Source organism: Sanguibacter sp. TS_SC_8 (genome assembly GCF_055361235.1).
This window is the reverse complement of record NZ_CM143955.1, coordinates 2,114,789-2,169,703: the sequence shown is the minus strand read 5'-3', so window position 1 is coordinate 2,169,703 and position 54,915 is coordinate 2,114,789. Positions and strand designations below refer to the sequence as shown.

55 protein-coding genes (2 of these 55 only partly in view) are annotated in these 54,915 nt (G+C 70.7%); 24 read left to right on the top strand and 31 right to left on the bottom strand.

Translation table 11 applies throughout. From position 1 onward, the window contains the following. Window positions 1-549 carry the 3' portion of an MFS transporter gene (locus ACWA15_RS09815; protein WP_464054909.1) on the top strand. 1,149 nt of this gene lie to the left of the window's left edge, so only the last 549 of its 1,698 coding nucleotides appear in the window; its start codon lies beyond the left edge, outside the window; its stop codon occupies window positions 547-549. A 51-nt stretch (window positions 550-600) separates the two neighbouring features. Next, window positions 601-2,430, top strand: coding sequence for a threonine/serine exporter family protein (locus tag ACWA15_RS09810; RefSeq protein WP_464054908.1), 1,830 nt, complete (start codon window positions 601-603; stop codon window positions 2,428-2,430). On the opposite strand, the gene ACWA15_RS09805 is transcribed toward ACWA15_RS09810, so the two are convergent. Continuing rightward, a complete protein-coding gene (locus ACWA15_RS09805; RefSeq protein WP_464054907.1) occupies window positions 2,427-3,284 on the bottom strand; it encodes an MBL fold metallo-hydrolase in 858 nt (285 codons plus the stop codon). The genes ACWA15_RS09810 and ACWA15_RS09805 overlap by 4 nt on opposite strands. Window positions 3,285-3,446: 162 nt before the next feature. Here ACWA15_RS09805 and ACWA15_RS09800 point away from each other — a divergent pair, with 162 nt between their 5' ends. Further along, window positions 3,447-4,733 (top strand): MmyB family transcriptional regulator, encoded by a 1,287-nt coding sequence (locus ACWA15_RS09800; protein WP_464054905.1) that lies wholly within the window; start codon window positions 3,447-3,449, stop codon window positions 4,731-4,733. Continuing rightward, window positions 4,733-4,969 (top strand): helix-turn-helix domain-containing protein, encoded by a 237-nt coding sequence (locus ACWA15_RS09795; protein ID WP_464054904.1) that lies wholly within the window; start codon window positions 4,733-4,735, stop codon window positions 4,967-4,969. The genes ACWA15_RS09800 and ACWA15_RS09795 overlap by 1 nt, the downstream gene beginning before the upstream one ends. On the opposite strand, the gene ACWA15_RS09790 is transcribed toward ACWA15_RS09795, so the two are convergent. After that, window positions 4,966-5,649, bottom strand: coding sequence for a M23 family metallopeptidase (locus ACWA15_RS09790; protein WP_464054902.1), 684 nt, complete (start codon window positions 5,647-5,649; stop codon window positions 4,966-4,968). The genes ACWA15_RS09795 and ACWA15_RS09790 overlap by 4 nt on opposite strands. A gap of 42 nt (window positions 5,650-5,691) precedes the next feature. On the opposite strand from ACWA15_RS09790, the gene ACWA15_RS09785 reads away from it, so the two are divergent. Further along, a complete protein-coding gene (locus tag ACWA15_RS09785) occupies window positions 5,692-6,006 on the top strand; it encodes a thioredoxin family protein (protein ID WP_464054901.1) in 315 nt (104 codons plus the stop codon). A gap of 36 nt (window positions 6,007-6,042) precedes the next feature. On the opposite strand, the gene ACWA15_RS09780 is transcribed toward ACWA15_RS09785, so the two are convergent. Then, window positions 6,043-6,660, bottom strand: a complete 618-nt coding sequence (locus tag ACWA15_RS09780; protein ID WP_464054900.1) for a dihydrofolate reductase family protein — start codon at window positions 6,658-6,660, stop codon at window positions 6,043-6,045. Between the two features lie 125 nt (window positions 6,661-6,785). Between ACWA15_RS09780 and ACWA15_RS09775 the strand changes: the two genes are divergently transcribed. Further along, window positions 6,786-7,226: a DUF1801 domain-containing protein gene (locus ACWA15_RS09775; protein WP_464054898.1), complete on the top strand. Its 441-nt coding sequence runs from the start codon at window positions 6,786-6,788 to the stop codon at window positions 7,224-7,226. On the opposite strand, the gene ACWA15_RS09770 is transcribed toward ACWA15_RS09775, so the two are convergent. From ACWA15_RS09770 to ACWA15_RS09755, 4 genes are all read right to left on the bottom strand, one after another. Further along, window positions 7,210-8,445, bottom strand: a complete 1,236-nt coding sequence (locus ACWA15_RS09770) for an alpha/beta hydrolase family protein (RefSeq protein WP_464054897.1) — start codon at window positions 8,443-8,445, stop codon at window positions 7,210-7,212. The two genes, ACWA15_RS09775 and ACWA15_RS09770, sit on opposite strands and share 17 nt — an antisense overlap. Window positions 8,446-8,583: 138 nt before the next feature. Then, a complete protein-coding gene (locus ACWA15_RS09765) occupies window positions 8,584-9,219 on the bottom strand; it encodes a hypothetical protein (protein ID WP_464054896.1) in 636 nt (211 codons plus the stop codon). A 129-nt stretch (window positions 9,220-9,348) separates the two neighbouring features. Continuing rightward, a complete protein-coding gene (locus ACWA15_RS09760; protein WP_464054895.1) occupies window positions 9,349-10,008 on the bottom strand; it encodes a DUF4125 family protein in 660 nt (219 codons plus the stop codon). After that, entirely contained in the window at window positions 9,990-11,873 is a 1,884-nt protein-coding gene (locus ACWA15_RS09755) for a DUF4037 domain-containing protein (RefSeq protein ID WP_464054894.1), read from the bottom strand. The genes ACWA15_RS09760 and ACWA15_RS09755 overlap by 19 nt, the downstream gene beginning before the upstream one ends. Window positions 11,874-11,990: 117 nt before the next feature. Here ACWA15_RS09755 and ACWA15_RS09750 point away from each other — a divergent pair, with 117 nt between their 5' ends. Continuing rightward, on the top strand, window positions 11,991-12,209 hold the full coding sequence (locus ACWA15_RS09750) for a hypothetical protein (RefSeq protein ID WP_464054893.1): 219 nt from the start codon (window positions 11,991-11,993) through the stop codon (window positions 12,207-12,209). A gap of 97 nt (window positions 12,210-12,306) precedes the next feature. Here the strand turns inward: ACWA15_RS09750 and ACWA15_RS09745 are convergent, their stop codons facing one another. From ACWA15_RS09745 to ACWA15_RS09730, 4 genes are read right to left on the bottom strand one after another with little or no spacing between them, the layout of a single operon-like run. Then, window positions 12,307-12,648: a hypothetical protein gene (locus ACWA15_RS09745; RefSeq protein ID WP_464054892.1), complete on the bottom strand. Its 342-nt coding sequence runs from the start codon at window positions 12,646-12,648 to the stop codon at window positions 12,307-12,309. Continuing rightward, a complete protein-coding gene (locus tag ACWA15_RS09740; protein WP_464054891.1) occupies window positions 12,645-14,153 on the bottom strand; it encodes an amino acid permease in 1,509 nt (502 codons plus the stop codon). Before ACWA15_RS09740 ends, ACWA15_RS09745 begins: the two co-directional genes overlap by 4 nt. 53 nt (window positions 14,154-14,206) lie before the next feature. Further along, a complete protein-coding gene (locus tag ACWA15_RS09735) occupies window positions 14,207-14,665 on the bottom strand; it encodes a NanQ anomerase/TabA/YiaL family protein (RefSeq protein ID WP_464054889.1) in 459 nt (152 codons plus the stop codon). Window positions 14,666-14,667: 2 nt separating this feature from the next. After that, complete coding sequence (locus ACWA15_RS09730; protein WP_464054888.1) at window positions 14,668-17,769, bottom strand: glycoside hydrolase family 2 TIM barrel-domain containing protein; 3,102 nt, start codon at window positions 17,767-17,769, stop codon at window positions 14,668-14,670. Between the two features lie 192 nt (window positions 17,770-17,961). Here ACWA15_RS09730 and ACWA15_RS09725 point away from each other — a divergent pair, with 192 nt between their 5' ends. After that, entirely contained in the window at window positions 17,962-19,002 is a 1,041-nt protein-coding gene (locus ACWA15_RS09725; RefSeq protein ID WP_464054887.1) for a LacI family DNA-binding transcriptional regulator, read from the top strand. Here ACWA15_RS09725 and ACWA15_RS09720 read toward each other — a convergent pair. The 6 genes from ACWA15_RS09720 to ACWA15_RS09695 form a co-directional block, all read right to left on the bottom strand. Then, window positions 18,991-19,407: a CBS domain-containing protein gene (locus ACWA15_RS09720; RefSeq protein WP_464059474.1), complete on the bottom strand. Its 417-nt coding sequence runs from the start codon at window positions 19,405-19,407 to the stop codon at window positions 18,991-18,993. The genes ACWA15_RS09725 and ACWA15_RS09720 overlap by 12 nt on opposite strands. A gap of 2 nt (window positions 19,408-19,409) precedes the next feature. Then, complete coding sequence (locus ACWA15_RS09715; protein ID WP_464054885.1) at window positions 19,410-20,039, bottom strand: DUF3618 domain-containing protein; 630 nt, start codon at window positions 20,037-20,039, stop codon at window positions 19,410-19,412. After that, window positions 20,036-20,482: a phage holin family protein gene (locus tag ACWA15_RS09710; protein ID WP_464054884.1), complete on the bottom strand. Its 447-nt coding sequence runs from the start codon at window positions 20,480-20,482 to the stop codon at window positions 20,036-20,038. The genes ACWA15_RS09715 and ACWA15_RS09710 overlap by 4 nt, the downstream gene beginning before the upstream one ends. Next, on the bottom strand, window positions 20,479-21,381 hold the full coding sequence (locus ACWA15_RS09705; protein WP_464054883.1) for a hypothetical protein: 903 nt from the start codon (window positions 21,379-21,381) through the stop codon (window positions 20,479-20,481). Before ACWA15_RS09705 ends, ACWA15_RS09710 begins: the two co-directional genes overlap by 4 nt. 72 nt (window positions 21,382-21,453) lie before the next feature. Beyond that, window positions 21,454-22,419, bottom strand: coding sequence for a manganese catalase family protein (locus tag ACWA15_RS09700; RefSeq protein ID WP_464054882.1), 966 nt, complete (start codon window positions 22,417-22,419; stop codon window positions 21,454-21,456). Between the two features lie 292 nt (window positions 22,420-22,711). Beyond that, window positions 22,712-23,839, bottom strand: a complete 1,128-nt coding sequence (locus tag ACWA15_RS09695; protein ID WP_464054881.1) for a YihY/virulence factor BrkB family protein — start codon at window positions 23,837-23,839, stop codon at window positions 22,712-22,714. A gap of 443 nt (window positions 23,840-24,282) precedes the next feature. On the opposite strand from ACWA15_RS09695, the gene rox reads away from it, so the two are divergent. From rox to ACWA15_RS09680, 3 genes are all read left to right on the top strand, one after another. Continuing rightward, window positions 24,283-25,701, top strand: a complete 1,419-nt coding sequence (gene rox, locus ACWA15_RS09690; protein ID WP_464054880.1) for a rifampin monooxygenase — start codon at window positions 24,283-24,285, stop codon at window positions 25,699-25,701. A 72-nt stretch (window positions 25,702-25,773) separates the two neighbouring features. Beyond that, complete coding sequence (locus ACWA15_RS09685; RefSeq protein ID WP_464054878.1) at window positions 25,774-26,079, top strand: DUF4235 domain-containing protein; 306 nt, start codon at window positions 25,774-25,776, stop codon at window positions 26,077-26,079. A 100-nt stretch (window positions 26,080-26,179) separates the two neighbouring features. Then, window positions 26,180-28,084, top strand: a complete 1,905-nt coding sequence (locus ACWA15_RS09680) for a heavy metal translocating P-type ATPase (protein WP_464054876.1) — start codon at window positions 26,180-26,182, stop codon at window positions 28,082-28,084. An 84-nt stretch (window positions 28,085-28,168) separates the two neighbouring features. Here ACWA15_RS09680 and ACWA15_RS09675 read toward each other — a convergent pair whose 3' ends face one another. Beyond that, on the bottom strand, window positions 28,169-28,333 hold the full coding sequence (locus ACWA15_RS09675; RefSeq protein WP_464054874.1) for a hypothetical protein: 165 nt from the start codon (window positions 28,331-28,333) through the stop codon (window positions 28,169-28,171). 129 nt (window positions 28,334-28,462) lie between these two features. Between ACWA15_RS09675 and ACWA15_RS09670 the strand changes: the two genes are divergently transcribed. The 5 genes from ACWA15_RS09670 to ACWA15_RS09650 all read left to right on the top strand — a co-directional run bounded on the left by ACWA15_RS09670 (window position 28,463) and on the right by ACWA15_RS09650 (window position 32,563). After that, on the top strand, window positions 28,463-28,792 hold the full coding sequence (locus ACWA15_RS09670; RefSeq protein WP_464054872.1) for a metal-sensitive transcriptional regulator: 330 nt from the start codon (window positions 28,463-28,465) through the stop codon (window positions 28,790-28,792). 130 nt (window positions 28,793-28,922) lie between these two features. Beyond that, a complete protein-coding gene (locus ACWA15_RS09665) occupies window positions 28,923-29,624 on the top strand; it encodes a hypothetical protein (protein ID WP_464054870.1) in 702 nt (233 codons plus the stop codon). A 37-nt stretch (window positions 29,625-29,661) separates the two neighbouring features. Then, on the top strand, window positions 29,662-30,228 hold the full coding sequence (locus tag ACWA15_RS09660; protein WP_464054868.1) for a copper chaperone PCu(A)C: 567 nt from the start codon (window positions 29,662-29,664) through the stop codon (window positions 30,226-30,228). Further along, window positions 30,228-31,463, top strand: coding sequence for a Dyp-type peroxidase (locus ACWA15_RS09655; protein WP_464054866.1), 1,236 nt, complete (start codon window positions 30,228-30,230; stop codon window positions 31,461-31,463). The genes ACWA15_RS09660 and ACWA15_RS09655 overlap by 1 nt, the downstream gene beginning before the upstream one ends. Before the next feature lie 113 nt (window positions 31,464-31,576). After that, complete coding sequence (locus tag ACWA15_RS09650) at window positions 31,577-32,563, top strand: Acg family FMN-binding oxidoreductase (RefSeq protein WP_464054864.1); 987 nt, start codon at window positions 31,577-31,579, stop codon at window positions 32,561-32,563. Between the two features lie 3 nt (window positions 32,564-32,566). Here the strand turns inward: ACWA15_RS09650 and ACWA15_RS09645 are convergent, their stop codons facing one another. Beyond that, entirely contained in the window at window positions 32,567-33,610 is a 1,044-nt protein-coding gene (locus ACWA15_RS09645) for a zinc-dependent alcohol dehydrogenase family protein (protein WP_464054862.1), read from the bottom strand. Window positions 33,611-33,859: 249 nt separating this feature from the next. On the opposite strand from ACWA15_RS09645, the gene ACWA15_RS09640 reads away from it, so the two are divergent. The 3 genes from ACWA15_RS09640 (at window position 33,860) to ACWA15_RS09630 (ending at window position 37,096) form a co-directional block, all read left to right on the top strand. Beyond that, on the top strand, window positions 33,860-34,783 hold the full coding sequence (locus ACWA15_RS09640; protein ID WP_464054860.1) for a universal stress protein: 924 nt from the start codon (window positions 33,860-33,862) through the stop codon (window positions 34,781-34,783). A gap of 51 nt (window positions 34,784-34,834) precedes the next feature. After that, on the top strand, window positions 34,835-35,407 hold the full coding sequence (locus ACWA15_RS09635) for a DoxX family membrane protein (RefSeq protein WP_464054858.1): 573 nt from the start codon (window positions 34,835-34,837) through the stop codon (window positions 35,405-35,407). 120 nt (window positions 35,408-35,527) lie between these two features. Continuing rightward, window positions 35,528-37,096, top strand: a complete 1,569-nt coding sequence (locus ACWA15_RS09630) for a GAF domain-containing sensor histidine kinase (protein ID WP_464054857.1) — start codon at window positions 35,528-35,530, stop codon at window positions 37,094-37,096. A gap of 14 nt (window positions 37,097-37,110) precedes the next feature. On the opposite strand, the gene ACWA15_RS09625 is transcribed toward ACWA15_RS09630, so the two are convergent. The 8 genes from ACWA15_RS09625 to arsD form a co-directional block, all read right to left on the bottom strand. Continuing rightward, a complete protein-coding gene (locus ACWA15_RS09625) occupies window positions 37,111-37,746 on the bottom strand; it encodes a response regulator (RefSeq protein WP_464054855.1) in 636 nt (211 codons plus the stop codon). A gap of 75 nt (window positions 37,747-37,821) precedes the next feature. After that, window positions 37,822-38,358 (bottom strand): universal stress protein, encoded by a 537-nt coding sequence (locus ACWA15_RS09620; protein ID WP_464054854.1) that lies wholly within the window; start codon window positions 38,356-38,358, stop codon window positions 37,822-37,824. A gap of 32 nt (window positions 38,359-38,390) precedes the next feature. Continuing rightward, on the bottom strand, window positions 38,391-39,407 hold the full coding sequence (gene trxB, locus ACWA15_RS09615) for a thioredoxin-disulfide reductase (protein WP_464054853.1): 1,017 nt from the start codon (window positions 39,405-39,407) through the stop codon (window positions 38,391-38,393). Next, window positions 39,404-39,838, bottom strand: coding sequence for an arsenate reductase ArsC (locus ACWA15_RS09610; RefSeq protein ID WP_464054851.1), 435 nt, complete (start codon window positions 39,836-39,838; stop codon window positions 39,404-39,406). The genes trxB and ACWA15_RS09610 overlap by 4 nt, the downstream gene beginning before the upstream one ends. 31 nt (window positions 39,839-39,869) lie before the next feature. Continuing rightward, a complete protein-coding gene (locus ACWA15_RS09605) occupies window positions 39,870-40,916 on the bottom strand; it encodes a metalloregulator ArsR/SmtB family transcription factor (protein WP_464054849.1) in 1,047 nt (348 codons plus the stop codon). Further along, window positions 40,913-42,034, bottom strand: a complete 1,122-nt coding sequence (arsB, locus tag ACWA15_RS09600) for an ACR3 family arsenite efflux transporter (protein WP_464054848.1) — start codon at window positions 42,032-42,034, stop codon at window positions 40,913-40,915. Before arsB ends, ACWA15_RS09605 begins: the two co-directional genes overlap by 4 nt. Window positions 42,035-42,171: 137 nt before the next feature. Continuing rightward, window positions 42,172-44,001 carry an arsenical pump-driving ATPase gene (gene arsA, locus ACWA15_RS09595; RefSeq protein ID WP_464054847.1) on the bottom strand — a complete coding sequence of 610 codons (1,830 nt, stop codon included), beginning with the start codon at window positions 43,999-44,001 and terminating at the stop codon, window positions 42,172-42,174. 1 nt (window position 44,002) lies between these two features. After that, a complete protein-coding gene (gene arsD, locus ACWA15_RS09590; protein WP_464054846.1) occupies window positions 44,003-44,410 on the bottom strand; it encodes an arsenite efflux transporter metallochaperone ArsD in 408 nt (135 codons plus the stop codon). A gap of 100 nt (window positions 44,411-44,510) precedes the next feature. Here arsD and ACWA15_RS09585 point away from each other — a divergent pair, with 100 nt between their 5' ends. The 5 genes from ACWA15_RS09585 to ACWA15_RS09565 all read left to right on the top strand — a co-directional run bounded on the left by ACWA15_RS09585 (window position 44,511) and on the right by ACWA15_RS09565 (window position 48,606). Continuing rightward, complete coding sequence (locus tag ACWA15_RS09585; RefSeq protein WP_464054845.1) at window positions 44,511-44,876, top strand: ArsR/SmtB family transcription factor; 366 nt, start codon at window positions 44,511-44,513, stop codon at window positions 44,874-44,876. A 56-nt stretch (window positions 44,877-44,932) separates the two neighbouring features. Continuing rightward, complete coding sequence (locus ACWA15_RS09580) at window positions 44,933-45,424, top strand: MarR family winged helix-turn-helix transcriptional regulator (RefSeq protein WP_464059473.1); 492 nt, start codon at window positions 44,933-44,935, stop codon at window positions 45,422-45,424. A gap of 124 nt (window positions 45,425-45,548) precedes the next feature. Next, a complete protein-coding gene (locus ACWA15_RS09575; protein WP_464054844.1) occupies window positions 45,549-46,355 on the top strand; it encodes an MBL fold metallo-hydrolase in 807 nt (268 codons plus the stop codon). Continuing rightward, window positions 46,352-46,789 carry a nuclear transport factor 2 family protein gene (locus ACWA15_RS09570; protein WP_464054843.1) on the top strand — a complete coding sequence of 146 codons (438 nt, stop codon included), beginning with the start codon at window positions 46,352-46,354 and terminating at the stop codon, window positions 46,787-46,789. Before ACWA15_RS09575 ends, ACWA15_RS09570 begins: the two co-directional genes overlap by 4 nt. A gap of 173 nt (window positions 46,790-46,962) precedes the next feature. After that, window positions 46,963-48,606, top strand: coding sequence for a methyl-accepting chemotaxis protein (locus tag ACWA15_RS09565; RefSeq protein WP_464054842.1), 1,644 nt, complete (start codon window positions 46,963-46,965; stop codon window positions 48,604-48,606). Between the two features lie 64 nt (window positions 48,607-48,670). Here ACWA15_RS09565 and ACWA15_RS09560 read toward each other — a convergent pair whose 3' ends face one another. The 4 genes from ACWA15_RS09560 to ACWA15_RS09545 all read right to left on the bottom strand — a co-directional run. Then, a complete protein-coding gene (locus ACWA15_RS09560) occupies window positions 48,671-51,172 on the bottom strand; it encodes a glycoside hydrolase family 3 protein (protein ID WP_464054841.1) in 2,502 nt (833 codons plus the stop codon). A 78-nt stretch (window positions 51,173-51,250) separates the two neighbouring features. Continuing rightward, complete coding sequence (locus tag ACWA15_RS09555; protein ID WP_464054840.1) at window positions 51,251-52,594, bottom strand: YihY/virulence factor BrkB family protein; 1,344 nt, start codon at window positions 52,592-52,594, stop codon at window positions 51,251-51,253. Further along, window positions 52,591-53,445, bottom strand: a complete 855-nt coding sequence (locus ACWA15_RS09550; protein WP_464054839.1) for an LLM class F420-dependent oxidoreductase — start codon at window positions 53,443-53,445, stop codon at window positions 52,591-52,593. Before ACWA15_RS09550 ends, ACWA15_RS09555 begins: the two co-directional genes overlap by 4 nt. Before the next feature lie 97 nt (window positions 53,446-53,542). Continuing rightward, window positions 53,543-54,915 carry the 3' portion of a DUF6493 family protein gene (locus ACWA15_RS09545; protein ID WP_464054837.1) on the bottom strand. 1,012 nt of this gene lie beyond the right edge of the window, so 1,373 of the gene's 2,385 nt are visible here — the last part of the coding sequence; the start codon falls outside the window, past its right edge — the gene reads right to left on this strand; its stop codon occupies window positions 53,543-53,545.

Here is a 54,915-nt window from a genome sequence, read left to right as displayed (position 1 = left end):
GGCCTCATCCTGCTCGGCCTGGGCCAGGGATCCATCGTCGCGCTGGTCTTCAACACCCTCCTGTCGTCCGCACCCAAGGAGCTCGCCGGAGACGTCGGTGCGTGGCGCGGGCTCGTGCACAACCTCGCGGGGTCGGTCGGCATCGCCGTCGCCAGCGCCTTCGCGGTCGGGCTCCTCGCCTCGACGCTGGCCACGAGCGCGGTCGAGCACCCGGAGATCTCCAGCGAGCTCATCAGCGAGGTCAACATCGACGACGCGAACTTCCTCACCAACGACCAGCTCCTGGTCGTCCTCGAAGGCACCTCCGCGACCGAGGCACAGGTCGACGCCGCCCTCGAGATCAACGCGGACGCCCGCCTGCTCGCCCTGCAGATCTCCCTGCTCGCCCTCGCGGCCATCTCTCTGCTGGCGATCGTGCCGGCCACCCGGATGCCGCAGTTCCGCGACGGCGACCTGCCCGCCAAGCTCGAGCCCGACGACGACGAGATCAACCTGCACGACGACGCCGCGCCCGTGGATCGCGCCCCCGACCTGCCTCGGACCCACTGACGCCCAGAGCATGCCGAGAGCACTCCGGTGACCGCAGCGAGGACGCCACACGTGCGGAGGCCGCGAGCGCGGCGGGGCGCCGCCGTCGCGTGGGTGGTCGTGGTCTCCGCGGTGGCGGTGTGCGGTCCGTTGGCCGCGGCGTCGTCGCTGCAGGTCACCGCGCTGCAGTTCACCGCGCCGACGGCGACATCCACCAGCACCGCCACGGAGCCCACGACCACCACGCCCGGATCGGTCAGTCCCGATCCGAGCGATCCTCAGGCTCCTGCGGTCCCGGGCCCCACCCAGACACCCGGTGAGGAGCCCGGTACGCCGAGCGGCCCCGCGGAGAGCACGGCTCCGGCACCGGAGCAGACCACTCAGTCCCCCACCACGGAGCCTCCTCCCGACGAGGTGCCGGTCGACCCCACGCCCGTCCCGGACGACCCCACGCCGGAGGAGTCCGGGGATCCGAGCGCGCCCGAGGCCCCGGTCATGGACCCGATCCCGCCGGCGTCCTCCGATCCCTCCCGGTCGGCGGCCTCGTGGATCATCGCCCTGGTCGTCCTCGCCGCGAGCGGGCTGCTCCTGCTCACGCTGCGGGGTCGGGCTCCCGAACCGTCCCCGGTGCATCTGTCGGCCGCCCCGGCCGCCCTGCCCACCGCGCTCACCTCGCCCGGCACTCCCGCGGCGGCGACCTTCGCCGCGATCGAGGCGGTCGGGGAGGCGATGCTCGACGCCACGTACTCCGTCATCACGATCGAGGCCGCCCTGGAAGACATCGCCCGGGTGAACGCCTACCCGGCCACCGAGGTCGTCGTGCTGCCCACCGCGCTCTTCGTCTCCACGCGCGGCGGAGGGGAGCTGTACACGGGGGCGATCTCGAGCGGACATCACCGGCTCCTGCTCCACCAGGTCGATGCCCTGGACGACCTCGTGCGTGCCGCGCGCGCCGGCCATCTTGATCCTGCCCAGATCCTCCAGGGGATCCACGCCCTCCGCTCGGCCCCTCCGCCCTTCTCCCGGTCGGCGCGCATCGGTGCCTCTGTGCTGCTCTGTGCCGGGATCGCGGTGATCCTGGGGTCGTCCCTGGTCGGCGTCGCCGTCGCGAGCGTGCTCGGCGGATGTGTCGGCGCGGCCCTCCTGGCGACGGCCGACGTCTCCCGGCAGCGTGAGCCGCTGGTCACGGTCATCCTGGCCTTCGGCGTCTCGACCGCCGTGTTCCTCCTGGTGCGAGCGGGGTGGGACCCAGGTGTCCTGCCCTCCCTCATCGCCCCGCTCGTCATCCTCCTCCCTGGAGCGCTGCTGACGACCGGGATCATCGAGCTCTCGGCGGGCCAGATGATGTCCGGCGCCGGCCGGCTGATGGCGGGCTTCATGCAGCTCATCCTGCTGTCGGTCGGCATCGTGGCCGGCGCCGCACTCGTCGGGGTACCGCAGATCGTGCTGTCCGAGGCGCACCACCCCATCGGTCCGGCCGGGCCGTGGATCGCTGTCGCGGTCTTCGGCGTCGGCGTCGTCGTCCACCAGGGCGGGCGACGCGACTCGATCCCGTGGATCCTCCTCGTCCTCTACGTCGCCTACGGCGCCCAGGTGATCGGCGACGTCTTCTTCGGCGGAGTGCTCTCCGCGCTCATCGGCGCGTTCGTGATGACCCCGGTCGCAGTCCTCGTCTCGCGCCACCCCGCCGGCCCCGCCGCGGCGGTGAGCTTCCTGCCCGCCTTCTGGCTGCTCGTCCCCGGGGCGCTCGGGCTCGTCGGCGTCACCGCCCTGCTGGGCGGCGACAGCGACGGCATGACGACCCTGGTGACGACCGTGTCGACGATGGTCGCGATCGCCTTGGGCATCCTCGCCGGCTCTGCACTCGGTGGCCGCCGACCCTCGCGCGGGGACGTGCTCTAGATCGCGTCGAGCGGCGCCCACCCCACGACGACGAAGGACTCCGCTGAGCGCTCGACCCTGAAGCCGCCGTGCCCGCCGAAGTGCGCCGGGAACATCAGCAGCCCCTTGTCGGCCGCCTCGGAGAAGATCCGGTCGCGGGTGGCGTGGGCCTGGGCGTGGTCCCCGGAGACCAGACGCAGGATCGAGGCCCCCGGGGTGTGGCCCGGGGCAGCCTCGAGGGTCAGTGCGTCGTCGATCCGGTGGCTGCCGCTCCACGACACCACCTGCCCCGCGGCCAGGACCGGGGCGATGCTGTCCGCCCAGACGGTGTGCGCCCCGGGGCCCATGATCGTGGCGTGGCCGTTCGCGGGGTCCCAGAAGTCCAGGTCCTCGGCGGGGAGCAGGTACTCGGCGTTCGGGAACGTCGGCACCCACACGCCCTCGACCAGGCGGGTGTTCCAGCCGACGTGGTCGGCGTGCAGATGGGTGTTGACGACGACGTCGACGTCCCCGGGCGCGACGCCGGCCGCGGCGAGGCGCCCGAGGAAGTCGGTCTGCAGGTGAGACCAGCTCGGGACGTCGGGGCGGTCCTTGTCGTTGCCGATGGCCGCGTCGACGAGGATCGTCCGGCCCCCGCTGCGCAGGATCCAGGTCTGCATCGCGACGCGCGAGGTGCTCGACATGGCCGTCTCGCCGTCGGACTCGAGGAAGAACGGCCGGAGCGAGCCGGCATCCTCCTCCCAGACGGACGCGTCGGTGCCGGGGAAGAACTGGTCCGGCGTCATGCCGATGCTGGCGACGCTCTCGACTGCGCGGGTGACGGTCACGCCGCCGAAGGTGAGGACGCCGGCGGTGCGGAAGGTCGTGGAGGTCATGGGGTCTCTTCTCTCGGTTCTCTCGGTGGGCGGTGCTCTCGAGGCGGCCCGTGCCGCTCCGGACACCAGCATCGATCGCCCGGCGAGGCCGAGGAAGACCCTGCCGTGCCTACCCCTGGCAGGGGCACCCACAACCGGCCGCAGGGTGCGAGACTCGAGCCCATGACCACACCTGGGACCGGCGCGCTCGGCGACTTCCTGCAGGCGAGTCGCGCCCGGATCACCCCCGAGGACGCCGGTCTCACCCTCTACGGCGACCATCGCCGGGTCCCCGGGCTGCGCCGGGAGGAGCTCGCGATGCTCGCCGGAGTCAGCTCCTCCTACTACACGCGCCTCGAGCAGGGGCAGTCCCGCAACGCCTCCCCGCAGGTCCTGGATGCCATCGCCACCGCGCTGCGCCTGTCCGACGCCGAGCGCGCGCACCTCGGTGCCCTCGCGGCGAGCACGCGCCGGGTGGCGCCGAAGAAGCCGCCCACCGAACGGGCGGACCCTGCACTGGTGGAGCTGCTCGCCTCGATCGGCGACGTCCCCGCCGTCGTCCTGGGGCGGCGCGCCGACGTCCTGGCGTGGAACCCGCTCGGGCACGCCCTGCTCGCCTCGCACCTGGACCCGGACTCGTGCTGGTCCCCCGCCCAGCGCCCCAACATGGCCTCGCTCGTGTTCCTCGACGCCGACACCCGCAGCCTGTATGCCGGCCTCCGGGCGAAGAGCCGGGCTGTGGTCGGCAACCTCCGGCTCGTCGCGGGCACGCACCCCGAGGACCCCGCGCTGGCCCTCCTCATCGGTTCACTGACCGTGGCGAGCCCGGAGTTCGCGTCGCTGTGGGCCGACCACCGGGTCCAGCCCTGCTCGCGCAGATCGTCGGGCCGGGACGGAGCCCAGCGCGGGCACCCTTGCACCACTGATCGTTTATCGATAGGTTCGTGCTGTGAATCGATCGAAGGAGTCCTCGTGGGCACGCTGACCGTCCTCGCCCTGCGCACCGTGTTCGTCCTCGTCCTCGCCGGATCGGTGGTCGTGCAGGTCGTCATGGTCCCGCTGCTGGCCGCCGACCTCCAGGGCCTGGATCCCGAGCACGCCCACCTGCGCGTCCCGCTCATCCTCTTCCCGCTCCTGTTCATCCTGGCCATCCAGGTCGCCGCCGTCTGCGTGTGGCGGCTCGTGACGATGGTGCGCCGGGGCACGGTGTTCTCCTCCGCAGCCTTCCGCCCGGTCGACGTCGTCATCGCCGCGATCACCGCCGCGTCGCTGCTCACCTTCGCCCTCGGCGTCGTCCTCGCCCCGGGCGACGCCGTCGCGCCGGGCGTCGTCCTCCTCGTGGGCGGGGCGGGCGTGCTCATCGCCGGGATCGCCCTGATCGTCCTCGTGCTGCGGATGCTGCTCGCTCAGGCCGTCGCCCGCGACGCGGACGCCCGCCACCTGCAGGCCGAGCTGGACGAGGTGGTCTGATGCCCATCGTCGTCGACATCGACGTCATGCTCGCCCGTCGGAAGATGTCCGTGGGCACCCTCGCCGAGCGCATCGGGATCACCCCCGCCAACCTCGCGGTGCTCAAGAACGGCCGTGCCAAGGCTGTGCGCTTCACCACGCTCGACGCGCTGTGCGAGGTCCTCGAGTGCCAGCCCGGTGACCTGCTGCGCTGGGAACCCGCCGCCTCGGCAGACCCGGCGCCACCCACGGGCTAGCGACCCGGGATCGCCTCGACGACGGCGCCGTCGCCAGGGATCCCGGTCCGTCTCACGACGAACCCTCTCCCCCCGCGCGTCTGCTCGCGGTAGTCGCCGAAGACCAGCGGGACGCCGCGGGCGATCGCCAGGTCCGGGCTGTCCATGACCTGGACGTGGACGTGCGGCTGGGTCGAGTTGCCGGAGCTGCCGCACTCGGCGATCTGCTGGCCGGCGGTGACCACGTCGCCCGCATCGACGTTCATCGATCCGCGTCGCAGGTGGGCCAGTGCCACGAATCCATCGCTGGCCCGGTCCGCCAGGACGAGGTGGTTCCCGGCGACAGAGCCGACGCCCTGGCGCAGCCGGCCCGCCTGCCCCAGCGCGTAGGGGACCAGCGCCAGCGGCGACCTGCGCCCCTCGTGGTCGGGCTCCCCGTCGTGGACGAGGACGACGACGCCGTCGACGGGGGCCAGGATCGCGCGGCCGAAGGCGACGAAGCGCTCCGGCGGCTCTGTGGCCAGGACGGTCCGCCAGTCCCGCACCGTCGCTGTCCGGCCCCGGTCGTCGACCCCGACGAAGTCGATCGCGTACCGCTGGCCGAGGACGTCGACACCGTGACTGGGCACGCGCCGTGCGGGGCTGTTCTGCACCGACCAGCGGCCGGCGAACGGGAGCGAGAGCAGCACCGGTGACGTCATGGGTGTTCTCCGTCCTCCCTGGCGGGCGGGTAGATTCGCGGGGTGGCGACGATCGCGATGACCCCTGAGCTCCTCGGTGAGACGATCGCGCGTGGCGGCGTCGTGCTGCTGGACTTCTGGGCCGCGTGGTGCCGGCCCTGCGACCAGTTCGCACCGGTCTTCGCGGCCGCCTCGGGCGCGCACCCTGACCTCGTCTTCGGCACCGTGGACACCGATCGTGAGCAGAGCCTCGCACGCCGGTTCGGTGTCCAGTCGCTGCCGACCCTCGTCGTCCTGCGCGACGGGGAGATCGTCTACTCCCGTCCCGGCGTGCCAAAGCTCAGGGAGCTCGAGGCGATCATCGCCGCGACACGCTGAGACCGGCCAGGTGAGGTCCGGCCCGGTGAGGTCCGGTCAGGTCCCCGCCCCCGGCACGTTCGCGGTGATGTCCTCATACCCTTCGTGGCCGGGGAGCTCCGCGGGGGCGTAGACGAGGTGGACCACACCCGTGGGGAAGATCTCCGAGCGCAGCAGGTGCAGCGGAAAGATCGGGGTGCCCTCGTCGAAGAGCCGCTCCCCCACGCGCGCGGCGACCGGGTGGATCAGAAGACTCAGCTCATCCACGAGTCCGGCCGCGAGGAGCTGGCGGACGACCGAGATCGACCCGGCGACCAGGACCTTCGCCATCCCCGGCGTCGCCTTGAGCGCGGTCACCGCCTCGACCAGGTCTCCCTCGATCTTCTCGACGTTGCGCCAGCCGAGGTCACCGGCGCCCCGCGTCGCGACGTACTTGGGCAGGTCGCCGAGCCGCTTCGCGAACTCGGCGTCCTCCTCCCCGGCGTCTTCGCGTCCCGGCCACGCCCCGGCGAAGCTGTCATAGGTGACCCGCCCCAGGAGCAGGGCGTCGACACCGGTGTAGTCCTCGTCGACGGCCGCGCCCATGTGCTCGTCGAAGTAGGGGAAGTGCCACGCCGGGTCGATCTCGACCACTCCGTCGAGCGCCATGAACAAGGTCGAGACAATCTTCGCCATCGCGGAAGTCCCTTCGATCGTTGTTTCGGTCGTCGTCTGCAGGCTCGGACCACGCCGGGCGGTCCTCGGACCTACGGTGGCACGCCCGCCGGTGCCCGGCGAGCGGAACTGGCTAGCATGGCGTCATGACCACCTCAGGCTCCGTCGGCCCCACCCACGAGTCCGTCGACGCGTTCATCGCCGCGAACGACCCGGACGGGTCGATGGCCACCCTCGACCCGATCATCGCCGGTGCCCTCCCGGGCGCTGCGCGGGTCCTGTGGCAGGGGGTGTTCTGGGGTGGGACGAGCCAGTCGATCATCGGCTACGGCAACACCGAGCAGCACCGACCCAAGGGGCAGGTCGTGCGCTGGTTCGTCGTCGGCCTGGCACGGCAGAAGAACTACCTCAGCCTGTACGTCAATGCCGCGCAGGACGGGCAGTACCTGTCGCACCTCTACCGCGACCGGCTCGGCAAGGTCAAGGTCGGAGCGGCGAGCATCTCCTTCGCGTCGGCCGACGACCTCGATCTGGAGGTGCTCGAGGAGCTCGTGCGTCACGCCGGGCGCCTCACGGAGTGGACCTGACGAGCCGCTCGTCGATCCAGTCGAACATCCGCTGTTCGGTGAGCCCGCGGGCGAGCGGCTGACAGTGCCGGTCGGCGCCCTCGGCGGCAGTGAACCGCACGAGGGTGGAGACGTCCGAGGTGAGCTCGGCGAGGCGCTCGGACTGACCGGGCCAGAACTGCTCGTCCTCGGGGGCGGTGATGAGCAGCGGCGTGGTGACACGCCCGGCGACGTCGGTCGCGTCGTACCGCTGCACCTCGCGCAGCGTGGCCGCGTAGCCGGCCGCGCCGTAGGGGCGGGCCCGGAACCGCCAGGTGCGGGCCGTGGTCCTGGACAGCCGCATGCCCAGCTCCATGTCACGGTCGAAGGCGTGGTCGTCGCCCTTGTCGAGCAGCTTGAGCAGGCTGTGCGGGATCTGGGTCGTCCATGACGCGGCGACGTCCACGACGCCGGGGTCGACGACGGCCGCCGCGAGTCGGTGCTCGAACGCCAGCGCACGGGTCACCCAGTAGCCGGCCTGGCTGATGCCGTAGACGACCACCCGGTCGCCGTCCACGTCGGGGCGTGCGAGGAGCCAGTCGAGGACGGGGGTGAGGACAGCCTCGAAGTCGGGCCGGAACGGGGTGTCGTGGTCGAAGAGCATCGACTGCTGCCCGGGCCCGTCGAACACGAGCGCGTCGTAGCCGCGCACCAGCGCCCCGTGCACGCACGCGCTCCACAGCGACGGAAGCGACCCGTCGGAGCCGTTGACGGCGACGAGCACCGGCCGCGGGCCTGAGCCCGTGGCCGCATCCGGCGCACGGAAGAGGTACCCGGGCAGGGTCGTGGACTCGTAGGGGATGGCCACCCGGTCGACGTCGAGGTCGACGGCGTCGACCCACCGGTCCCACGCCGCGCGGTGCTTGCGGAAGGTCGGGACGAGCTGGTCCTGGGACTCGAGCGCGGACGACGCGTTGACCGCGACGGCGTAGTAGGTCGACGCACGCAGGGACGCCGCCGCGGCGCTCACCGCGTGGCCGCCTGCCGCGGCGTCGTCGGCCTGAGCGGCGACCCGGTCGCCGAGCGTCGACCAGGCGGTGAACCACGCCTCGTGGTCCTTGTCCTTGACGCCCGCGACCGCCGCGAGCACCTCGCCGACGTCCGAGGCCCCGCTGACGGCGTGCCCGAGCACGACGCGGATCTCGTAGTCGAAGTCAGGGTTGCCGGAGAAGCCGGCCGTGAACGGACTGTGGTTGACCATGGGAGTCCCCTTCGCTGGCGGTGGCCATCGCGCGTGTGTCGGGAGAGGTCCCGCCGACGACGCTGTCGACGGGTGCCTCTCCCGAGACTACAAGCGGGAACGGCCGCGCGGCGGTCGAGATGCTCGCCGGTGCCCCCCTCAGGAGCGGAGGACGGAGGCCTGCGGTGCGGGGACGGCGTCGTCGTGGCCCGTCTCGGGCACCCGCTTGAAGATGATCTTGAAGATCGGGAAGAACACGGCGAAGGAGATCATGGCGTTGATGAGCATCGTGACCACGTCAGCCCCGGTCTCCCCGCTGGTCCCCCAGCGGTCGATCATGGCCTGGTAGATCGGGTCCTTGTAGAAGCTCTGGAGCGCGGCCGCGGCGAAGGTGATGATCACGTAGGCGATCGAGTACCACATGGCCGCGCGCCACACGTTGGAGTTCGACTTGAACGCGATGTTGCGCTGGGCGAAGAAGTTGATGATCTGCGCGATGAGCAGGGTGATCTGGACCGCGAGGAAGTAGGCCAGGCCTCCGCCGCCGTCCGGGAGCGCACCGGCCGCGTAGTCGAAGATGAAGAACGACGTGCCGTCCGCGTTGGTGCCGAGCGCCAGCACCTGGAAGTCGGTCGCCACGAGCTCCGTCATCCCGAAGAGCCAGCGGAAGACCGGCATCATGACGAGCTGCAGCACCGTCATGCCCTGGCTCAGCAGCATGAACATGACGAACTGGGCCAGTCCGGGCTTCTCCTCGGAGAACCTGCGCCAGGCGCTCTGGATGCGGTCGAACATGGGGGGATCCTCCTGCGACGGCGCCTGCCACCCTCATGCGACCGACGTGACCAGAGCAAGTTGAGCACCCGCGCGCCGCCGCCCCGCGGCGCGCCGGCCAACCTGTCGAAACCCGCGCACGGTCTGTCGTCAGGCGTCGCGCTCTTGAGCGTCCTCGGCCTCGGCCAGTCCCGCGAACCCGCCGAGCACGACCGTCCACGTGATGGTCTGCGCGGTGAGGTTCTCCCCCACCGACCGCGTCGCCTCGATGAGGTCCCGGTACAGGCCAAGGGTGGGGGCGGAGTACGTGCCCAGCTCACCGCGCAGGTACGTCTCGAAGGAGGTGTCGGCCAGCGTGTCCTCGGGGGTTCTCAGCACGCGCATAGCCCGGCCCAGGCGCGGGTAGCGCTCCCGGAAGGCCGCCGCCCAGGCGACCTGGACGGCGATGATCTCCTCCTGCCGCGCCACCCGGGCGACGTCGAGGACCGGCAGGTGCGGGGCGATCTCGCGGGCGTAGCGGACGGGCTCGGTCGAGGACATCATCCGGGCGTACTTCTCCGTCAGGAGGTTCCGCCCGGTCGCGTCGGCGGCGTCGAGGTCGCCCGCGTAGCTCTCCAGCAGCGGCAGCGGCCAGGTGAGGAACTGGCTGATCCGCATCTGGTGGAAGGTCGGCCAGTCCCCCTGGCAGTCGGCGCGCCCACCCTCGTTGTTGACGCGTTGGAACTGCGCCCACTCGTGCTCGACGACGCGTGCGGCGACCGCCAGCCGCTCCGGGTCCTGCGTCCCCTGGCTCACAGGCTCTTCAGCCACTCGTCGTCGATGTGCGCCTCGACGAAGGGGCGCTGGTGCTCCAGGAACGGGTCGTCGCTGCTGGTGAGCCCGCGGACCTGCAGCTCGGTCGTGATCTGTCGGCAGATCTGCTCGATGGCCTCGCCCATCCGCTCGGCCGCGGGCGCGGCACCCGCGAAGCACGCAGCCGACGCCAGGCGCAGCACCTCGGACAGGTCCCCGCTCACCCCTGGGAGCCGGGAGCCCATCCGGTCGCTGAGCCTGCGCAGGGCGGCGAACTGCCACTTGTAGTACGGCAGGTACCCGGCCGACGTCGGCCCGTTGAGCAGGAAGACCACCGAGGCGACGGCGCGGGTGAACTCCGCGACGGCGAGCCACGCCGCCTCGCCGTCGCCGCGCGCGAGCATGCGCGGGACGTTGTACTGCCCAGCCTGGGAGATCATCCCCAGCCGGCGCGAGACGAGCGCCAGCCGGACGTCGCGCGGCATCCGCGTGAAGCTGCCGCGGACCGCGCCGAAGGCGCCCGACGGGTCGGCGAACACCGCACCGTTCGTGGCCGCGGCGAGCGTCGCCTCGTCGAGCATCAGCCACTCGTGGACCCGGTCCGCAGCCGGTGCCTGGCGGTAGCCCGTGATCTGCTCATGGAAGTCGCCGATCTCGAAGACCCCGACCCGGCGCCCGTCCCCGCGGGCTCGGGGCGTCTCGCGCCGTGCCCGGACGCCCCGGAACTCCCGGGGCAGCGTGTCGTAGTCGGCCTGGAGGTCGGCCCCGATCGCGGCGTGGTCGTCAGCCGTGAGCCACAGGCAGAAGCCTGGACCGAAGTCGTGGTCGCGGGAGGCTTCGTCGTCGAAGCCGTAGCACTCCGACCCGTGCCCGACCAGCCCGACGGCGATGCGTCCGCGCTGGTCCGGGTACTTCTCCAGGAGAGGTCTGCCGTGGACCTCCCAGTACTCGCGCGCCAGCGCCAGCCCGGTGGTCGGGGGCCCGGTGATCGGGGGCGCCGTGATCGGTGGCGGCGCCGGACGCCCGACGGCGGGCGCTTGTTCGGCCTGTTCGGCCTGCTCGGCCTGCTCGGCCTCGGCGAGGTTCGCTGCGGTGATCGCGTAGTAGTCGTTCGTGGTCCCGTAGCACTCGGCGATGATGCCCAGCGCCGTGCGGTACATGGTGACCGCGTCCCCCAGCCGCCCCATCCGGAAGCACGCCTCCGCGTGACCGGCGACGGCGGAGGCATAGTGCGCGTCGTTCTCGTGCCCGCTCGCGGCATAGATCGCCATCGATCTCTCGACGTGCTCGGCGGCGTCGGCAGCCCGGCCCAGCGAGAAGCAGACGAGGGCGAGGTTGGTGCACGTCGTCGCGATGTCCACGTCACGGGTGGCATCGGGCGAAGACGCCTCGAGGATCGCCAGCGCGGCCACCAGCTCGTCGGCGGCCCGCGGCTGGTCGGCCGTCTCGGAGAAGAGGATCGAGAGGTTGTTGTGCAGGGCCGCGAGTCGCCGGTCGGTCGGGGGCAGGACGGCCTCGCTCGTGGTGAGGGCCTGGCGGTAGAGGTCGAGCGCCTCGTCGTGGCGTCCGGCGGCGCGCAGGGCCGTGGCCGCGTTGGTGAGCGTGCTCGCGTGGGCGTCGGTGCCCTCGACCCCCATCCGGGCCACCAGGGCGAGCGCCGTGCTGCCGGCCGTGACCGCGTCGTCGTGCCGGCTCTGGGACCGCAGGAAGCCGACGAGCTCGTTGAGGATCGTCAGCTGCGCGCCGTCGTCGTGCAGGTGCTCTGCCTCGGTGAGCGCGGCGAGCAGGAACGGCTCGGCGCGCGTGGCGCCCTCGTGGGCGTCGAAGATGGCGTCGAGACCGCGGAGGAAGGCGTCGCAGTCGTAGCGGGACGTGTGGTGCACCCCGCCCACGGTGCCACACCGCCGCCGCCGGACCGTGGGGCTTTGGTCACGAGAGAGCGCGGCGGACGACCGGGCAGCGACCTACCGCGATGCGCCCTCGCGGAGGATACTGGGGGCATGAGCACCACACCAGCACCTGTCGACCTCGAGCAGCCGGTCGACCTCGAGGTAGCGGTCGACCCCGACGACCCGCGGGAGCACATCTCGGTCGGTGTCCTCCTGCCCAACGGCCGGCTTGCCGGACGCTCGTTCTCCTCCTACGCCGAGGCCGAGGCGTGGGCGCAACCGGGCGAACAGGTCGTCGAGTACAACCTCTTGTGCGAGTGCGACCGCTGAGCAGCAGCCCCCAACGTCAACGACAGCAGGTCGGCACGCTCGCTGACCTGCTGTCGTTGATCGTTCTGGTGAGACGGGTGGTCCAGCGCCGCAGCGCTCAGACCACGGGTGTGCCTGGTGGCATGTCCCGTGACGGAGTCAGCAGCACGCTCACGGACTCGTCCGGGGTCTCGGCGCACAGGAGCATCGCCTCCGACACCTCCCCGCGCATCGTTGCCGGTTCCAGGTTCATCAGCACGACGACGCTGCGCTCGGTGAGCTCGTCCACCGTGTAGTACGGGACCAGGCTCGTGACGCTCTGCACCGGGGCGTCACGCCCCACGTCGATCTGGACGATGTACAGCCGGTCGGCCTTCGGGTGCCGCACCACCTCGGCGATCCGGCCGATGACCATCTCGAGCGTCTTGAAGTGGGCGAGGTCGATCAGGTCGCCGCTCATCCGGTGACCACCGTGTCGGCTTCCGCTGCGTCCTGCGCGGCGTTGGCCGCGGACTGCTCGAACGCGCTCGGGCGCAGCTCACGCTCGGCGGCTTCAGGATCCTGGGCCCGCAGGCGGCGGATGTACCGCTCGTACCACGCCAGGCCGGCCCCGAGGAAGACGACAACCCCTCCCACGTTGTAGACCAGGGTGAGCCACAGCGCCTGGTCCTCGGGGAAGGTTGCGGCGACGAAGCACACCATGAAGAGGACGACGAGGAACGACGCGATCGCCAGGCCGAGCTTACGACCACCCATGACGAAGCTGCGTCCGGCCGAGTCGTACTTCTTCCGGAGCACCCAGTACGCGACGAGGATGAGCGCCGGAGGCAGCAGGGCGGTGGCCGCGGTCATGTTGATGACGATCTTCAGGAGCGCATCCACCGACGATCCCGCGCCCATGGTCGGGATCACCAGGAGCGGCACGACGATGGCGAACTGGAGCCAGGCGCCGCGCACGGGCACGCCGTGCTCGTTGAGCGCGACGAGCTTGGCACCGAAGACACCCTCGGGGATCTCGGAGAAGAAGATCTTCACGGGGGCGGACGTCCAGATCATCAGGCCGCCGAGGGTGGCGGCGAGCATGATCACGCCGACGATCCGGATGGTCAGCGAGCCGGAGATGCCGAAGTGCTCGGCGGCGGCCGCCATGGTGACGAAGACACCGTTCTCGTAGCTGACGTCGTTCTTGTCGACGAAGACCGCCATGAGCCAGGTGCCCAGCGTGTAGATGAGTCCGATGGTGACTCCCGCGACGACGATGGTACGGACGAACGCCTTGGCTCCCCCGCGCAGGTCGTTGAGGTAGACCCCGATCGACTCGGCGCCACCGACACCCTGGATGATCCAGGCGAGGGTACCCAGGAACGCCCAGGTGGTGATGCCCGAGGTCGGGTCAAGCTTCATGCCGGCGATCGAGATGTCGTTGGACGCCGTGATCCCACCGAGCAGGGCGAGGACAGCCGCCACGATGAAGACGAGTGCCATGGCGAGCATGAGCGTGGCGCCGAAGGAGGTGACCTTCCCGATCCAGGCAGCACCGTGAGTCGAGATCCACGTCGCGATGAAGAAGATGACGATCGAGATGACGGCGATGGCCCATGTCTCGATCTGCACACCCTTGCCCGCGATCATGTACGTCGCGTAGACGATGATGAGCGGCAGCAGCGAGATGAAGTAGAAGAGGTTGACGAACCAGTAGCAGAAGGCCGTGAAGAAGGCCCAGCGCCCACCCAGGGATGACCGCACCCACTGGTACACCCCGGACTCGGAGTTCCGGTTGAGACTGACGAACTCCGCGATGATCAGGGTGAACGGGATGAAGTAGATGATCGTGGCGACGAAGAAGGCTGGCGCCGCCAGCGTGCCGATCGCCACGTAGTTGTTGATGACATTGCGGAAGTTGAACACTGCCGCGATGACCATCGTGAACAGGATGAACCCACCGATGTTCTTGCGTTCGGTCATGGTCGTATCTTTCTGAAGAAGTCGTCTGGGGAGGGACTGCGGGAGACTCGGCACTACTTGTTGTGGAAGGTTGCGCCCTCGACGGTGAGGCGAACCTGGAGAAGCTGTGCGGGCGACTGAGCGGCGATCCGCCACGCGCTCGTGATCGGCACCGCGAGGATCTGGCCCTGGGCGAGGGACACCACCGGGGCTTCGCCCTGACAGGTGAACGGCTCTCGGTCGGACAGGTCGCTGTAGGCCCCGGCAGGCATCCGTGAGGTACCCGGGACGAGCTCGACGCGGGCTGCGCCGTCGAGCACGTAGAACACCGTCTGGTACCGGCGGTGACCGACGAAGGTCTCCGCAGCGAGGTCGGCGGCCGTGGTGCGCCAGTAGGTGAGGGAGTCCCCGATCGAGTGGGCCACGCCGGCGTGGATCGTCGTCCCGTTCGCGATCGCCGTCGCCATGCGGTCCCACTTGGTCGTCCCGGCGTGGGCCGCCACGAAGGCGTCCTTGGATGCGTAGAGCGTCACGGTCAGGCCTCCGCAGAGCTGGCAGGGTTGGCAGGGTGCGCGGCGCGCACCGCGTGCACGACGACGTTGGGGTCCGTGTCGCCGGCGTTGAGCGGCGCCATGAGGAAGGAATAGCCGAACTCCGCGAACCGCACGCGGTGGGAGTCGAGCACCTCCGAGCCCCACGAGTTCGAGCCGAGCCCGAGCAGGGCGTGGTCGATGTTCACGGTGAGCGCTGCCGGGTCGGCGACGAGATCGGTGACGTGGCGTGCGGCGTCGATCTGCCCGCTCGTGTACGGCCAGGCCGACCAGTTGAGCAGCGAGTCCTGCGCCGCGAAGACCAGTCCGCGGCCGTGGCGGTCCTTGTGCATGGCCCAGCGCACGTCCTGGTGGTTGCCGTAGTCCTGGGGGACGACGTACGGCGTGACCATGTCCGCGACCGTCGTGGCGTACCTGCCCACCACCTGGGAGGCCTGGGAGTCGGAGTAGTTCTCCCCTGGGCCGCGCCCGTAGAACTCGACCTGGTCGCAGTCCACGGCCAGGCCGAGGTCGACGCCGATCTTGGGCACGATGTCCCGGTAGTCGCCATAGGGCACGCCGGACACGGACAGTCGCGCTGCGCCGTCGTCGAAGAGCTCCCAGCGGTAGGTGACCCGCATCCCGAAGTCGAGCACCGGAGGTGCGAGCGTGGTCTCGACGACAACGGTCACGGCGCCCTCAGGCCGTTCGACGCGGACGCCGCGGGTCGACTCCTGCATGACCTGCAGGTGCCGCGGGTGCCACAGCGCGTCGAACTCCTGCTGGTGGTTGTCGATGAGCGGCTTCCACATCTGCACCTTGGGCGAGCGCACGACGAGCTCGCGGCCGGCGCCCCGCCAGGTGAGCATCCGCCCGGTGAGGGTGTCGAAGGTCCACGTCGAGGACGCGGCTGTGACCGTGAGCGTGTGGGGTGCCTCGGTCACGCTGAGCGGGCGCCGCGCCAGCAACGCCACCGGTGCGAGCGAGGTCCCAGCCGCGGTGTCGGGGCTTGGCCCCACGGGGAACTGGTAGACACCGATCCGCGCGTGCGGGGGCGACCAGGTGGTGGCGCTGCGCCGCAGTGCGGACACGGTCCGCAGGACCTCCTGGCCCGGCGCCGTGACGGCCGCGGGCACGGCGACGACGGCGGACTCCCGGGGCGGGACGGGACCGGCGGGGACCGTCACCGAGCCCGCGACGACGCCGTCGACCAGGTCGGTGACGACGAGGTCGATGTCGGCGAGGCTGGTGAAGTAGTAGCCGTTGCGCACGAGCAGGCCACCGTCGGCGGCCTCGATCTTGACCGGACTGATCACCTGCGCGTACTCGGTCAGGCCGGGGCTGGCCTGCTGGTCGGGGAAGACCATGCCGTCGATGCAGAAGTTCGCGTTGTTCGGGTAGTCCCCGAAGTCACCGCCGTACCGGTGGAAGACCTGCCCGTCGGCGGTGACCTCCCGCAGGCCGTGGTCGGCCCACTCCCAGATGAAGTGGCCCTGGATCGAGTCCCAGCGGTCGACGACCTGCTGGTACTCCGAGAGCCCGCCTGGTCCGTTGCCCATGGAGTGCCCGTACTCGCACAGGATGCGTGGCTTGGGGTGGGGGTGCTCGCCGAAGTCGTTCATCTGGGAGACGCGGGAGTACATCGTCGAGATGACGTCCACGTCGCGGACGTCGCGGTCCTCCTCGTAGTGCACCGGGCGGGTCGGGTCGAGTGCCTTGCAGCGCTCGTACATCGCGGTGATGTTGCAGCCGTCCCCGGACTCGTTGCCCAGTGACCACAGGACGATGCTGGGGTGGTTGCGCTGGGCGAGCACGTGCCGCTCGATGCGGTCGACGTAGGCGGCGCGCCATGCGGGGTCGTTGGTGATCCGTCCGATCTCTCCGACGTTGGCGAAGCCGTGGGACTCGAGGTCCGTCTCGGCGACGACCAGCAGGCCGATCTCGTCGCACATCTCGTAGAACCGGGGGTCGTTGGTGTAGTGGGAGGTGCGGACCGCGTTGATGTTGTGCTGCTTCATGAGCTCGAGGTCACGGCGGACCCGGTCCATGCCGACGGCGCGGCCGAACCGGTCGTCGTGGTCGTGGCGGTTGACCCCGTGCATGGTGAAGTAGGAGCCGTTGAGCCACATCAGCCCGTCGCGGATGGTCAGGTCCCGGAACCCGAACCGTGCGCTGACGTGCTGGGTGGCGCGCCCGGCGGCGTCGAGCACCGCGAGGTCGAGGTGGTACAGGGTGGGCTGCTCGGGATTCCACCAGGACACACCGGGGATGACGACGTCGATGTCCTGTGTGCCCGCAGGGGTGTCGGTCTCGCCGGCGGCGAGGGTCTGCGCGCCGTCCGCGCCCCGCACGTGCCAGGTGACTCGCGCCTGCCCGGTGACGACCAGACCCACTGTGAGGTGCGCGGCGTCGTCGTCGACCAGCGCGGTGCGGATGATGTAGTCGGCGAGGTGCGCCGCGGGTCGCTCGTAGACGTAGAGGTCGCGGAAGACACCCGAGGCCCACCACATGTCCTGGTCCTCGATGTACGTCGAGTCGGCGAACTGGAGGACCTTGAGCGTGACGAGGTTGTCGCCGTCGCGGGCGGCGGAGGTGATGTTGAACTCGGCTGCCAGCCGTGAGCCCTTCGACCACCCGACCTCGACGCCGTTGACGTGCACCTCGACGTAGGCCTCGACCCCGTCGAGGCGCAGGATCCGTTCGGCGCCGTCGGCGGTCGGGGCGAGCTCGACGTCGAACTGGTACACCCCGGTGGGGTTGTCCGACGGCACGTGCGGGACGTCGATCGGAAAGGGATATCCCTCGTCGGTGTACTGGAGGTCGCCGTAGCCGTCGAGCTGCCACAGGTGGGGAACGTTCACCGTGGCCCAGCCCGGTGCCGGGTGCCCTTGCGTCACCGAGCGCTCGGTGAGGTCCGACGCCGTCACGCGGGCCGGGTGGTCGTAGAACCGGAAGCGGCACTCACCGGACAGAGACGTGAATCCCTGGGAGAGGCCACGCTGACCGGAGGCCGCGGCCTCCGGGCGATCGTAGCCGAAGAAGTAGGCATGGCCTGGGAGCCGGCCGGCTCCCGTGCTGGCGGGGTCTTCCCACCGATGCGTTGACACTCTCGTCACCTCGTCGTCGTTGTCGAGCGGTAGCTGGACCGGAGGCGCATCGCTGCGTTACCGGTAACTCGAGAGGGACGTTACCGGTAACACGGATGGGATGCAAGGGCCCAGGTGAGGGCGTCAGACGATAGACTCACCACGTTCACCGAGACGCTCTTCACCCGGTGACACGGACCAAGGAGGCACGTGATGGCGGTGTCCCGCCCCAAGAAGGTGACGATCCGGGATGTGGCTGCGCACGCGGGTGTCTCCCACATGACGGTCTCCCGAGTCCTCAACGGAGCCGCGACGGTCACTGCCGAGCGGGAGCAGGCCGTGCGCCGCGCCATCGCCGAGACCGGCTTCACCGCCTCAGCCTCCGCGCGCCAGCTCGCGACCGGGACCGCCGAGGCCTACGCCGTCGTCCTCACCGAACCGATCGACGAGCTCCTGACGGACCCCACCTTCGCCTCCGTGCTCAAGGGGATCACCGACGGGCTGGCCTCCACTCCCGTCGTGCCGGTCCTGTTCACGATGGCGACGAGCCAAGAACGCGCCAAGGGACTGCGGATGTTCAAGCGGGGGACGGTCGACGCCGTCATCCACATCTCCCCCTATGTCGACGACGGCATGCTCGACGAGCTCCAGGCCGCCCACATCCCCGTCGTCCTCTGCGGCCAGCTCGACGGTCGCCGGTACGAAGGGATCTTCTCCTCCGTCTACTCCGACGACGTCCTCGGGTCGAGCCTGGCGGCCGAGCATCTCCTGGCCCGCGGTGCCACCCGCGTCGCAGCGATCATGGGTCCCGCGGACAACCCCGCCACCCCCGACCGTGTCGAAGGCCTCCGGCGGGTGCTGGCCAGCCGGCTCCTCCCCGACATCTCCTACGTCGACTGGGACACCCCGGCCGGATACCGGGCGGGTGCCGCACTCGCTGAGTCCGGCGCCGTCTTCGATGCGGTGGCCTGCGGGAACGACAGGATCGCGGTCGGGGTGGTGCAGGCGCTGCGTGAGCACACACTGAGGGTGCCCGAGGACGTCCTGGTCATCGGGTTCGACGATCACCCGGTCGCGGCGATGGCGACCCCCACGCTCACCACCGTGCACCAGCACTTCTGGCAGCAGGGCAAGACCGCTGTCGCCCTCGCAGCTGAGATGGTCGCGGGCGGACCACCCCGGACGGTGCTCTTGTCCCCGGAGGTCATCGACCGCGAGAGCACGCAGTCGAGGGCGAGGACGCTATCCCCGTGAGATGAGCCCGACGAGCTCACCGACCCGGTCGGCGGGGTAGGACCTCGCGATGTCGGCCTGGCTGACCATGCCCACGAGCTTGTGCCCGTCGATGACCGGGAGACGTCGCACCTGGTGGGCCGTCATGATCGCGATGGCCTCGTCCACGGTGTCGTCCGCGCCGATCGTCACCGGCTTGCCCATCGCCAGGTCACCGGCGGTCGTCGTGGCGGGGTTGCCCCCGTCGGCCACGCACCGCACCACGATGTCGCGGTCCGTGACCACGCCCTTGAGCCTCTCGTCGTCGCCGCAGATCGGCAGCTGCCCCACGTCGAGGTCACGCATCATCTGGGCGGCAACCTCGAGTGTCTCGTGCTCGCCGACACACTTGGCGTCGGGGGTCATGATCTCTCGCACACTGGTCATCATCAGTCCTGCTCTCTGGTGTCCTGCACGGCGCCGCGGGCATGCTGCGCCTGATCCTTGACCTGCTCGGTGCCGTGCTGGACCTCGGAGGTCAGGTCCTGGGCGCCGCGGGCGGCTGTCTCCTTCACCTGCTGGGCGCCCTCCATCGCGGTCTCCTTGACGCTGGTGAACGCCTCGGTCGCAGGTTCCTGGAGCGAGGCACCGAGGTCCTGGGCCGCGCTCTTGATCTCCTCGGCAACGTGCTGGACTCCCTCGTCCTCCTTGACCGCGTGGACCGCCTGCTTCTCCGCGCGGGTCGCCGGGATCAGCGCCGCTAGAAGCATGCCCGCGCCGAAGGCCACCAGACCTGCGGCGAGCGGGTTGCCCCGGGTCGAGCGACGCACGTCCGAGGGCGCACCCTTCGCAGCCTCGGTGGCCGCGTGCGCTGCGTCGTGGGCGCTGTCCCCGGCATCGGTCGCGGCCCCGAAGACCTTCTCCTTGACGCCGGAGACGGCAGACTTCACCTTGTCGGTCTGGCGCTGGGCGATCTTCGAGGGGTTGACCTTCTCCTCGAGGTTGTCCACGTCCTGGCTCAGCGCGGCACGGGTCGCCTCGATGTCGGCGCGGATCCGGTCTGGGTCGTTGGTCGTCATGATGTTTCCTCACCTTTGAGCGCGTCGGGAATCTTCTTCAGGGTCTCCGCGGTCTGCGGCAGGCCCTTGGTCTTCTTCATCTGTGTTCTGCCCTGGAGCGCGAGCACCGCCGCGACGGTGGCCCACAGGAGCCCGACGATGAGCGCGGACCACCCGAGAGCGGGTTCCCGGTCCCCCTCACCGATCCAGGCACCGAGGGCCCACCAGAGCGAGAGAGAGAGGAAGAGCAGCACGAAGTGCGTCGCCCAGCCAGCACCCGCGAAGAGCCCAGCACCCTTCCCGGCCTTCTTCGCACTGTCCTGCGCCTCTGCCTTCGCCAGCGCGATCTCTTGCCGGATGAGGACGGAGAAGTCACGGGTGACCTCACCGAAGAGCTCGCCCACCGATGAGTCCGCGGGGTCGCGGGCCGGGGGGTGCGGTGCGTCGGAGGGCGGGACGGTCATCGCAGCTCACCACCGTCGAGCGGGTCGGCCCCAGGTTGCCTGGAGGCGGGGACGTGGCCCGACGTGCGAGCTCCCTCGTCCGCCGTCGCGCCGGTTCCGGGCGCACCGAACCCGGGCGTGGTGCTTGCGGGCATGGTGCTCGCAGGCGTCGGGTATGCACTCGTCGTGCGGAGCGGCGGTGCCTGTGCGGTCGAGTCGTCTGAGTCGTCTGCGTCGTCTTTGAGGCTGCGGGTGACGCGCCCCACGACCAGTCCCAAGCCGGCGGCGATCGCGAGGAAGGTGCCCGGTGAACGACGGGCGAACTGTTTGACGTCGGTGAGCACCTCTTCCGGTCCGCGGTTGTCGAGCCACTCGCTCGCTGTCGCCAGGTATTCCGACGCTCGGCGGGCGAGGTCGCTCGCGATACCCGGGTCGTCGCTCGCGGACGCCATGGTGCTCAGCTCGTCGGAGACGGTGCGCGCACCAGCCGAGAGTCGCTGCAGCTGCACGCCGGCACCCTCGGAGATCTCGCCACGGCTCTGCTCCCAGAGGTCCTTCACCTGGACCTTCGCCTCGGCGAACGTCGCCTTCGCCTGATCGGCGGCCTCTGCGGTGGTGTCGCGGGCCATCGACTTCTCGGCCTCGAGCACCGACCCCGCGGCGTCCTTGGCCGTACCGGCCAGGTCCGCCGCCTCGTCCTTGGCGGTGTCGGCGACGTGCGCCGCCTTCGCGCGGGTGCCGCTCTCGTGCTCGTCGTCGAACCCAGTGCCACCGGTGCCGTATCGAGGGGTCGGCGGCGTGGGTGGTGACGGTGGCGTCGGCGGCGTCGGCCCGCGCCCGGCAGGAACCGCCGGGTTGATCGGGCCGGTGGGCTCGGTGGGCTCGGTCGGGTAGCCCGAGCTGGTGGAGGGATCCGTCATGGTCATACCTTTCACACGGGGCAGCAGTGCTGCGGCGGCTGGCCCCGACCGTGGATGCCGCGGGCCAGGTGGTCAGGAGCTCGACGTGGGTGAGACCGGGCCGTAGACCGGGTCGACGTCAGCCATCTCGATGTCTGCGGTCGCCTGGATGAGGGCGAGGAGCTCGGGGTCGAGTCCCGGGGCATACTCTTCGAAGCGTTCGTCCGCGATGGTCGACGGGACACCGGCCGGTGCCTGCTCGCTCGCGTCGAGCTCGGTGCCGTCGCCCGAGGGCGACATGCCCCGGAAGATCTTTCCCGCCTCGGAGGCGCCGGTGAGGTCGAAGGTGTACTGCTTGCTCTGCAGCCCGAGGTCGAGAAGCTTCTTCACCTCTGGGAACCGCTCTGCGTCGGTCTTGGGGATCGGCAGCAGCTTGCCCCAGTCCACGCCCAGCGTCTCGAGCGCCCTGGCGTAGGCGTTCTCGTGTGCTTGATCGCGGACGATGAGGTAGGAGACCGTCGATCGTGCGGTCTTGTTCTGCGTCATCTCGTAGATCCGGCACTTCTGCAGACGCCCGGTCGACTCGAGCATGAGGTTGTAGAGCAGGTCGAGCACGAGGTTCCCGGAGTTGTAGACGTAGCTCCCGCTCCACGGGTTTCCTGCGGAATCGACAGGCAGCGCACCCTGTGCAGCGACGAGGTAGTGGTGGATGTTGCCCTCGTCGAGAGCGAGCCGCAACGGGATCTCCCCGCCGGCACCAGGGGTGTCGAGAGGGTCAGTCTTCTTCCCGTTGTAGCGCGGGGAGCCGTCGAGCAGCCGGGAGATCGTCGTGCCGATCAGCTCGACGTGGCTGATCTCCTCGGTGCCGATGCCCTGGAGCAGGTCGCGGTAGGGCTTCGCGGCTGCGCCGCGGAAGTTCATGCTCTGGAACAGGTACTGCATCATCGTGCGCATCTCGCCGAACTGGCCTCCAAGGCCTTCCTGCAGCGCATTCGCTGCCGCCGGGTCGGGCTCGTCGGGGACGATCTCGTTGATGAGGCGTTGCACGTGCAGATACATCGTGGTCCTTCCCGTGCTGGAGAGGTTCCCTCGCCCGGAAGGTGCACCCGCAGACCTGGGACCGTCCTTGGGCTCAGGTGCTGGTGCACGTCGGGTGTGCGACCGCGGTCGCGTTCCCTCATGCAGATTCCGCGTTGGCCTACTCGTGGTGGGGTCGCCGCGTGATGAGGTTGTGGTGGCCGAGGGAGCTGTGACGAGCGCCGGTCCGTCGGGTCCTGTTTTCACTGTAGGACGGGAGCCAGGGACCCGCGACACGACCGGTCACCTCATGCCATCGCCGCGGCGCCGGTCCTCAGCGACCGCCGTCAGGCCCACCGGCGCTGTCGTCCGAGCCATCGTGGTCGTCACGAGCCGTGTCGTCTGGCCCGGTCAGGCGGATGCTGCGCCCCCGCTCGACGGCGTCCAGGCGCTTGACCTCCTGCTTGTCGCTGGCCCGGGTGTCCCGCGGCGGCAGCTGCAGTGTCTCCTCTGCGGCGATCCCACCCTGGAGCTGACGTCCCCGCTCGAGCTCGGAGTCGAGCTCGGCTCCGAAGAGCAGCGCGAGGTTGGTGATCCACAGCCACAGCAGGAGGACGATCACTCCGCCCAGTGCGCCGTAGGTCGCGTCGTAGGAGCCGAACCGGGACACGTAGAAGCCGAACCCCACGGAGGCGAGCGCCCACACGACGATGGCGACGAGCGCCCCGATGCTGAGCCAACGGAACCTTGGCTGACGCACGTTCGGGGTGGCGTGGTAGAGCACGGCGACGATCCCCACGATGAGGAGGAGCACGACGGGCCACTTGGCGATGTTCCAGACGGTGACGGTCGTGGAGCCCAGCCCGACCACCTCCCCGATCGCCTCGGCGACGGGACCGGTGAGCACCAGGGCAACCACCACGAGCACCGCCATCACCAGGACCGCGGCGGTGATCAGGAGCATCACCGGGCGCAGCTTCCAGATCGGCCTGCCCTCCTCCACCTCGTAGATCCGGTTCATCGCCCGCCCGAAGGCTCCGACGTATCCGGACGCCGACCACAGGGCCAGGGCCACGCCGACGATCAGCGCGATCCCTGCCCGGTCTCCGTTCCCGGCGACCTGTTCGATCATCGGCCGGAGCGTGTCGACGACCTCGGCGGGAAGCACGGACGACGCGATGTCGAGGATGTCGTCGACGATCTGCCCGCTGTTGCCCACCAACCCGATCAGCGAGACCAGGGCCAGGATGGCGGGGGCGGAGGCGAGCACCGCGTAGTAGGTCAGCGCGGCAGCGAGGTCGAGGCACTGGTCCCGCTGGAACTGCCTGAACGTCATCCGGGCCGCGTACTTCCAGGACCGGGCCTCCAGGTCCGGCGGTGATTCCGGCTTGCGCGGGTCCTCGGGATGCGGTGCACCTTTCGTCCCCTCGGTCTCGTTGGACTGTCCGTGCATCTCCACCATGAGCTGGCTCCCTGTCTCGGTTCCGGCAGCCGTCCCCCTCGATGAGGCGTTCCCGGGTCGGCCACCTCACCCTGCCAGTACTCGGCCCACCCCGCGAGGGCACCCGCACGGGTGTGCTCTACCTCATCACCTTCGTCTCGATCACGACCCTCGGGCTCTACGAGACGATCCGAACCGACCCGACCTTCATCACCGGTCCGGGCCCGGACAACGCCGTGATCATCGGCGGCAACCTGGAGTTCATCGTGGCGCTGCCGTCGAGCGTGACCCCGCGCTCGGCTCGCTGCTGTACCGGTCACGGCTGGTCCTGCGGATCCTCACCATGCGGCCCCTCACTTCACTGTAGAACACCCGAGGGGGCTTGCCACAAGGCCCCCGGCGGAAGGGAGAATCGTTCCTTCTCCGGCAGGAGCCTGCCGAGACCCGACCTCGATGGGGGCTCCATGATTGACGTGATCATCGCCGGAGGCGGACCGACCGGCCTCATGCTCGCCGGTGAGCTGCGGCTGCATGGCGTGGGTGTGCTCGTGGTGGAGAAGGAGACCGAGCCGACCAGGCAGGTCCGCTCGCTCGGCCTGCATGTGCGCAGCATCGAGATGCTGGACCAGCGCGGGCTGCTCGAACGGTTCCTCACCCACGGCCGGAAGTACCCGCTGGGCCCCTTCGCCGGTATCGAGAAGCCGCCACCGCAGCTCGCCACCGCGCACTCCTACATCCTCGGCATCCCCCAACCCACGACGGACCGCCTGCTGGCCGAGCACGCCCACGAGGTCGGTGCCGAGATCCGGCGCGGCGCCGAGCTGGTCGCGCTGTACCAGGACGAGGACGGGGTCACCGTCGACCTGGCCGACGGCACGCACCTGCGCTCGCGCTACCTCGTCGGCTGCGACGGCGGGCGCAGCACGGTGCGCAGGCAGCTCGGCGTCTCCTTCCCCGGCGAGCCTGCCCGGGTCGAGTGGCTGCTGGGTGAGATGGAGGTGGCCACGCCGCCGCAGGAGCTGGCCGCCGTGGTGGCCGACGTCCGCAGGACCCACAAGGGGTTCGGGGCCGGGCCCTCCGGGGACGGGGTGTACCGCATCGTCGTGCCCGCCGCGGGAGTGGCCGAGGACCGCTCGGCCCCGACGCTGGAGGAGTTCAAGCAGCAGCTCCGCGTGGTCGCCGGCACCGACTTCGGCGTCCGCTCCCCGCGCTGGCTCTCCCGCTTCGGCGACGCCACCCGGCTGGCCGAGCGTTACCAGGTCGGCACGGTCCTGCTGGCCGGCGACGCGGCGCACGTCCACCCACCGTTGGGCGGGCAGGGCCTCAACCTCGGCATCCAGGACGCGTTCAACCTCGGCTGGAAGCTGGCCGCCGAGGTCAACGGCTGGGCGCCGGACGGACTGCTGGCCAGCTATCACGCCGAACGGCACCCGGTGGCCGCCGACGTGCTGAGCACCACCCACGCGCAGAGCGAGCTGATCTCGACCGAGCCGGGGCCGCGCGCCGTGCGCCGCCTGCTGTCAGAGCTCATGGACTTCGAGGACGTCAACCGGTACCTGATCGAGAAGATCACCGCGATCGGGGTCCGCTACGACGTCGGCGCAGGGCATGACCTGCTCGGGCGACGGATGCGGGACGTGGGTCTGGGGCGAGGGCGCCTCTATGCGCTCATGCACGGCGGCCGCGGCCTCCTGCTCGACCAGACCGGCCAGCTCTCGGTCGAGGGCTGGGCAGATCGGGTCGACCACGTCGTCGACACGAGCGCTGAGCTGGATGTGCCCGCTGCCCTGCTGCGCCCGGACGGCCACGTGGCCTGGGTCGGTGACGACAGGGAGGAGCTGCGCAGCCATCTGCCACGGTGGTTCGGCGCCGCCGCGCGCTGAGCACACCCGGGCGCACTCGACGGTGCGCAGTCTTGTCCTGCGAGGTCAGCCGCCTCAGGCTAGCGTCGGACGATGACCGATTCAGCAGAGGCACCACAGACCAACAAGGCCGCGAAGATCCTGTACCGTCCCTTCGGGCTCGTGAGCTCGATCACCGGTGGGCTCATCGCCGGTCAGATCTTCAAGAAGCTCTACAAGCGAGCCGTACCCGGGCATCGCACCGAGACGCCGAGCCCGTTGCAGTCCCAGTACTCGCTGCGCGAGATCGTGATCGCGGCGCTGATCCAGGGTGCCATCTTTGCGGGGGTCAAGGCCGCGATCGACCGCGGCGGAGCACGCGCCTTCCAGCGGTGGACGGGTGAGTGGCCGGGCGAGTGACACCCATCATGGCCGGTCTCACGATCGCAGGACATCCCCTCCCTGCGAGGACAGCCTGACCTTGCTGGCGACCGCTCGCATTCGAGAGTAGAACTCGATCATGTCCAGTTTCGGGAGCGCCGTCCGTCGGTACCCGCTCGTCGCCGCGACAGTCGCGGTGGCTGCGATCGGGGCGGTGCTGTCCGCGTCGTCGTGGGCGTGGTTCGTGCCGTGGCTGCTCGGCGGGTTCGCCGCCGCGATCGCGTCGCGGTCGGCCGTGCACATGATCCGCGACCTGCTCCGGGGGTCGTTCGGCGTCGACGTCCTCGCGGTGACCGCCGTCGCCGCGTCGGTGGCTGTCGGGGAGTACTGGGCCGCGCTCATCATCGTGCTCATGCTCACCGGCGGGGAGGCGCTCGAGGACTACGCCGCCAACCGTGCCAAGCGCGACCTCACGGCGCTGCTCTCGCACGCCCCCCAGATCGGGCACCGGCTGCGGCCCGACGGCTCGACCGAGGACGTCCCGGTCGAGTCCATCATGGCCGGGGAGCGTGTCATGGTGCGCGCGGGCGAGGTGGTGCCGGTCGACGGCGTGCTGATCACCGCGCTCGCCGACTTCGACGAGTCGTCGCTGACGGGTGAGAGCCTGCCCGTCGAGCGCGTCGCCGGGCAGGAGGTGCTCTCCGGCGGTGTGACCGGGTCGGTGGCGGTGACCCTCGAGGTGACCCGCGCGGCGAAAGACAGCCAGTACCAGCAGATCATCGCCCTCGTCGAGGAGGCGTCGGAGAGCCGGTCCCCGATGGTGCGCCTGGCCGACCGGTTCGCGATCCCCTTCACGCTGGTCGCCTTCCTCATCGCCGGCGTCGCCTGGTGGGTCTCCGGTGATGCGGTGCGCTTCGCCGAGGTGCTCGTGGTCGCCACACCGTGCCCGCTGATCATCGCCGCGCCGGTCGCGTTCATGGCGGGCATGAGCCGCGCCGCCCGCGAGGGCGTCATCATCAAGAGCAGCGCGACCCTGGAGAAGCTGCACCGGGCGCGGTCCGTCGCCTTCGACAAGACCGGGACGCTCACCCGTGGCAAGCCGGAGCTGACCGCCGTGCGGACCACGGGCGCCGTCCCGGTCGACGAGCTCCTGCGGTTGGCGGCGTCGGCCGAGCAGTTCTCCTCCCACGTCCTGGCCGCGGCGGTGCTGGAGGGCGCGGCGGCGCGCGGACTCGACCTGTCCGGGTCGGAGTCGGCCGAGGAGTCGACGGCGAACGGCGTGACCGCCCGGATCGACGGGCGGAGCGTGGTGGTGGGCAAGCGCTCGTTCATCGCCGCCGCCGCAGGTCATGACGTCGCCCGCGCGCCGCTCGAAGCCGGTGAGCTCGCCGTGTACGTGGCGGTCGATGCGGAGTTCGCAGGCTCGTTGATCCTGCGTGACGAGGTCCGCGCCAACGCTCGCGACACGATCGCCGACCTGCGCACCCAGGGCATCCGCGAGATCGTCATGCTCACCGGTGACGGACGCCAGGCTGCCGAGCACGTCGCCGCGGGCCTCGCCGTCACCGACGTCCGGGCCAACTACCTGCCCGCCGACAAGGTGAACGCCGTCAAGGGGATCACCAGCCGCCCGGTCGTCATGGTGGGCGACGGGGTCAACGACGCCCCCGTCCTGGCGGCCGCAGACGTCGGGATCGCGATGGGAGCCCGCGGCTCGACCGCGGCGAGCGAGTCCGCCGACGTGGTCATCCTGCGCGACGACGTGGCGCTGGTCGCCAGGACGCTGGCGGTCGGGCGGGAGACGGTGACCGTGGCGCTGCAGAGCATCTGGGTCGGCATCGGCTTGAGCACGGTGCTCATGGTCGTGGCCGCCTTCGGGGTCCTGCCCGCCATCGTCGGAGCGTGGTTCCAGGAGGGCGTCGACGTGGTGTCGATCCTGTGGGCCCTGCGCGCTGCGGGAGGCCCACCCGGGCGCTCCCCCGCGACGCGTGCCGTCACCGCTCCGGCCGACGCCCCCTCGGCACCGGCCGGCACACAGCGCTGAGCCGCTGCTGCCCGATCGTGCGGCTGGGTGTCTCAGCAGGGTGGCTCAGCAGGGTGGCTCAGCAGAGTGTCTCAGCAGAGTGTCTCAGCGGCCGAAGAGGCGGGCGAAGAAGCCGGGGCCCCGCGGCTCAGCCACGTGCCCCTGGCACCGGTCGGCCGTCCGGACCCCGCGCATGACCTGGTCCACGTGCTGCCCACACCCGGCCCACGTCGTCTTGCCGCACTGCTTGCACGCCACTGCTCGACACATCTAGTGTTCTCCTTCGTCATGCGGCCAGGTCGCTCGTCGACCCGGCCATGTCACCCACCATACCCCCTAGGGTATAGTGGTCGAACAGATCACTCGTGCCGCTGAACCAGCCAGAAGGTCGTGACCGTCGTGAAGACTCCCCAGTCGCCAGACTCCCTCAGTGCGGCGTCGTCGGACGACGCCCAGGCGGTCAAGAAGGTCGCCAACCGCCTCAAGAGGGCCCACGGACAGCTCGCGGCGGTGATTGCCGCAGTCGAGAGCGGTGGTGACTGCCGCGACGTCGTCACCCAGCTGGCCGCGGTCTCGAGCGCCCTCGACCGGGCCGGATTCGTCATCATCTCGACCGCGATGCGACAGTGCCTCACCGAGGACACCGAGCCCGACGAGACCACCGCAGGCGCAGCCCCCGCCAAGCTCACGGTCGCCGAGCTCGAGAAGCTGTTCATGGCTCTCGCCTGACGCATCGTGGCTGGTCAACGCTCTCACCGACAGACCGCCGTCCGGCAGTGACCTAGGATCTAGGTCTTGGAGAACCCCGGCTACCACGTGCTGGCCGGTAGCGCAGGCCGATGGACGGAAGGTGGGGTCGATGGCCATCGAGGCGCCACGTCCTGCCCATCTCTCGGAGGTCTCCCTCCCGCAGCAGCAGCAGCAGCAGGCGCGGGTCGCGCGTCTGCTGCGCGGTTTGCTCGCCGCGACGTTCTCCACCGTCGTCGCCCTGTTCTCCCACATCCTCGCCGGCGCATCGATGCCTGGGCCCGCCGGCATCGCCGTCCCGCTCGTGTTCGCGACGTCGGCGTGCGTGCTCCTTGCCGATGTCCGGCTGTCCTGGCTGAGGCTGTCGGTCTCCGTGGTCGCAAGCCAGACCCTCTTCCACACCCTGTTCGTCGTGGGTACCGCCCCCGCCGCGACCCTGCTGCTCACGAGCGCCACCACCCCAGGTGCCGGTCATGGTGGGCACGGCGGACACGCGGCGATGACCCTCGCCACCTCGGGGCAGGCGCTGTCCCACGCCGGCCACTCCGGCGGCTGGATGTGGGTGGCGCACGCCGCAGCCGCCGTGGTGACCGTCACGACGCTGCACCGCGGCGAGCGCGTGCTCTCCCAGCTCAGGACGACGGTGGGGCGCATCGTCTCTCTCCTCGCACCGCCCGTCACCCGGATCCGAGTCCTGGCGACCCAGGCCTGCCCGTCGGCGTCGGACACGGATGGCACCTGGGTGCCCGTGCTGCGGCCTGTCGTGAGCTCCGGCGTCGTGCGGAGAGGTCCACCAGCAGCTGTGCTGGCCTGACCTCTCACTGTCTCTCTCTCAGCAAGGACCCCTCCTCATGCACGCTCGCTTCCTCATGCCCTCGCTCGCCCTCGCCACCACGCTCGTCGCGCTCTCCGGGTGCGCCGGCTCCGACTCCTCGGCAGAGCACACCAGCCCATCCCCCGCCCTCGCCGCCGACTCGGTCACGATCGACGACGCCTGGGTCAAGGCAGCCGACTCCGGCATGTCCGCGGCCTTCGGCGACCTCACGAACACCGGGACGCAGGACCTCACGATCGTCTCCGCCACGACGCCCGCCTCGGCCAGGCTCGAGCTCCACGAGACCGTGGAGGACAAGAGCGGCTCGGTGAGCATGCGCCAGAAGGACGGCGGGTTCACGATCCCGGCCGGGGGCCTCCTGACCCTCGAGCCCGGCGGCAACCACCTCATGCTCATCGACCTCACCGCCCCGGTGCGAGCCGGTGACGCGGTCTCCGTCACGCTGACCTTCTCCGACGAGTCCACCGTCGAGTTCACCGCCACGGCCAAGGACTATGCAGGGGCGAACGAGACCTACGAGGAGGGTGAGATGGACCAGGGCGAGATGGGCGACCACTCCGACATGGACATGGACGACAAGTAGTGGCCCGCGACCAGGACTCCGAACCTGGTCGCGGCGGCCCCACCCGGCGACAGCTGCTCCTCGGAGGAGCTGCCGCCGGGCTCGGCGCCGTGGCCGCGATCGGCTCCGACCGCCTCGTTCAGGGTCAGCGTGACCCCGCGACACCTGAAGCCACCCAGGCTCCCGCCGGTGGCCTCACCATCCCCTTCTACGGGACGCATCAGGCCGGGATCGACACCCCGCCGCAGGCGCACACCACCCTGCTCGCCCTCGACCTGCACCCCGAGACCGACCGGGCGGCGCTGCGCCGGATGATGCAGGTGCTCTCCGACGACGCCGCGCGCCTCACCCAGGGCGCCGCAGCGCTGGCCGACTCCGAGCCCGAGCTCGCCGGTGTCCCGGCGCGCCTCACGGTGACCTTCGGCTTCGGTCCCGAGCTCGTGCGCAGGGCTGGCGGGCCGGCGGACCAGCCGTCCTGGCTGCGCCCACTCCCACCCTTCGCCGTCGACAGGCTCGACGACGCCTGGAGCGGGGGCGACCTGCTCATCCAGGTGGGAGCCGACGACGCGGTCACCGTCGCCCACACCGTGCGCATGCTGCGCAAGGATGCCCGCAGCTTCGCCGCGCTGCGCTGGACCCAGCAGGGGTTCCGGCGGGCGCACGGGTCCGAGCAGCCAGGGACCACGATGCGCAACCTCTTCGGCCAGGTCGACGGGACCGTCAACCCCGCCCCGGCCACGACCGACTTCGACGGCCTCGTCTGGATCTCCCAGGGCTGGCTCGCCGGCGGGACGAGCATGGTCGTGCGCCGCATCAGCATGGACCTCGACTCCTGGGACCACCTCGACCGCGTGGGGCGCGAGCTGTCCACCGGACGGTTCCTGGCCGACGGCGCCCCGCTGACCGGCACCCACGAGCACGACGAGCCCGACTTCGAGGCGACCACCTCGCTGGGCTTCCCGGTCATCGCGGAGTTCTCGCACATGCGCCGGGCCCGCTCGGAGGACACGAGCCAGCGGATCTTCCGTCGCGGGTACAACTACGACGACCCGCCCACCGGGGACCAGGTGTCCAACTCCGGGTTGGTCTTCGTCGCCTTCCAAGCCGATGTCGACGCCCAGTACGTCCCGCTCCAGCGGCGTCTGGACGAGCTCGACCTGCTCAACCAGTGGACCACGCCGATCGGTTCATCCGTCGTCGCCATCCCTCCGGGGTGCCGCGAGGGCGGCTTCGTCGGCGACACCCTCCTCGGGTGAGAGCCTGCGGGCCTATCGGCCAGGGCAGAGGGGTCATCCCACCCTGGCGAGGCGCTCCTCGACGTGGTGTGCTGAAGGCAGAGGTCACGGAATCGACTGAAAGGGGTGGCGACATGGACGTCGTCGATGCTCGTATCGAGAAGATCCTGGCGGCGGCCGCCCTGGCGCCGAGCGTGCACAACACCCAGCCCTGGGCCGTGCAGGTTCAGGGCGACAGGATCGCCGTCCACGCCGACCCGTCGCGACAGCTGCGCCATGCCGACCCGTCGGGCCGGGAGATGTACATCAGCTGTGGTGCGTTCTTGTACAACCTCAGAGTCGCCGCTCGCCGGGAGTCGTTGATCGCGCGCGTCGCGGTGCTGCCCAGCCCGTCCGACGATCTGCTCGTCGGGCGGGTCCACCTCGAACCTGCCCTGGGGCCGGAGGTGGACGAGCTGGAGCTGTCGGTGGCTCTCGGGCGGCGTGCGACGTCCCGGGCCCCCTTCGACGACCAGCCTCTCGACCTGGACGTGCTGCGGGAGATGCAGGAGGCGGCGCGGGACGAAGGGGGTGACCTCCGGGTGATCCACCCGTGGGACCCGGTGCGCCCACAGGTGCTCGAGCTGGTGCGCCGGGCGGAAGGTCTCGCCGCCGAGGACGCCGTAGGCCGCGGAGAAGAAGCGGCGTGGACGGCCACCGACCCCAGCCGCGGGGACGGGATCCCCGCCGACCTGCTCGGCCCGGCCAGCTCCGACGACCAGGCGCCGGTCCGCCGCTTCTGGGGCAGTGCGGGTGATGCCGCCTTCGAGCACCGCTCCACGATGGCGGTCCTGTCGACGGCGGACGACTCACGTCAGGCCTGGGTCGCGGCCGGTGAGGCGCTCGAGCACCTGCTCCTGGTCGCCACGACGTACTTCGTGCATGCCTCGTTCGCGACCAACGTCCTGGAGAACCCGACCACCCGCCACGACCTGCGCCGCGCTCTCGACCTGCCAGGATATCCGCAGATGCTCATGCGGCTGGGATACACCGGGACCCAACGGCACACGCCGCGGCGCCGGGTCGAGGAGATCATCACCTCGACCCGACCCGCCGTCCCGGGATCCGACGTCCAGGACTGACCCTCACCCCGTGCCGGTCATGACGACCTTGAGGGCGGAGGTCTTCGCAGCGTCGGCGAAGACGCCGTACGCCTCATCGACGTCCTCGAGGGCGAAGCGGTGGGTGACCAGCCGCCCGACGTCGATCTGGCCTGCCTCGACCATGCGCAGCAGGGTGGGGGTGGTGCGGGTGTCGACCAGCCCGGTGGTGATGGTCAGGTCCCGGATCCAGTCTCGTTCCAGGTGCAGCGTCGCCGGGGAGCCGTGCACGCCGACGTTGGCGACGTGCCCGCCGGGGCGGACCATCTCGACGCAGGCCTCGAAGGTCGGCGCCGTCCCGACCGCCTCGATCGCGACGTCGGTGCCCAGTCCGGCGGTGAGGTCGCGGACCTGCTCGGTCGTGTCCGGGCCCGCGGTCAGGGCGTGGGTGGCCCCGGCAGCGCGCGCCACCGCCAGGCGGTTCTCGTCCAGGTCGACCACGGCCAGCACGGACGGACTGAACAGCTGGGCGGTCAGCACCGCGGCGAGCCCGATCGGACCGGCGCCCACGATCACGACGGAGTCCCCGGGGCGCACCTGAGCGGAGAGGACGCCGACCTCGTAGGCCGTCGGGAGGATGTCGGCGAGCATCAGCGCCGCCTCGCTGCTGATCGTCTCGGTCAGCCGGTGGGTGGAGGTGTCCGCGAACGGCACGCGGACGTACTGGGCCTGCGTGCCGTCGATGCGGTGTCCCAGGATCCATCCCCCACCGCCCAGGCACTGCCCGTAGCTGCCGTTCTTGCAGTACTCGCACCGTCCGCAGGACGTGATGCACGAGATGAGCACCCGGTCGCCGGCGGCCACGGTGCTCACGCCGGCGCCGACCTCGACGACGGTGCCGACGGCTTCGTGGCCCAGGATGCGGCCCGGGTCCACCGTGGGCACGTCCCCTTTGAGGATGTGCAGGTCAGTCCCGCAGATGGTCACCGCGTCGACCCTGACGACAGCATCCTGAGGATCCTGCACGAGCGGGTCGGGCACTTCGCGCCAGGCTCGTCGTCCTGGCCCGTCGAACACCAGAGCTTTCATGGTCTCCTCCATGTGTCGAGCGCTAAGTGTCTGGCGCTCCAGCATCAGCCCGACCACGGGCGTCCCGGTAGTCCCAGACGTCCTGTACCCCGGGGAGCCAGAAGACACCGACGTGGGGAGAGCGCTTGCTGATCCCTGGGGCACGAGCCCTGCCGAAGGGCCCGTTCCCCCAGGGGCCTGGCGGCCCTGGTGAGATCGTCCGGCTCGGTGGAGCGTGGGGTGGAAGAAGGTCAGCGCCCGGAGGTCACCATGAGCACCACCCAGGACCAGCCGATCGTGGTTGGTGTCGACGGATCCCCCGATGCGGGGCGCGCGCTGCGCTTCGCGGTCGCCGAAGCGATGCGGACGGACTGCGAGCTGTGGCTGGTCAACGCGATCCACGAGGTCGTGCCGTTCGCACCGATGTGGCCGATGCTGATGAGCGAGACGCTCACCGACATCGGGCACGAGCTGCTCGCAGACGCTCGACTGATCGCCGACGACCTCTCCAAGGGCACGGTGCGGACCCGGCCGCTGACCTCGCTCGGCCCCGCGATCCAGGTCTTGTCCTCCGCTGCCGAGCAGGCCCGCCTCGTCGTGCTGGGCCACCGCTCAGCCGGTGTGATGGAGCGGATCTTCACCGGCAGCACCACCTTCGGCGTGGTGGCCCGGGCGCGGTGCCCCGTGGTGAGCGTCCCCCACGAGTGGTCCGACGACCACCACTACGACCGGCTGGTCGCCGCGATCGACGGGTCGGCGGCTTCCTCGTCCATCCTGGCACGAGCCTTCGCCGCCGCACACGAACGCACCGCTCACCTGGAGGTCGTGCACTGCTGGCGCATGGACCCCTTCTACAACTACCTGGTCGACGAGTGGTCGGTCCAGCAGGAGTGGAACGAGCAGACCCGAGGCATGATCTACGAGCTCGTCCAGGAGTGGACGCAGCGATACCCCGACGTCCAGGTCACCACCCGGCTGGAGTACGCCGAGATCGCCGACGCCCTGGTCCGCAGCTCCCAGCACGCCGACCTCATGTTCGTGGGCCGCCACGGGCACGGCGGGCTCGGCACGAGGGTAGCCATGACGAGCCCCGGCAGCACGACACGCGCCCTCCTGCAACATGCCCACTGCCCCCTCGAGGTCATCCCGGTCGACTGGCCGGCCCCGACCGGGGCCTGGGAGCCCGACAGCTGAACCATCGCCCCCGTCGTCCCTGCCGGGACGGCACGACCAAGGAGGACGAACATGAGCACGACCCACGAACCCAACCGAATTGAGCCCACCGGCTCGTCCAGGTCGCAGGGTGCTCACCACTCGGACGCCACCCAAGACCGTCCCGCGCTGCGGTACGTCGGGGCACTGATCCGGATCAGCATCGGCTGGATCTTCCTCTGGGCCTTCCTCGACAAGCTCTTCGGGCTCGGCCACGAGACCCCGTCCGAGTCGGCCTGGATCGAGGGGGGCCAACCCACCGCGGGGTTCCTCCAAGGAGCCACCTCCGGTCCGTTCGCGGACTTCTACCAGGACCTGGCCGGCCAGGCATGGGTGGACTGGGTCTTCATGATCGGGCTGGCCGCCATCGGCCTGGCGTTGATCCTGGGAATCGGCATGCGCCTGGCGGCCATCGCTGGGTCGATCATGCTCGTCCTCATGTGGACGGCCGTCCTCCCACCGGCGAACAACCCCTTCATGGACGACCACCTGATCTACGCACTCGTCCTCATTGCGCTCGCGCTCGGCAACGCCGGCACCACCCTCGGGTTCGGGCGTCAGTGGCAGCACACACACCTGGTACAGCGGTGGCCGATCCTCGCCTGACCCTCCGAGGTCACCGCACGGCGCGGACGCCCCGGGGTCGAGGCCGGCTCCGGGGCGGCGCTGCGCCCACCTCGGGATTCTCGACGGGAGGATGGTGTGGATCAGGAATACGCTCGAGACGTGGACAGGACCTCGGCTGAGGTGCAGGACGCGATACTGCGGGCGGTCGGCGGTGTCTCCTCCGACTTCGACCTGCGCGATCTGCTCGTCGGCGTGGTGCGCGCCGCGTGCACGGTCTCGGGCGCCCGCTACGGTGCCCTCGGGGTGATCGGCCACTCCCGGCGCCACCTGGTGGAGTTTCACGCCGAGGGAGTCAGCGACGAGGAGCGGGGACAGATCGGTGCCCTACCCACCGGGCACGGCCTTCTGGGTCACCTCATCGACCACCCCGAACCGCTGCGGGTCGACGACCTGAACACGCACCCCGCCGCCACCGGCTTCCCTCCGGGGCACCCCCCGATGACGACGTTCCTCGGGCTCCCCATCCGGGTGCGCGATCGAGTGTTCGGCAACCTCTACCTCACGGACAAGACCACCGGGTCGGCGTTCACCGCCGACGACGAGAACGCCGTCGTGGCCCTGGCGCACCTGGCGGGAATCGCCATCGAGCACGCCAACCTCCTGATCACGACCGAACGCCGCTCGCGCTGGCTGGAGGCCACCGCGCTCATGCCCGCCGGCGTCCTGCGGGCGCTCACCCCCCACGAGGCCCTCGAAGCGGTGCTGCACGGAGCCCTGGAGGCAGCCCAGGGGCTCACTGCCATCGCCATCGCCCCGACCCCTTCGGGACAGTTCACGGTCCGGGCCGCCGTCGGGGATCTCAGCACCGACCCGGCTGTGACCCTGGAGCGGCTCCACCCGACCCTCATGCTCGCCATGGCCACCTCGAGCACCCGCTGGATCGACCTCCCTGCCGGAGGAGCGGTCATGACCCGCCTGGTCATCGACACGCTCACCCGCGGTGCGCTCATCGTCGTCATGCCGCGGGGCCATTTCGCCGAGAACGCGGCCGACGCCTCAGACCTCATCGCCAACTACGCCGGCCAGGCGTCGCTCGCCCTCGAGCGCCACCACACCCGAACCATCCAGGAGCAGCTCGCGGTCCTGGCTGAGCGCAACCGGATCGCCCGCGACCTGCACGACGTCATCATCCAGCGGCTGTTCGCCCTCGGCCTGCAGCTCAAGACCATCAGCAGCGCCGCTGAACCGGCGACCGCTGATGGCCTGCACACGGTGATCGACGATCTCGACGCGACGATCGGGGAGATCCGCCGGTCGATCGTCGACCTCCGACCGACGCACCAACAGCTGTCCATCCGGGCCAAGATCCAGGGACTGGTGACCGAGTACGCCCACGTCCTGGGCTACACACCGTCCCTGACCATCACCGGTCCGCTGGACACCCTCCTGGACTCCTCCCTCCATCATCACGTCGTCGCCGTCCTGCGGGAGGGGCTGTCCAACAGCGCCCGGCACGCCTCGGCCCAGCGGGTGTGGCTGGCCATCAGGGTCTCCCCCGCCGAGCTCACCTGCACGGTCGCCGACGACGGCGCCGGCGCCGACCGGTCGAGTCCGCGCAGCGGGCTCCGCAACCTCGCCGAGCGTGCCACCGAGCTCGGAGGCACCCTCGAGGTCACCGACCGCCACCCGCACGGCTGCCTCCTCACCTGGCAGGTGCCGCTGCCCTAGGCCCGGGCCTGCGTCTACGGGTGGAGCTTGGTCGCCAGCACGGCCGCCTGGGTCCGCGACTCCAGGCCCAGCTTGGTCAGGATGCTCGAGACGTAGTTCTTCACCGTCTTCTCCGACAAGAACATCGCGGAGGCGATCTGCCGGTTCGTCCTGCCCTCGGCGATGAGCGTCAAGACCCTGTGCTCCTGATCGCTCAAGGACGCCAGGGCCGGCACCTGGGCGGGTCCCTGACGCACCCGCTCCAGCACCCGCGAGGTCAGCGCCGGGTCGATGAGGGACTGGCCGGCACACACCCTGCGCACCGCGGTGACCACGTCCGAGCCGGCGATGACCTTCAGCAGGTACCCCGACGCGCCTGCCATGATCGCCGCGAAGAGCGCCTCGTCGTCGTCGTAGGACGTGAGGATCAGGGCGTGCACCTCGGGGCACGTCGAGCGGAGCTCGCGGCACACCTCGATGCCCGAGCCGTCCGGAAGGCGGACGTCCAGCACCGCCACGTCGGGACGCAACGCAGCGAGATCGCGCACGGCAGCCTGAGCCGAACCTGACTCCCCGACGACGTCGATGTCGCCCTCCGCCTCGAGGAGACCCTTGAGCCCGCGGCGGACGATCTCGTGGTCGTCGAGCAGATACACCCTGATCCGCTCCATGCCTCTGTTCTACCCTCGGCCGCGCTCACGGGCCATTCCGCAGGGAGCTTCACGGTCTCTCCGTGGGCGGCGGAGTCACCAGGGAGTGCGCGCCTTCCAGTCGACGACGCTCAGCGGGACCGTGAGGACGGGACGGTGCTGGTGCTGGGCGAGGTGCACCGCGACCGCCCCTTCGAAGAGCTCGCGCATCTTGGCCCCGGGCCCCGGTGCGCGTGAACCGACGACGATGACCGCCGCGTCCACCGCGCGGGCCAGGTGCGTCAACGCCCGATCGGCACGGCCGGCCAGGTAGTGGAACTCCCAGTCCACGTCCACGTCGGCGAGGAGCCGCTGCAGATGCGTGCGCAGGTGCGCGTCGGTCTCGAGCCAGTCGTCGTCGACGCCGTCCGGGTCCAGCGCGCGGTGGCGCACGGTGCCGTCCGGGAACTCCCGATCGACGAAACGGGAGGCGTCGACGTAGGCGAAGTGCAGCCGTGAGGAGCCGATCCCCTGGGCCAGCGACACCGCGGTGACCGCGACGAGATCAGGCTGGCCGGGGACGACGCCGATCACGACCGGATGCCCGGCGAACGGGGTCAGCCGCGCGGTGCTGGGCTGGGGGACGTCGGACATCAGGAGCCTCCCCGGGTGGAGCTGTACCTACCTCATGCCACTGTAACAACGGGTGCGTGGGTGGTGCCCGGGTCGGTGAGGTCGGTGAGGTCGGTGAGGTCTGCCAGGTCGGCGAGGTAGTGCTGGGCGTCCAGGGCGGCGGCGCACCCGGACCCGGCGGCGGTGATGGCCTGGCGGTAGGTGTGGTCGACGGCGTCCCCGCAGGCGAAGACTCCGGGGACGGTGGTGCGGGTGGTGCGGCCCTGGACGGTGATGTAGCCCTCGGGGTCCAGGTCGACCTGGCCCTTGACGAGGTCGGTGCGGGGGTCGTGGCCGATCGCCACGAACAGCCCGGTCGCGTCGATCTCGCGTTCGGCGCCGGTGACGGTGTCGCGCAGGCGCAGACCCTCGACCTTGCTCTCGCCGTGGATGGCCACGACCTCGCTGTTCCAGGCGAAGTCGATCTTGGGGTCGGCGGCGGCACGCTCGGCCATGATCTTGGAGGCGCGCAGCGCACCGCGGCGGTGCACCAGGGTGACCTTGGAGGCGAAGCGGGTCAGGAAGGTGGCTTCCTCGACCGCGGAGTCGCCCCCGCCAACCACGACGATGTGCTGGTCGCGGAAGAAGAACCCGTCGCACGTCGCGCACCAGGACACCCCACGCCCGGACAGGCGCTTCTCGTCGGGAAGGCCCAGCTCGCGGTAGGCGGACCCGGTGGCCAGGATGACCGCGCGGGCGGTGTAGGTGTCCCCGTTGCCGGTGCGGATCGTCTTGACCGGCCCGGTCAGCTCCACCTCGGTCGCGTCGTCCCACTCGATGAGGGCCCCGAACCGTTCGGCCTGCTTCTGCATGTTCTCCATGAGCTCAGGGCCCATGATCGCGTCGGGGAACCCGGGGAAGTTCTCCACCTCGGTGGTGTTCATCAGCGCGCCACCGGCGGTGATCGACCCGGCCAGGACCAGCGGGGCCAGCCCGGCCCGGGCAGCATAGACGGCCGCGGTGTACCCGGCCGGCCCGGAGCCGATGATGATGACGTCATGCGTGGGGGCGTCGTTCATGGGTGCGGTCATGACCGCGCGCCCAGGGTCACGTCGATGCCGAGCTCGTCCAGCAGCACCAGGACGCGGGCCTTGATGTCGTCGCGGATGGGGCGCACCGACGCGATGCCCTGGCCGGCCGGGTCGTCGAGCTTCCAGTCCTCGTAGCGCTTGCCGGGGAAGATCGGGCAGACATCGCCGCAGCCCATGGTGATGACCACGTCGGAGGCCTGGACGGCATCGGGGGTGAGCACCTTGGGCGTCTGGTCGCGGATGTCGATGCCGACCTCGAGCATCGCCTCGACGGCGACCGGGTTGATCTGGTCGGCGGGCTGGGACCCGGCCGAGCGGACCTCGACCTGCCCGCCCGAGAGCGCCTGGAGGAACCCGGCGGCCATCTGTGAACGGCCGGCGTTGTGGACGCAGACGAACAGGGCTGAGGGCTTGGTGGTGGTGTCAGTCATGAGTGTCTCCTGGTGTCGTTGAGGTGCTCGGTCACGCGGGGTCGGGAAGCTCGATGTCGGGGAGCTCGAGGTCAGGGAGCAGGGTGGCGAGCAGGGTACGCACCCGGGCGTCGATCTGGGCGGTGATGGCCAGGACCCCCTCGTGGGAGGCCAGGGCCGGGTCGCCCACGATCCAGTCCTCGTAGCGGATCCCAGGAAGGACCGGGCAGGTGTCCCCGCAGCCCATGGTCACCACGACGTCGGCGGCGCGGACGGCGTCGTCGGTGAGCGGCTTGGGGTAGGCGGCGGCGGTGTCGGCGCCCAGCCCGGCCAGGACGTGGCGCACCCCGGGGTGGATGTCGCCGGCCGGCGCGGACCCGGCCGAGCGCACGACGACGGCGTCGCCGACGTAGCGGCGCACGAGCTCGGCGGCGAGCTGGGAGCGGCCGGCGTTGGCGACGCAGACGAACAGCACCTGCGGGGGCCGGGTGCCCGGCTGCGCGGCCCGGGTGAGGTCTTCCAGGCGCTGGCGGGCAAAGCGTTCGGCGGTCACGACGAGGTGGGACCGCACGCCCGCGCCGCGGGCGAGGGCGGCGTAGGACTCCCGGACCGTGGTGGTCACCAGCTGGGGCTCGAGGTCGGCGAACCGGGCTCGCAGGTCGTCGGCGACCCGGGAGAGCACGGCGTCGACGTCGACCAGACCCGCCGGGGCACCTGGCGCGCCGGCCGCGTCGAGCACGGCGGGGGCGAAGGCGTCCAGCAGGGTGCTCACCGCGCCGCGCAGGTCGGGCGCGATGCGGTAGTAGACCCACGTGCCGCGGCGCTCGGAGGTGAGCACCCCGACGTCCCTCAGGACCTTGAGGTGGTGGGAGACGGTGGGTTGGGCGACGTCGGCGACGGTGGCGATGTCGCAGACGCAGGCCTCCCCGGTGGGGCTGGTGGCGATGCAGGAGAGCATGCGCAGGCGCAGCGGTTCGGCGAGGGCCTTGAGCACCGTGGCCACCTGCGCGGCGGCGTCGGAGCTCATCGTGTGCGCCTCGGGCGAGGCCTGGTCGCAGGAACCGGCGGAGGTGGCGGGGGTCGAGGCGGTGGTGGTCATCGTGTCTTCTCCTTCTCGGGCAGGGTCTGGTAGGGATCGACGTGGAACCAGCGGCGCCCCACCCAGAGGGTGACGTAGACCAGGGCGACCAGGACGGGGACCTCGATGAGCGGGCCGACGACCCCGGCCAGCGCCTGTCCCGAGGTGGCACCGAAGGTGCCGATCGCCACCGCGATGGCGAGCTCGAAGTTGTTGCCGGCCGCGGTGAAGGCGAGGGTCGTCGACTTCGCATACCCGAGGTCGAGCGCCTTGCCCGCGATGATCCCCACGCCCCACATGACGAAGAAGTACACGAGCAGGGGCAGCGCGATGCGCGCGACGTCGAGCGGCTGGGAGGTGACCGCCTCTCCCTGCAGGGCGAAGAGCAGGACGATCGTGAAGAGCAGCCCGTAGAGGGCCCACGGCCCGATGACCGGCAGGTAGCTCTCCTCGTACCACTGGCGTCCCTTGGTGCGCTCACCGATCGCGCGGGAGGCGAACCCGGCGACGAGCGGGATGCCGAGGAAGACCAGGACGTTGAGCGCGATCTGCCCCATCGAGATGTCCAGGCCCGCGGCGTCCAGGCCGAGCCAGCCGGGCAGGATCGTCAGGTAGAAGTAGCCGAGCAGGGAGAAGGCGACGACCTGGAAGACGGAGTTGATCGCGATGAGCACCGCGGCGGCCTCCCGGTCCCCGCAGGCCAGGTCGTTCCAGATGACGACCATCGCGATGCAGCGCGCGAGCCCGACGATGATGAGTCCGGTGCGGTACTCGGGCAGGTCCGCCAGGAAGACCCACGCCAGGGCGAACATCACGGCCGGGCCCACGAGCCAGTTGAGCAGCAGGGAGCTGATCAGCAGGCGTCGGTCCCCGGTCACCGACGCCACCTTGTCGTAGCGGACCTTCGCCAGCACCGGGTACATCATGACGAGCAGCCCCAGGCCGATCGGCACCGAGATGCCCCCGACCTCCATCCGGGCCAGCAGGTCCGAGACGCCCGGCACGAACCGTCCCAGGACCAGGCCGGCGACCATCGCGATGCCGATCCAGGCGGGGAGCCAGCGGTCGAGGGTGGACAGGCGGGTGGGTGCGGGTGCACCGGTGACCGGGGCCGGGCTGAGCGTGCGGGTGTCTGTCACGACGGAAGGCCTCACTGACGAAGTGGCGCGAGCACCGAGGCCCTCGCTCTGTATCTATCTGGCTCTATATTGACTCAAGTCAATACAGAGTGCAAGCGCGGGAGCAGGTGCACGAGCAAGATCAGAGCGCAGCGCGCTCAGGCGAGCAGCTGGTGCAGCCCGGCCGTCCCCGCGGGCGGGTCGGGGACCCACCCCACCACGACCGGTGCGCGCTCCCCTTGACCGGCCACCTCGGCGATCCACCGCAGCTCGTGCCCGGCGCGGGCGCGCAGGACCGGGTCGGTCGTCCCGGTGGCCGACAGAGCCGCGTTGACCACCCACGCGTAGGGCGCGAGCCCGGCACGTGCGAGGTCGTCGCGCAGGGCGAGGGCCTCGTGCACCGGCGTCGCCTCGGCGAGGGCGACGAGGAGGATCCGGGTGAAGGTGGGATCGGTGAGCGAGGCGAACAGGCTCGCGGCGTCGGAGTCGGCCACCCCTGGTGCGGCGCCCGGCGCCTGGGCCGCGAAGGACTGCGAGGACTGCAGCAGCAGCAGGGTGTGCCCGGTGGGCGCGGTGTCGATGACGACGTAGCGTCCGCGGGCGGCGGCCACCGTCCGCGCGAAGGCGTGGAAGACCGCGACCTCCTCGGTGCACGGTGAGCGCAGGTCCTCGGCGAGCAGCGCCATCGCGTCACCGTCGAGGGTCTTGCCGGCCTCGGCGAGCACCGTCTCGCAGTGCTGGGCGGTCTCGGCCACCGGGTCGATCCGGGTGAGGGTGAGGTTGGCCGGGGCGTCGGGCAGCGTGTCAGCGATGTGGGCGGCGGGGTCGGTCGTGGTCAGCGTGACCGGCAGCCCGCGCTCGGCGAGGGCGAGGGCGAGGGCCGCAGCGACCGTGGTCTTGCCCACTCCCCCCTTGCCCATCGTCATGACGATCCCGGGGCCGCCTGCGGCGATGTCCGCCACGAGGTGGCGGAGGGTCTGGGTCGGGCCGGGAACACCCGGGGTGGGTGCCGTGCCGGGGACGAGCGGCGTGCGCAAGGCCTCCAGCCCCACCGGTGAGGTCGCGAAGAGAGGCACGACGTCGCAGGTCAGCGCCGTCGCCAGGGCGGGGGGCAGGTCCGCGAGCGCAGCCTGCTCACGGGTGAAGCGCGCGTGCGCGATCACGTCGACGGTGGCCGGTGCGGTGGCTGGTGAGCTGGCCTGCGACGTGGCGGGCAGGACTCCGTTGATGACGAGGCGCTGGGCTCCCATGCCGAGCTCGGTGAGCTCCCCGGAGGCGCGGGCAGCCTCGGCCAGGGTGGCCTCCTCGGGCCGGGTGACCAGGACGACGGTCGTGCGGGCCGGGTCGCGGAGCGCCGCCAGGCTCTCGGCGTAGGACTCCTGCGCCTGTCCGAGGGCGGAGACCGGGCCCACGCAGGTGACCCCCGCGGTGTTGGTCTCCAGGAAGCCGGTCCATGCGGCGGGCAGAGCGAGCAGGCGCAGGGTGTGACCCGTGGGCGCGGTGTCGAAGACGACGTGGTCGTAGCCGGCTGCGACCTCGGGGTCGGTGAGCAGGGCGACGAACTCGTTGAAGGCCGCCACCTCCACGGTGCACGACCCGGACAGCTCTTCCTCGATCGAGGCGACCGCGGAGGCGGGCAGGACGTCCCGATAGGGGCCCACCACCCGTTCGCGATACTGCTCGGCCGCCTGGGCCGGGTCGATCGTGACGACGTCCAGCCCGCTCACCCCGGGGACCGGTTCCGGGGTGGTGGCCGACGTCGCGTCCATGGCGAAGACCTCGGCGAGGTTGCTCGCGGGATCGGTCGAGACGATGAGCACCCGGCGCCCCTCGTCGGCCAGCGCGACCGCGACCGCGGCCGCGCACGAGGTCTTGCCGACCCCACCCTTGCCGGTGAAGAACAGGAACGGGGTCGGTGCGTCCAGGACGCCCGGGAGCAGGCTCGCGAACGTCACGCGGTCCGAGTCGAGGAGCGGCGCGAGGCTCACGTCAGCACGTTCCCGTTCCGCCGCAGCACCCGTCAGAGGCGGCCGCCATCGGCAGCATCGCCGGAGCCGGCGCCGCCGGAGTCGCCGGAGTCGCCGGCGCGTCCCACGTCACGTTCGCCCAACCGGCGAGCTCGACGCGCGAGGGGTAGCGGCCCGAGGAGACGAGCGCGCCGTCGACGAGGACGGCGGGAAGCCCGTCTGTCCCGTCGGACTCGAGGACTGCCTTGACCGGCTCGGAGGTGACGAACTTGCCGGGCTCCTGGGACAGGGTCGCCCGCGTCACCGTCGCCCCCTGGCCGGTGAGCCAGTCCAGGTCCGAGGCGAACCGTGACAGCGTCGGGTCCACCTCGGTGCCGCACACTCCGGTGGTGCAGCACATTGCCGGGTCGAAGATCTCCACGGTTGCCATGACAGGACTCCTTGTATCAGCGTTGGTCGATATCTTCCGCTCATCATTACATCAGCGGTCGTTGATATCAAACGTAGTTGATGTGTCGTAGGCTGGACCCATGACCAACGTCCTCGCCCCCGCGGCCACGCCCGCGGCCACGCCCGCGGCCACGCCCGCGGCCATCGCCGAGCTCGCGGCGCGGTTCGCGCTGCTCTCGGACCCGCTTCGCCTGCAGATCGTCACCGCACTGGCCCGCGAACAGCTCTGCAACTGCCACCTCGTGGACATCACTGGGGCGAAGCAGACGACCGTCAGCCACCACCTGCGCACGCTGCGCGAGGCAGGGGTCGTCGAGGGCCGCCCGGACGGGCGGTTCACCTGGTACCAGCTGACCCCCGACGCCTTCGCCGGCGCGACGGGCGCCCTGTCCGCCCTGTCCGTGACCGCCGAACCGCCGCGCGTGCGCGTGACCTGCGAGCCCTGAGCGCGCACCGGGTCCGCGCCAGGCCCGCACCGCAGTGCGCCTAGTGTGGACGAGTGATGGTCAAGAGAGAGTTCACGACAGCCCGCGAGGCGGCCAACGACCCGCGCGTCCTGGTCTTCGGCCGGCTGCTGGGCGCCGCCAACCGGCTGGAGTACATCCTGGGACGGTCGCTCGAGGCGGAGACAGGGCTCAGCCACACCATATTCGAGCTCCTTCTGCTTGTGGGCCGGGCGGGACGCCCCGGGCTGGCGATTCGCGACATCGCACAGTCCCGGGTGCTCACGTCGGGCGGAGCGACCCGGCTCGTCCAGCGCGCCTCCGAGCAAGGGCTCGTCCAGCGCCGGATCTCTCCGGACGACCGACGGGTCCAGATCATCGAGCTCACCCCCCTCGGGGAGGAGACTCTCCTCCGCGCCACCGAGCTCCATGTCCACAACGTCGAGCAGCACCTCCTCGACGCACTCCCCCCCGACCAGGCGGTGGTGTTCATCGAGGCGATCCGCACCCTGAGCGAGAGCGCCTCGAAGGCCTTGCCGGTCATGCCCTGACCAGCCCAGGCGGGCCCACGCTCCATCTCGGAATACCTGACCGGTCAGCCATTGTTGTGGCTGGTGCGACGTAGGACGCCGCTGGCCCCGACCCTCGGGTGCCTTTATGGAAGGAACACCAGCCATGGCACTGCACTTTGAGGTCTTCGACCTCGACTTCCCCGCAGGCTCGAAGAACAAGTCGGCCGTGCTCGTCACCGGCGAGACGGAGGCGGTGCTCGTCGACGCCGGCTTCACCCGCGCCGACGGCCACCGCCTCGTGGCAGCGATCCTCGACTCCGCCAAGACCCTCACGACTGTGTTCGTCAGCCACGCCGACCCGGACTACTACTTCGGCCTCGAGGTCATCGCCGATGCCTTCCCCGACGCCGCTCTCGTGGCGACCCCGATCGTCATCGAGCACATCCACGCGTCCTTCGACGGCAAGCTCGGGGCCTGGGCGGCGCTCGGAGCCAACCTCCCCACCCGACTCGTTGAGCTCACCGCGCTGACCGGCGACTCCCTCGAGGTCGACGGTTCCCGCTTCGAGCTCCGCGGCGGCTCGCCCGCCCTGCCGGACCGTCAGTACCTCTGGAACGCCGAGCACCGTGCGGTCATCGGCGGCGTGCTCGTCTTCCAGCAGGAGCACGTGTGGACCGCTGACACCTCGACACCCGATCAGCGTGCGGCCTGGATCGACCTGCTCGACCAGATCCAGGCGCTCGACCCGCTGCTCGTCGTCGCTGGTCACCGCCTCCCCGGGACCGCGAACGACGCGAGCGCCCTGGACTACACACGCACCTACCTGAAGGACTTCGAGGCCATCCTCGACCGGTCGGCCGACGGCGCCGCGACGACGGCGGCCCTCGTCGAGGCCTACCCGGGTTCGGGCATGCTCATCGCGGCCCAGATCGGCCCGAAGGTCGCCAAGGGAGAGATGACATGGGGATGACCGAGCTCTCCACGAGCACCGACCCGGCCACCTCGACTGCGCCACGCGACGTCGTGCGCCGACAGTATCTCGCCTCGGCCGCCGGTGACCTCGCGGCACTGCGCGCCACCATGGCGCCCGACGTCGAGTGGACCGAGATGGCCGGGTTCCCCCTCGCCGGCACCTATCGCACCCCCGAGGGGGTGACCTCCAACGTCATGGAGGCCCTCGATCGAGACTGGGTGGCCTGGGTCGCGCACGACGACACCTATGTCGTCGACGGCGAGAACGTCGTCGTCCTCGCCCGCTACACCGCGACCCACCGCGGCACGAGCAGGGCGCTCGCGGTCCGCGTCGCCCACCACTTCATCGTCCGTGGAGGGCTCATCGTGCGATTCGAGCAGTTCGTCGACACCGCCAAGGTGGCCGACGCAGCGCGCACCGCCGACAGGTGACCGACCGACCGGTGCGGACCTCGCGCACCGGTCGGCGTCCCACCCCGGCGTGAGACCTAGGTCCTCTCATGAACACGCCCGAGCCTCCGATGAGCACCCTGGATGGCGCCACGCAGACGTGACGCCTGGAGCAACTGCGCTCCGACTCCCCCAGGTCCGACGAAGGATGCCCGATGCGCCCCACCCCGAGATCGGCTGACGTCGAGACCTCCCCGCGACGCCGAGGAGTCCTTGCCTGGATCGTCGACAAGTCGATCCGCACCAAGATCCTGCTGGTCGTCGGCTTGCTCGCGCTCGTCTCAGCCGGCACCGGAGTGCTCGCAGTCACCTCGATGCGGTCCATCGAGGCCGACACCGTGCACCTCGCCGAGATCCAGCGTGGGGCGACCTACATCCGCGGCCAGATCCACATCAAGCAGGTCGTGGCCCGCCAGATCGTCGGCAACATCGCCGGCCTGAACACCCAGGAGGCCAAGGACGCCTGGCTCGTCAAGCAGGCCGACAACGACGCCGGGCTGCAGGCCAAGCTCGACGAGTTCGCCGCGACCGAGGGAGCGCAGCTGCCGAGCTGGCCCACCTTCGTCGCGGACTACGGCACCTGGAAGGCTGCCCGGGACGCGACGATCATCCCGGCCGCGCTCAGCAACAGCGAGGAGCAGGGGTTCGAGGACGTGCTCAACGAGGTCAGCGCACCGCTCATCGCCGTCTTCGTCGCCGACATGGACAGTCTCGAGGCAGAGATCACCGCCATGTCCGACGGCGTCGCGGACGCAGCTGCTGCCACGTCCAGCTCCGCGGTCCGCCTGCTGACGATCTCGCTGAGCATCGCCCTCGTGGCTGTGCTCGCGCTCGGCTTCCTGACCGCCAACTCGATCCGTCGCGGCCTCGATCACGTCAGGCTCGCGCTCGAGGCGATGGCTCGCGGCGACCTCACGGTAGAGGCGGACGTGCGCAGCCGCGACGAGGTCGGCCAGATCGCGGCGTCGCTGACGACGGCGCAGCGCGCGTTGCGCGCGACCCTCACCGGAGCGGCCGAGACCGCCCAGACCGTCGCCGCCGCGTCGGAGGAGCTGTCGGCGGCGAACACGCAGGTCGCCGCCGGGTCGGAGGAGACCAGCACCCAGGCCGGAGTCGTCGCCGCCGCGGCGCAAGAGGTGAGCAGGAACGTCCAGACGGTCGCCGCAGGCGCGGAGGAGATGGGCGCCTCGATCCGGGAGATCGCCCAGAACGCCAACGAAGCCGCAAACGTCGCCACCCGCGCCACCGGGGTCGTGGCCGCCACGACCGACACGATCAGCAAGCTCGGCATCAGCAGCCAGGAGATCGGCAACGTCGTCAAGCAGATCACGAGCATCGCGGAGCAGACGAACCTGCTCGCCCTGAATGCGACCATCGAGGCGGCCCGGGCAGGCGAGGCGGGCAAGGGGTTTGCCGTCGTCGCAGGCGAGGTCAAGGAGCTGGCGCGGGAGACGGCGAAGGCGACCGAGGAGATCACCCGCCGCGTCGAGGCGATCCAGGTCGACACGACCGAGGCCATCACCGCGATCGGTGAGATCTCCACGATCATCGCCGCCATCAACGACTTCCAGCTCACCATCGCCAGCGCCGTGGAGGAGCAGACCGCGACGACGAACGAGATGACGCGTTCGGTGACCGAGGCGGCCACCGGCTCCGGCGAGATCGCCGGAAACATCGTCGGGGTCGCCTCCGGTGCTGCGTCCTCGAGTGAGGTCCTGGTCCAGATGGGCGCCTCGGTCGACGAGCTCGCCCGGATGTCCGCCGACCTGCGCGAGCGCCTGCTCGCCTTCACCTACTGACGCCCCCAGGACCGAACGAGGGAGCGTGCCGGGGTACCCCCGGCACGCTCCCTCGTTCCGTAGCTCAGGCCCGGCTGCGCACCTCACGCGCGTTCGTGGCGATGTCCTCGCTCAGCGTGGGCAGCGCCAGCACGAGCTCGAGGACGGTGCGGGCGGTGCGCTGGACCTCACCGAGGGTGATCCCGTCCGGGCGGGCGAGGGAGTCGAGCAGGGACGACGCCGCAACGGCGTCGAAGGTGCCGGTGACGTGGTCGAACCAGCCGCCGGGCATGAAGACGTCGACCTGGGCCCGGACCCGGTAGGCGTCGTCGGACAGGGCGGAGAAGTCCGGGTCGACGGAACGCTGCATCCACCAGTCGGTCATGACCGTCCCCGCGAAGCCCCACTCCTCGCGCAGGATCGTCGTGCACAGCTCGTCGTTGTAGTGCGACCACACGCCGTTGATCTTGTTGTAGGACGTCATGAGCGTGCCCGGGCGCGCCTGCGTGAGGCAGATCTGGAACCCGCGCAGGTAGATCTCGCGCAGCGCCCGCTCGGAGACCCGCGAGTCGTTGAGGTTCCGGTTGGTCTCTTGGTTGTTGCACGCGAAGTGCTTGGGGCAGGCCGCCACGCCCGCTTCCTGGACACCGCCCACGACCGAGGCCGCGATGAGTCCGGTGACCAGCGGGTCTTCGGAGAAGTACTCGAAGTTGCGCCCGCACAGCGGATCCCGGTGGATGTTCATCCCCGGGCTGAGCAGCACGTGGGTGCCCTTGCGGACCATCTCCGCACCGTGGCTCGCCGCGAGACGCCGCACGAGCGCGGTGTTCCACGTCGAGGCGAGCGCCGCCCCGCACGGCAGGAGCGAGGCGTAGGCCGACAGCCGGATGCCGGAGGGGCCGTCCGTCGTCGTGACGGCAGGCACGCCCTTGGCGCGCAGCGAGGCGGTGATGCCGCCGAACACGCCGGCGTTGCCGGGCTTCCCGAGCGGGCTGTCCATGACGACGTCGCCCCGGGTGAGAGCTTCGAGGTCCTCGAGGGAGAGCTGGGCCACGAAGTCGTCGAGCGTGGCTGCCCCCTCGGCGACGTCGCCGAGGGTGATGCCCCGGTCGCCGGTCGGCTCCAGCGCAGGGACCTGGCGCGCCAGGATCCGCTCGCGGCGGGAGACCTCCCGCGTGGGGACGTCCGCCCAGGCGACGACGGCGCGACCGGCGTCATCCCGGTCGAGGGTCATCCGGGCGAAGGGGTGCTCGACCGCGGGTGCACACGCCTCGGTCAGCTGCTCGACCACGCGCAGCTCGCCGAGCGTGAACGAGGTGACCTCGGTCGCCGTGCGCACGTCGGTGCCGGCGAAGACCGTGTACCTGCCGGCCTCGAGGACGTAGGCGGACCGGTGACCGGTCACCCCGGAGTCGTCGTAGGAGGCGAGCGAGGCGGTCGGGAACGACAGGTGCAGCGTCTCGCTCTCCCCCGGCGCCAGCCGGCGCGACTTCGCGAAGGACGCCAGCGTCCGGGCGGGCTTGCCGAGCAGGCCGTCAGGTGCCTGGACGTAGACCTGGACGACCTCAGCGCCGGGGTGCTCCGTCCCGGTGTTGCTCACCCGGGCGGTGACCGTGACGTCGCCTGCGGTCGCGTCTGCAGTGTCGGCGACCTCGGCGGTGAGCGCCAGGTCGAGGGTCGCGTACCCGAGGCCGAACCCGAAGGGGAAGAGCACCGCGCCCGGGGCGAAGGTCTCGAAGTACCGGTAGCCGACGTAGATGTCCTCGGCGTAGGTGTTGTGCTCGAGCCCGCCGAAGTTCGGCGCGCTGGGGTAGTCCTCGTAGTGGCGCGCGATGGTGTCGGTGAGGCGCCCGCCGGGGACCTGGACCCCGGTGAGCACGTCGGCGATGGCCCGCGCGCCCTCCATGCCGCCCTGCCACGCGTAGAGGACGGAGGAGATCGTCTCGCCGTACTCCTCCAACCACGCGAGGTCGATGACGTTCCCGCAGTCGAGCACGACGACGGTGCGCGTGAACGCCGCCGTGACGGAGTCGAGCAGCGCCCGCTCGGCGTCCGTGAGGTAGTAGCTGCCCTGGGTCAGGGTGTTCTCGCGCGCCTCCCCGGCAGCGCGCCCCAGCACGACGACGGCGACGTCGGCGCGGGCTGCGGCGGCCTGGACGGCCTCGCGCTCAAGAGGCATCTCCTCGAAGAAGCGCGGCCAGTTGCCCCAGGTGCCCTCGTCGGGCGGGTTCTGGGCGCACCAGCCGGTGTAGAGCGCGGCGAGGTCGGCGTCGACGGCGACCCGGCCGCCGTCGCGCAGCGCGTCGAGCAGGTTCCAGGAGTAGGGGGCGTTGACGTCGCCGCCGGACCCGAAGCCGACCGCGAAGTAGTCGATCTGGACCCGGCCGAAGAGCGCGACGCGCGCGCTCGGGCGCAGCGGCAGGGTCCCGTCGTTGCGGAGCAGGACCGCGCCGTCGGCGGCGGACTCCCGGCACAGCGCGGCGAGCACGGGATCGACGAACGTGTCCGTGTCGACCAGGCCCGTGGACGCCTGCACGAGCTCTTGTTCTCCGGGTGCGAGCGACGGGGCGGGGATGTCCGGGTTCATCAGGTGGTTCTCCAGTTGTTCAGGAAGGGAGGTGATGCCACACGATACCGAACAGACTGCGTGAGGCTGCTGTCCTGGTCAGCGACGCGACGGGTCGAGCGCGAGGTGCAGCGCTGGGGCGAGGGGCGCGTCGTCGGTCTCGTCGGTCTCGTCTGTGGCGGCGGCGTCGGTCGCGTCGTCGGCGGCCGGCTGGGGGTGCAGGCCGCGCATCCGCTGCACCTCGGCGTTGAGCACCCCGCCGGCGAGGATGACGGTGCTGCTCCCCCACAGCCACAGCACGGCCGCCAGGATGGCGCCGAGCATCTGGGCGGCGATCGCGACCGACTGGGTCGCCGCGTCCGAGCCGGGGACCGTGGACCCGGCCACCCCGAGGTAGGCCTGGAAACCGAAGGAGACGCCCAGCAGGCCGGCCGTGCCCACCACCGCGCCCGGCACGCAGGTGCGCCAGTGCTGCTCGAGGTTGGGACCGAAGCGGTACAGCAGCACGAGGAAGCCGCCGGCGACGGTGATCACCGCAGGCCAGCGCAGCACGGACCAGCCGGTGCTGAACGCCTCGCCGAGCCCGAAGATGTCGGCGATCTCCCGGCCCCCACCCAGGAGCGGGCCCACGACGAGCATGCTCAGCAGCACCACGAGCGTGAGCACCGCACCGCAGGCGAGGGCCAGACCCAGGACGACCTGCTGGGGGAACCCGCGCCGCTCCTCGACCGCGTACGCGTCGTCGAGCGCACGGATCGCCGCGCGGAACATGCGGCTCGCGAGCCACAGCGCCACGATCGTGCCACCGATCGCGACACCGGCCCGCTCCTGGCCCAGGAGGCCCTCGACCAGAGGAGCCAGCACTTCCGCCGCGAGCTGCGCGTCGAAGACCCGCACCACCTGCCCGACGACGGCCTGCTCGAGCTGGTCGACGCTCTCCGCGCCGAGCAGTCGCTCGAGGGAGCCCAAGGCCGCGCCGAAGGCGGTCACCAGCGGCAGGATCGAGATCAGTGCGTAGTAGGTCATCTCCGCCGCCAGGCCCGTCACCCGCACGTCGAGGATGCGGCGCGTGCACCGCAGGACGAGGAGCGGGACGTTGAGGTCACCGACCGAGATCGGGTGCGCCCGCGCGACGTCCTCGAGCCGGCCGATCACCGTGCGCGGCGGCCGCGGCCCGCGGGCCGCGCGCCGTCGGCGTGAAGCCGCGACGGCGCGGGCACCCAGGTGGGTGACCCCGAGCGCGGCTCCTGCGCCCACGACGAGGGCCAGCCCGTCCCCCACCAGACCACCGACCAGCGCACTCACCGTGAGGCCCACCACGAGAGCGACGAGGATGCAGACGATGGTCGTGGCGGCCGGACTGATCCTCGCGCGCGCCGGCAGCCACAGCCGGGTGGCCGCCGCGCAGGCGATGCCCGCGGCAGCGAGGAGCAGGAAGATCATCGACGGTTCGTGTTCTTCTCATCGCGCCAGGAGAGCCAGTCGGCGATGCCCGAGACGTCGTAGTCGGGGCCCGAGATGCCGATCGTGAACATCGTCGCACCGAGGGCGTGGAGCGCCTCGACCTCGGCCGGCGTGCTGCGACCGATCTCGGTCGAGATCTCGATCTGTGCCACGTCCCGTCCGACGGCACGCCCGTGCTCAGCGAGGATGTCCAGCTTGCGCTCGAGGGTCGCCGCGTCGCTGAAGCTGTGCCAGATGTCGGCGTGCTGCGCCACGATCCGCAGCGTCTTCTTCTCCCCGCCCCCGCCGATGAGGACGGGGATCTTACGGGTGGGAGGTGGGTTGAGATGCGTCCACCGGTCCTCGATCACCGGCAGGCTCGCTGCGAGCGCGTCGAGGCGTCCTCCCGCGGTCCCGAACTCGTAGCCGTACTCGTCGTAGTCGCGCTCGAACCAGCCCGAGCCGGTCCCGAAGATGAAGCGGCCCACGCCGCCCTTGGCGCTGATGTGGTCGATGGTGCGAGCCATGTCCGCCTGCAGGTGGGCGTTGCGGTAGCTGTTGCAGTTGACGAGCGCACCGAGCTCGACGCGGCTCGTCTGCTCGGCGAGCGCGGCGAGCATCGTCCAGGACTCGAAGTGCATCCCGTCCGGTGCTCCTGAGAGCGGGAAGAAGTGGTCCCAGTTGAAGATGATGTCGACGCCGAGGGCTTCCAGGGCGGCGGCCGTGTCGCGGATCCGCTCGTAGGGGGCGTGCTGCGGGGCGATCTGCACGCCGATGCGCACCGGACGCGGCGTTCCGGAGGGGCTGGCCAGCGCGAGGTCGGCTGAGCTCACGAGGGGTCCGGTGGCCATGGTGACTCCGTTCAGAGAGGGGGTGCGCCGGGAGGGCGGGACGGGGGCGCCGAGACAGGCTCGGGCAGATCGTCTCGGGCGCCCTGCGCCTCGAAGCCTAAGCCATCTCCGCGGAGCGCTTCTGGCGACCGCCGTGCCGCTCGAGCAGCGAACGAGCAGCCATTGCCGCCGCTGACGCGCCGGTGAACGCGCTCAACCAGGTGCGCAGGGTCGGGTCGGACGTGGCGCGGCCGAGCCGGATCGACTCGTCCAGCAGCACAGTCAGGAGCGACCCGACACCCCGGGCGCGTCGATCCAGGTGCGGGAGCAGCGCCGTGAGCACGTCGACGACGGGGCTGCCGGCGAGGGACGCGGCGTCGGAGAAGGAACCCGACCAGCGGGTGAGCACGCAGGCCGGCGCGCACGCCGCAAACCCGGCGGCCACATCTCCGACGCCGATCCGGGCGGGCACGGCAGCGACGAGCAGCTCGACAGCCCGCGCCCGCACCTCGCGGCGCGTGGCGGCCATGCCCAGCGCGACGAGCTGGGCGGTCTCGGGGGTCCACGTGCCGGGGTGCCAGGAGAGGACGTCGAGCACGGCCTCCTCCCCCACAGGGGTGGCTTCGTCGACCGCCGCGACGAGCATCGTGATGCCTGCGGCGACGAGCGGGAGGGTCGACGGCGGGTAGGAGAACGCGACCTCGGCGGTCTCGAGCGGAGGTGTCGCGCAGCTCAGGTGCTGCGCCCAAGGAATCGACGGGATGAGCCCCGGATGCGAGATGGACGGCGACGTGCCCGGATCGGCGACGATCGCGGGATACCACCAGACCCACTCGGGTGCACCACTGGACTTCGTCGAGTCCGACTCGTCCGCCTCCCACTTGATACGAACACCGTCGGTGATCAGCGGCTCGCACAGGCCGAAGGTCTCGAGCACGTCGCCCCGATCGCCGGGAGCCAGTCGGAGCACGGCTTGGGCGAGGTCAGCGGGCAGCGGCGCGAGGCCGGCACGCTCGGCGGCTCGGAACCTGTCGACGAAGACGTCGCGGTCGACCCAACCGTGAGAGTCCGTCGGTGTGGCGAGCAGCGGACGCGCGGGCGCCCGTCCCTGGACGACGGCGGCAACCTCGCGCAGGCGGGTGATGAAGCTGGGGATCGGCGATTCTTGCTCCGCGGTCGCCCGTGGCCGGCGTGTGCCGTACGCGTCGACGACGTCATCATCGGCGACGACGGTGCCCGACTCGTCGTCCCGGTCCTCATGCGCCATGAAGTCGTGGTCTGCGCGCACCGCGGCGAGCAGCAGCTCCGACGCGGGCGCGTACGTCCGTTCCCTCTCCCGCGGTTTCCGCACCCGCTTCACGAGCGGCCCCAGGACCCCGCCTGCCTCGGGAGTCATGGCCAGCCAGGCGAGTGCCAGCTCGAGCTCCAGCGCGTCCGAGGGGTCCTCCAGCAGGAACGCATAGCGCTCGAACGCGTCGTCGTCGCTCCACG

What these genes read in the sequence shown, in the direction of transcription:
- ACWA15_RS09660 (WP_464054868.1), top strand. Translation starts at nt 29,662, where the DNA reads ATGCACGCTCGCTTCCTCATGCCCTCGCTCGCCCTCGCCACCACGCTC.
- ACWA15_RS09745 (WP_464054892.1), bottom strand. Translation starts at nt 12,648, where the DNA reads ATGAGCGGCGACCTGATCGACCTCGCCCACTTCAAGACGCTCGAGATG.
- arsD (WP_464054846.1), bottom strand. Translation starts at nt 44,410, where the DNA reads ATGGCAACCGTGGAGATCTTCGACCCGGCAATGTGCTGCACCACCGGA.
- ACWA15_RS09715 (WP_464054885.1), bottom strand. Translation starts at nt 20,039, where the DNA reads ATGACGACCAACGACCCAGACCGGATCCGCGCCGACATCGAGGCGACC.
- ACWA15_RS09640 (WP_464054860.1), top strand. Translation starts at nt 33,860, where the DNA reads ATGAGCACCACCCAGGACCAGCCGATCGTGGTTGGTGTCGACGGATCC.
- ACWA15_RS09775 (WP_464054898.1), top strand. Translation starts at nt 6,786, where the DNA reads ATGACCACCTCAGGCTCCGTCGGCCCCACCCACGAGTCCGTCGACGCG.
- ACWA15_RS09705 (WP_464054883.1), bottom strand. Translation starts at nt 21,381, where the DNA reads ATGACGGATCCCTCCACCAGCTCGGGCTACCCGACCGAGCCCACCGAG.
- ACWA15_RS09710 (WP_464054884.1), bottom strand. Translation starts at nt 20,482, where the DNA reads ATGACCGTCCCGCCCTCCGACGCACCGCACCCCCCGGCCCGCGACCCC.
- ACWA15_RS09570 (WP_464054843.1), top strand. Translation starts at nt 46,352, where the DNA reads ATGACCGAGCTCTCCACGAGCACCGACCCGGCCACCTCGACTGCGCCA.
- ACWA15_RS09555 (WP_464054840.1), bottom strand. Translation starts at nt 52,594, where the DNA reads ATGATCTTCCTGCTCCTCGCTGCCGCGGGCATCGCCTGCGCGGCGGCC.
- ACWA15_RS09620 (WP_464054854.1), bottom strand. Translation starts at nt 38,358, where the DNA reads ATGTCCGACGTCCCCCAGCCCAGCACCGCGCGGCTGACCCCGTTCGCC.
- ACWA15_RS09560 (WP_464054841.1), bottom strand. Translation starts at nt 51,172, where the DNA reads ATGAACCCGGACATCCCCGCCCCGTCGCTCGCACCCGGAGAACAAGAG.
- ACWA15_RS09675 (WP_464054874.1), bottom strand. Translation starts at nt 28,333, where the DNA reads ATGTGTCGAGCAGTGGCGTGCAAGCAGTGCGGCAAGACGACGTGGGCC.
- ACWA15_RS09685 (WP_464054878.1), top strand. Translation starts at nt 25,774, where the DNA reads ATGACCGATTCAGCAGAGGCACCACAGACCAACAAGGCCGCGAAGATC.
- ACWA15_RS09605 (WP_464054849.1), bottom strand. Translation starts at nt 40,916, where the DNA reads ATGACCACCACCGCCTCGACCCCCGCCACCTCCGCCGGTTCCTGCGAC.
- trxB (WP_464054853.1), bottom strand. Translation starts at nt 39,407, where the DNA reads ATGACCGCACCCATGAACGACGCCCCCACGCATGACGTCATCATCATC.
- ACWA15_RS09720 (WP_464059474.1), bottom strand. Translation starts at nt 19,407, where the DNA reads ATGACCAGTGTGCGAGAGATCATGACCCCCGACGCCAAGTGTGTCGGC.
- ACWA15_RS09625 (WP_464054855.1), bottom strand. Translation starts at nt 37,746, where the DNA reads ATGGAGCGGATCAGGGTGTATCTGCTCGACGACCACGAGATCGTCCGC.
- ACWA15_RS09650 (WP_464054864.1), top strand. Translation starts at nt 31,577, where the DNA reads ATGGACGTCGTCGATGCTCGTATCGAGAAGATCCTGGCGGCGGCCGCC.
- ACWA15_RS09580 (WP_464059473.1), top strand. Translation starts at nt 44,933, where the DNA reads ATGGTCAAGAGAGAGTTCACGACAGCCCGCGAGGCGGCCAACGACCCG.
- ACWA15_RS09575 (WP_464054844.1), top strand. Translation starts at nt 45,549, where the DNA reads ATGGCACTGCACTTTGAGGTCTTCGACCTCGACTTCCCCGCAGGCTCG.
- ACWA15_RS09565 (WP_464054842.1), top strand. Translation starts at nt 46,963, where the DNA reads ATGCGCCCCACCCCGAGATCGGCTGACGTCGAGACCTCCCCGCGACGC.
- ACWA15_RS09645 (WP_464054862.1), bottom strand. Translation starts at nt 33,610, where the DNA reads ATGAAAGCTCTGGTGTTCGACGGGCCAGGACGACGAGCCTGGCGCGAA.
- ACWA15_RS09800 (WP_464054905.1), top strand. Translation starts at nt 3,447, where the DNA reads ATGACCACACCTGGGACCGGCGCGCTCGGCGACTTCCTGCAGGCGAGT.
- ACWA15_RS09665 (WP_464054870.1), top strand. Translation starts at nt 28,923, where the DNA reads ATGGCCATCGAGGCGCCACGTCCTGCCCATCTCTCGGAGGTCTCCCTC.
- ACWA15_RS09700 (WP_464054882.1), bottom strand. Translation starts at nt 22,419, where the DNA reads ATGTATCTGCACGTGCAACGCCTCATCAACGAGATCGTCCCCGACGAG.
- ACWA15_RS09790 (WP_464054902.1), bottom strand. Translation starts at nt 5,649, where the DNA reads ATGACGTCACCGGTGCTGCTCTCGCTCCCGTTCGCCGGCCGCTGGTCG.
- ACWA15_RS09770 (WP_464054897.1), bottom strand. Translation starts at nt 8,445, where the DNA reads ATGGTCAACCACAGTCCGTTCACGGCCGGCTTCTCCGGCAACCCTGAC.
- ACWA15_RS09805 (WP_464054907.1), bottom strand. Translation starts at nt 3,284, where the DNA reads ATGACCTCCACGACCTTCCGCACCGCCGGCGTCCTCACCTTCGGCGGC.
- ACWA15_RS09550 (WP_464054839.1), bottom strand. Translation starts at nt 53,445, where the DNA reads ATGGCCACCGGACCCCTCGTGAGCTCAGCCGACCTCGCGCTGGCCAGC.
- ACWA15_RS09750 (WP_464054893.1), top strand. Translation starts at nt 11,991, where the DNA reads ATGAGCACCACACCAGCACCTGTCGACCTCGAGCAGCCGGTCGACCTC.
- ACWA15_RS09610 (WP_464054851.1), bottom strand. Translation starts at nt 39,838, where the DNA reads ATGACTGACACCACCACCAAGCCCTCAGCCCTGTTCGTCTGCGTCCAC.
- ACWA15_RS09585 (WP_464054845.1), top strand. Translation starts at nt 44,511, where the DNA reads ATGACCAACGTCCTCGCCCCCGCGGCCACGCCCGCGGCCACGCCCGCG.
- ACWA15_RS09725 (WP_464054887.1), top strand. Translation starts at nt 17,962, where the DNA reads ATGGCGGTGTCCCGCCCCAAGAAGGTGACGATCCGGGATGTGGCTGCG.
- ACWA15_RS09780 (WP_464054900.1), bottom strand. Translation starts at nt 6,660, where the DNA reads ATGGCGAAGATTGTCTCGACCTTGTTCATGGCGCTCGACGGAGTGGTC.
- ACWA15_RS09635 (WP_464054858.1), top strand. Translation starts at nt 34,835, where the DNA reads ATGAGCACGACCCACGAACCCAACCGAATTGAGCCCACCGGCTCGTCC.
- ACWA15_RS09695 (WP_464054881.1), bottom strand. Translation starts at nt 23,839, where the DNA reads ATGGTGGAGATGCACGGACAGTCCAACGAGACCGAGGGGACGAAAGGT.
- ACWA15_RS09795 (WP_464054904.1), top strand. Translation starts at nt 4,733, where the DNA reads ATGCCCATCGTCGTCGACATCGACGTCATGCTCGCCCGTCGGAAGATG.
- ACWA15_RS09680 (WP_464054876.1), top strand. Translation starts at nt 26,180, where the DNA reads ATGTCCAGTTTCGGGAGCGCCGTCCGTCGGTACCCGCTCGTCGCCGCG.
- rox (WP_464054880.1), top strand. Translation starts at nt 24,283, where the DNA reads ATGATTGACGTGATCATCGCCGGAGGCGGACCGACCGGCCTCATGCTC.
- ACWA15_RS09765 (WP_464054896.1), bottom strand. Translation starts at nt 9,219, where the DNA reads ATGTTCGACCGCATCCAGAGCGCCTGGCGCAGGTTCTCCGAGGAGAAG.
- ACWA15_RS09740 (WP_464054891.1), bottom strand. Translation starts at nt 14,153, where the DNA reads ATGACCGAACGCAAGAACATCGGTGGGTTCATCCTGTTCACGATGGTC.